58 protein-coding genes (1 of these 58 only partly in view) are annotated in these 57,671 nt (G+C 46.7%); 23 read left to right on the top strand and 35 right to left on the bottom strand.

Features of this window, described 5'->3' with window-relative positions:
- The 5 genes from AM231_RS06795 to AM231_RS06785 all read right to left on the bottom strand — a co-directional run.
- On the bottom strand, positions 1 to 119 hold the beginning of the coding sequence (locus tag AM231_RS06795; protein ID WP_054401836.1) for a hypothetical protein. 1,297 nt of this gene lie to the left of the window's left edge; 119 of the gene's 1,416 nt are visible here — the first part of the coding sequence; its start codon is at positions 117 to 119; its stop codon lies beyond the left edge, outside the window.
- Positions 100 to 846, bottom strand: coding sequence for an ABC transporter ATP-binding protein (locus AM231_RS06790; protein ID WP_054401834.1), 747 nt, complete (start codon positions 844 to 846; stop codon positions 100 to 102). The genes AM231_RS06795 and AM231_RS06790 overlap by 20 nt, the downstream gene beginning before the upstream one ends.
- A 345-nt stretch (positions 847 to 1,191) precedes the next feature.
- A complete protein-coding gene (locus AM231_RS29425; protein WP_131724720.1) occupies positions 1,192 to 1,395 on the bottom strand; it encodes a hypothetical protein in 204 nt (67 codons plus the stop codon).
- A 555-nt stretch (positions 1,396 to 1,950) separates the two neighbouring features.
- The gene (locus tag AM231_RS28010; RefSeq protein WP_082341552.1) at positions 1,951 to 2,316 is read right to left on the bottom strand and encodes a group II intron maturase-specific domain-containing protein; all 366 of its coding nucleotides are present in this window, start codon (positions 2,314 to 2,316) and stop codon (positions 1,951 to 1,953) included.
- Positions 2,317 to 2,459: 143 nt separating this feature from the next.
- The gene (locus AM231_RS06785) at positions 2,460 to 3,977 is read right to left on the bottom strand and encodes a carboxypeptidase M32 (RefSeq protein WP_054401833.1); all 1,518 of its coding nucleotides are present in this window, start codon (positions 3,975 to 3,977) and stop codon (positions 2,460 to 2,462) included.
- Positions 3,978 to 4,107: 130 nt separating this feature from the next.
- Here AM231_RS06785 and AM231_RS06780 point away from each other — a divergent pair, with 130 nt between their 5' ends.
- From AM231_RS06780 to AM231_RS06760, 5 genes are all read left to right on the top strand, one after another.
- Positions 4,108 to 4,437, top strand: a complete 330-nt coding sequence (locus AM231_RS06780) for an iron-sulfur cluster biosynthesis family protein (RefSeq protein WP_053493847.1) — start codon at positions 4,108 to 4,110, stop codon at positions 4,435 to 4,437.
- Positions 4,438 to 4,474: 37 nt separating this feature from the next.
- Positions 4,475 to 5,044, top strand: a complete 570-nt coding sequence (locus AM231_RS06775) for a beta-class carbonic anhydrase (protein WP_054401831.1) — start codon at positions 4,475 to 4,477, stop codon at positions 5,042 to 5,044.
- A 198-nt stretch (positions 5,045 to 5,242) separates the two neighbouring features.
- A complete protein-coding gene (locus AM231_RS06770) occupies positions 5,243 to 5,821 on the top strand; it encodes a PadR family transcriptional regulator (protein WP_053493849.1) in 579 nt (192 codons plus the stop codon).
- A 56-nt stretch (positions 5,822 to 5,877) separates the two neighbouring features.
- The gene (locus AM231_RS06765) at positions 5,878 to 6,315 is read left to right on the top strand and encodes a hypothetical protein (RefSeq protein WP_054401829.1); all 438 of its coding nucleotides are present in this window, start codon (positions 5,878 to 5,880) and stop codon (positions 6,313 to 6,315) included.
- Between the two features lie 3 nt (positions 6,316 to 6,318).
- A complete protein-coding gene (locus AM231_RS06760) occupies positions 6,319 to 6,597 on the top strand; it encodes a YxcD family protein (RefSeq protein WP_054401827.1) in 279 nt (92 codons plus the stop codon).
- 111 nt (positions 6,598 to 6,708) lie between these two features.
- Here AM231_RS06760 and AM231_RS06755 read toward each other — a convergent pair whose 3' ends face one another.
- Positions 6,709 to 7,164, bottom strand: coding sequence for a hypothetical protein (locus AM231_RS06755; protein WP_054401825.1), 456 nt, complete (start codon positions 7,162 to 7,164; stop codon positions 6,709 to 6,711).
- Between the two features lie 219 nt (positions 7,165 to 7,383).
- On the opposite strand from AM231_RS06755, the gene AM231_RS06750 reads away from it, so the two are divergent.
- Together AM231_RS06750 and AM231_RS06745 are read left to right on the top strand one after the other, a co-directional pair.
- Positions 7,384 to 8,772 carry a TraB/GumN family protein gene (locus tag AM231_RS06750; protein ID WP_054401824.1) on the top strand — a complete coding sequence of 463 codons (1,389 nt, stop codon included), beginning with the start codon at positions 7,384 to 7,386 and terminating at the stop codon, positions 8,770 to 8,772.
- Between the two features lie 168 nt (positions 8,773 to 8,940).
- Entirely contained in the window at positions 8,941 to 10,800 is a 1,860-nt protein-coding gene (locus AM231_RS06745) for a UbiD family decarboxylase (protein WP_054401822.1), read from the top strand.
- Between the two features lie 109 nt (positions 10,801 to 10,909).
- Here AM231_RS06745 and AM231_RS06740 read toward each other — a convergent pair whose 3' ends face one another.
- On the bottom strand, positions 10,910 to 11,707 hold the full coding sequence (locus AM231_RS06740; RefSeq protein ID WP_053493855.1) for a formate/nitrite transporter family protein: 798 nt from the start codon (positions 11,705 to 11,707) through the stop codon (positions 10,910 to 10,912).
- A 322-nt stretch (positions 11,708 to 12,029) separates the two neighbouring features.
- Between AM231_RS06740 and AM231_RS06735 the strand changes: the two genes are divergently transcribed.
- Positions 12,030 to 12,626, top strand: a complete 597-nt coding sequence (locus AM231_RS06735; RefSeq protein WP_054401820.1) for a YjgB family protein — start codon at positions 12,030 to 12,032, stop codon at positions 12,624 to 12,626.
- 87 nt (positions 12,627 to 12,713) lie between these two features.
- Here the strand turns inward: AM231_RS06735 and AM231_RS06730 are convergent, their stop codons facing one another.
- From AM231_RS06730 to AM231_RS06720, 3 genes are all read right to left on the bottom strand, one after another.
- Positions 12,714 to 13,715, bottom strand: a complete 1,002-nt coding sequence (locus AM231_RS06730) for a phosphotransferase (protein WP_054401818.1) — start codon at positions 13,713 to 13,715, stop codon at positions 12,714 to 12,716.
- A gap of 33 nt (positions 13,716 to 13,748) precedes the next feature.
- Positions 13,749 to 14,759 carry a formylglycine-generating enzyme family protein gene (locus tag AM231_RS06725; protein ID WP_054401816.1) on the bottom strand — a complete coding sequence of 337 codons (1,011 nt, stop codon included), beginning with the start codon at positions 14,757 to 14,759 and terminating at the stop codon, positions 13,749 to 13,751.
- 106 nt (positions 14,760 to 14,865) lie between these two features.
- Positions 14,866 to 16,326, bottom strand: a complete 1,461-nt coding sequence (locus tag AM231_RS06720; RefSeq protein WP_054401814.1) for a sulfatase family protein — start codon at positions 16,324 to 16,326, stop codon at positions 14,866 to 14,868.
- Between the two features lie 261 nt (positions 16,327 to 16,587).
- On the opposite strand from AM231_RS06720, the gene AM231_RS06715 reads away from it, so the two are divergent.
- Positions 16,588 to 17,397, top strand: coding sequence for a helix-turn-helix domain-containing protein (locus AM231_RS06715; RefSeq protein ID WP_054401812.1), 810 nt, complete (start codon positions 16,588 to 16,590; stop codon positions 17,395 to 17,397).
- Here the strand turns inward: AM231_RS06715 and AM231_RS06710 are convergent.
- The 9 genes from AM231_RS06710 to AM231_RS06670 all read right to left on the bottom strand — a co-directional run bounded on the left by AM231_RS06710 (position 17,394) and on the right by AM231_RS06670 (position 22,948).
- A complete protein-coding gene (locus AM231_RS06710) occupies positions 17,394 to 18,020 on the bottom strand; it encodes a class I SAM-dependent methyltransferase (protein WP_054401809.1) in 627 nt (208 codons plus the stop codon). The genes AM231_RS06715 and AM231_RS06710 overlap by 4 nt on opposite strands.
- A 150-nt stretch (positions 18,021 to 18,170) precedes the next feature.
- Complete coding sequence (locus AM231_RS06705; RefSeq protein ID WP_054401807.1) at positions 18,171 to 18,953, bottom strand: sulfite exporter TauE/SafE family protein; 783 nt, start codon at positions 18,951 to 18,953, stop codon at positions 18,171 to 18,173.
- A 159-nt stretch (positions 18,954 to 19,112) separates the two neighbouring features.
- Positions 19,113 to 20,240 (bottom strand): MBL fold metallo-hydrolase, encoded by a 1,128-nt coding sequence (locus tag AM231_RS06700; RefSeq protein ID WP_054401805.1) that lies wholly within the window; start codon positions 20,238 to 20,240, stop codon positions 19,113 to 19,115.
- Between the two features lie 118 nt (positions 20,241 to 20,358).
- The gene (locus AM231_RS06695; RefSeq protein WP_054401803.1) at positions 20,359 to 20,934 is read right to left on the bottom strand and encodes a sulfurtransferase TusA family protein; all 576 of its coding nucleotides are present in this window, start codon (positions 20,932 to 20,934) and stop codon (positions 20,359 to 20,361) included.
- 102 nt (positions 20,935 to 21,036) lie between these two features.
- Positions 21,037 to 21,333: a rhodanese-like domain-containing protein gene (locus AM231_RS06690; RefSeq protein ID WP_054401801.1), complete on the bottom strand. Its 297-nt coding sequence runs from the start codon at positions 21,331 to 21,333 to the stop codon at positions 21,037 to 21,039.
- 31 nt (positions 21,334 to 21,364) lie between these two features.
- The gene (locus AM231_RS06685; protein WP_054401799.1) at positions 21,365 to 21,736 is read right to left on the bottom strand and encodes a rhodanese-like domain-containing protein; all 372 of its coding nucleotides are present in this window, start codon (positions 21,734 to 21,736) and stop codon (positions 21,365 to 21,367) included.
- 36 nt (positions 21,737 to 21,772) lie between these two features.
- A complete protein-coding gene (locus AM231_RS06680; protein ID WP_054401797.1) occupies positions 21,773 to 22,258 on the bottom strand; it encodes a DsrE/DsrF/DrsH-like family protein in 486 nt (161 codons plus the stop codon).
- Positions 22,259 to 22,326: 68 nt separating this feature from the next.
- Positions 22,327 to 22,554, bottom strand: coding sequence for a sulfurtransferase TusA family protein (locus AM231_RS06675; RefSeq protein WP_054401795.1), 228 nt, complete (start codon positions 22,552 to 22,554; stop codon positions 22,327 to 22,329).
- 133 nt (positions 22,555 to 22,687) lie between these two features.
- Positions 22,688 to 22,948, bottom strand: a complete 261-nt coding sequence (locus tag AM231_RS06670; protein WP_054401793.1) for a metal-sensitive transcriptional regulator — start codon at positions 22,946 to 22,948, stop codon at positions 22,688 to 22,690.
- Positions 22,949 to 23,202: 254 nt separating this feature from the next.
- Here AM231_RS06670 and AM231_RS06665 point away from each other — a divergent pair, with 254 nt between their 5' ends.
- Positions 23,203 to 24,852 (top strand): CoA-disulfide reductase, encoded by a 1,650-nt coding sequence (locus AM231_RS06665; protein WP_054401791.1) that lies wholly within the window; start codon positions 23,203 to 23,205, stop codon positions 24,850 to 24,852.
- A 108-nt stretch (positions 24,853 to 24,960) separates the two neighbouring features.
- Here the strand turns inward: AM231_RS06665 and AM231_RS06660 are convergent, their stop codons facing one another.
- A complete protein-coding gene (locus tag AM231_RS06660) occupies positions 24,961 to 26,346 on the bottom strand; it encodes an MATE family efflux transporter (protein ID WP_054401789.1) in 1,386 nt (461 codons plus the stop codon).
- A 400-nt stretch (positions 26,347 to 26,746) separates the two neighbouring features.
- Here AM231_RS06660 and AM231_RS06655 point away from each other — a divergent pair, with 400 nt between their 5' ends.
- The 6 genes from AM231_RS06655 to AM231_RS29835 all read left to right on the top strand — a co-directional run bounded on the left by AM231_RS06655 (position 26,747) and on the right by AM231_RS29835 (position 30,573).
- The gene (locus AM231_RS06655) at positions 26,747 to 27,367 is read left to right on the top strand and encodes a DUF1796 family putative cysteine peptidase (protein WP_054401788.1); all 621 of its coding nucleotides are present in this window, start codon (positions 26,747 to 26,749) and stop codon (positions 27,365 to 27,367) included.
- Between the two features lie 187 nt (positions 27,368 to 27,554).
- Positions 27,555 to 28,367: a hypothetical protein gene (locus tag AM231_RS06650; RefSeq protein WP_054401785.1), complete on the top strand. Its 813-nt coding sequence runs from the start codon at positions 27,555 to 27,557 to the stop codon at positions 28,365 to 28,367.
- 154 nt (positions 28,368 to 28,521) lie between these two features.
- Positions 28,522 to 29,595 carry a glycosyltransferase family protein gene (locus AM231_RS06645; RefSeq protein ID WP_054401783.1) on the top strand — a complete coding sequence of 358 codons (1,074 nt, stop codon included), beginning with the start codon at positions 28,522 to 28,524 and terminating at the stop codon, positions 29,593 to 29,595.
- Positions 29,596 to 29,693: 98 nt separating this feature from the next.
- Complete coding sequence (locus AM231_RS29845) at positions 29,694 to 29,912, top strand: glycoside hydrolase family 99-like domain-containing protein (protein ID WP_341271601.1); 219 nt, start codon at positions 29,694 to 29,696, stop codon at positions 29,910 to 29,912.
- A gap of 53 nt (positions 29,913 to 29,965) precedes the next feature.
- Entirely contained in the window at positions 29,966 to 30,079 is a 114-nt protein-coding gene (locus AM231_RS30410) for a glycoside hydrolase family 99-like domain-containing protein (protein ID WP_242615076.1), read from the top strand.
- Positions 30,080 to 30,129: 50 nt separating this feature from the next.
- Positions 30,130 to 30,573 (top strand): glycoside hydrolase family 99-like domain-containing protein, encoded by a 444-nt coding sequence (locus AM231_RS29835; RefSeq protein ID WP_423212906.1) that lies wholly within the window; start codon positions 30,130 to 30,132, stop codon positions 30,571 to 30,573.
- An 81-nt stretch (positions 30,574 to 30,654) separates the two neighbouring features.
- On the opposite strand, the gene AM231_RS29830 is transcribed toward AM231_RS29835, so the two are convergent.
- The 4 genes from AM231_RS29830 to AM231_RS06625 form a co-directional block, all read right to left on the bottom strand.
- A complete protein-coding gene (locus tag AM231_RS29830; RefSeq protein WP_054401780.1) occupies positions 30,655 to 30,876 on the bottom strand; it encodes a hypothetical protein in 222 nt (73 codons plus the stop codon).
- A 26-nt stretch (positions 30,877 to 30,902) separates the two neighbouring features.
- Complete coding sequence (locus tag AM231_RS30180) at positions 30,903 to 31,034, bottom strand: hypothetical protein (protein ID WP_278044611.1); 132 nt, start codon at positions 31,032 to 31,034, stop codon at positions 30,903 to 30,905.
- 162 nt (positions 31,035 to 31,196) lie between these two features.
- Entirely contained in the window at positions 31,197 to 31,787 is a 591-nt protein-coding gene (locus AM231_RS06630; RefSeq protein WP_054401778.1) for a hypothetical protein, read from the bottom strand.
- Positions 31,788 to 31,949: 162 nt separating this feature from the next.
- The gene (locus AM231_RS06625) at positions 31,950 to 32,786 is read right to left on the bottom strand and encodes a helix-turn-helix transcriptional regulator (RefSeq protein ID WP_053493878.1); all 837 of its coding nucleotides are present in this window, start codon (positions 32,784 to 32,786) and stop codon (positions 31,950 to 31,952) included.
- A 120-nt stretch (positions 32,787 to 32,906) separates the two neighbouring features.
- Here AM231_RS06625 and AM231_RS06620 point away from each other — a divergent pair, with 120 nt between their 5' ends.
- Both AM231_RS06620 and AM231_RS06615 read left to right on the top strand, forming a co-directional pair.
- Entirely contained in the window at positions 32,907 to 33,902 is a 996-nt protein-coding gene (locus tag AM231_RS06620; RefSeq protein ID WP_054401776.1) for a Gfo/Idh/MocA family protein, read from the top strand.
- A gap of 22 nt (positions 33,903 to 33,924) precedes the next feature.
- A complete protein-coding gene (locus AM231_RS06615; RefSeq protein ID WP_054401774.1) occupies positions 33,925 to 34,872 on the top strand; it encodes an aldo/keto reductase in 948 nt (315 codons plus the stop codon).
- A 145-nt stretch (positions 34,873 to 35,017) separates the two neighbouring features.
- On the opposite strand, the gene AM231_RS06610 is transcribed toward AM231_RS06615, so the two are convergent.
- Positions 35,018 to 35,338 carry a hypothetical protein gene (locus AM231_RS06610; protein ID WP_053493881.1) on the bottom strand — a complete coding sequence of 107 codons (321 nt, stop codon included), beginning with the start codon at positions 35,336 to 35,338 and terminating at the stop codon, positions 35,018 to 35,020.
- A gap of 130 nt (positions 35,339 to 35,468) precedes the next feature.
- On the opposite strand from AM231_RS06610, the gene AM231_RS06605 reads away from it, so the two are divergent.
- The 5 genes from AM231_RS06605 (at position 35,469) to AM231_RS06585 (ending at position 43,190) form a co-directional block, all read left to right on the top strand.
- Positions 35,469 to 35,753 (top strand): GNAT family N-acetyltransferase, encoded by a 285-nt coding sequence (locus AM231_RS06605; protein WP_054401773.1) that lies wholly within the window; start codon positions 35,469 to 35,471, stop codon positions 35,751 to 35,753.
- Positions 35,754 to 35,955: 202 nt separating this feature from the next.
- Positions 35,956 to 38,967 carry a PAS domain-containing protein gene (locus tag AM231_RS06600; RefSeq protein ID WP_054401771.1) on the top strand — a complete coding sequence of 1,004 codons (3,012 nt, stop codon included), beginning with the start codon at positions 35,956 to 35,958 and terminating at the stop codon, positions 38,965 to 38,967.
- Positions 38,968 to 39,506: 539 nt separating this feature from the next.
- Positions 39,507 to 41,468: an endonuclease MutS2 gene (locus tag AM231_RS06595; RefSeq protein WP_054401769.1), complete on the top strand. Its 1,962-nt coding sequence runs from the start codon at positions 39,507 to 39,509 to the stop codon at positions 41,466 to 41,468.
- Between the two features lie 120 nt (positions 41,469 to 41,588).
- Positions 41,589 to 42,452 (top strand): class I SAM-dependent methyltransferase, encoded by an 864-nt coding sequence (locus AM231_RS06590; protein ID WP_054401767.1) that lies wholly within the window; start codon positions 41,589 to 41,591, stop codon positions 42,450 to 42,452.
- A 3-nt stretch (positions 42,453 to 42,455) separates the two neighbouring features.
- On the top strand, positions 42,456 to 43,190 hold the full coding sequence (locus AM231_RS06585; protein WP_054401765.1) for an RluA family pseudouridine synthase: 735 nt from the start codon (positions 42,456 to 42,458) through the stop codon (positions 43,188 to 43,190).
- A gap of 354 nt (positions 43,191 to 43,544) precedes the next feature.
- Here AM231_RS06585 and AM231_RS06580 read toward each other — a convergent pair whose 3' ends face one another.
- From AM231_RS06580 to AM231_RS06535, 10 genes are all read right to left on the bottom strand, one after another.
- Positions 43,545 to 43,976, bottom strand: coding sequence for a MarR family transcriptional regulator (locus tag AM231_RS06580; RefSeq protein WP_053493887.1), 432 nt, complete (start codon positions 43,974 to 43,976; stop codon positions 43,545 to 43,547).
- A 398-nt stretch (positions 43,977 to 44,374) separates the two neighbouring features.
- The gene (gyrA, locus tag AM231_RS06575; RefSeq protein WP_053493888.1) at positions 44,375 to 46,834 is read right to left on the bottom strand and encodes a DNA gyrase subunit A; all 2,460 of its coding nucleotides are present in this window, start codon (positions 46,832 to 46,834) and stop codon (positions 44,375 to 44,377) included.
- Between the two features lie 11 nt (positions 46,835 to 46,845).
- The gene (gene parE / locus AM231_RS06570; protein ID WP_054401764.1) at positions 46,846 to 48,825 is read right to left on the bottom strand and encodes a DNA topoisomerase IV subunit B; all 1,980 of its coding nucleotides are present in this window, start codon (positions 48,823 to 48,825) and stop codon (positions 46,846 to 46,848) included.
- A gap of 116 nt (positions 48,826 to 48,941) precedes the next feature.
- On the bottom strand, positions 48,942 to 49,931 hold the full coding sequence (locus AM231_RS06565; protein WP_054401763.1) for an ABC transporter permease: 990 nt from the start codon (positions 49,929 to 49,931) through the stop codon (positions 48,942 to 48,944).
- On the bottom strand, positions 49,924 to 50,892 hold the full coding sequence (locus tag AM231_RS06560; protein WP_054401762.1) for an ABC transporter ATP-binding protein: 969 nt from the start codon (positions 50,890 to 50,892) through the stop codon (positions 49,924 to 49,926). The genes AM231_RS06565 and AM231_RS06560 overlap by 8 nt, the downstream gene beginning before the upstream one ends.
- 34 nt (positions 50,893 to 50,926) lie before the next feature.
- Complete coding sequence (locus tag AM231_RS06555; protein ID WP_054401761.1) at positions 50,927 to 51,778, bottom strand: GDSL-type esterase/lipase family protein; 852 nt, start codon at positions 51,776 to 51,778, stop codon at positions 50,927 to 50,929.
- A gap of 143 nt (positions 51,779 to 51,921) precedes the next feature.
- Positions 51,922 to 52,653: a CAP domain-containing protein gene (locus AM231_RS06550; protein WP_054401760.1), complete on the bottom strand. Its 732-nt coding sequence runs from the start codon at positions 52,651 to 52,653 to the stop codon at positions 51,922 to 51,924.
- A gap of 273 nt (positions 52,654 to 52,926) precedes the next feature.
- Positions 52,927 to 53,388 (bottom strand): GNAT family N-acetyltransferase, encoded by a 462-nt coding sequence (locus AM231_RS06545; protein WP_054401759.1) that lies wholly within the window; start codon positions 53,386 to 53,388, stop codon positions 52,927 to 52,929.
- Positions 53,389 to 53,528: 140 nt separating this feature from the next.
- Positions 53,529 to 55,394, bottom strand: a complete 1,866-nt coding sequence (locus AM231_RS06540; protein ID WP_054401758.1) for an ABC transporter ATP-binding protein — start codon at positions 55,392 to 55,394, stop codon at positions 53,529 to 53,531.
- Positions 55,391 to 57,169, bottom strand: coding sequence for an ABC transporter ATP-binding protein (locus AM231_RS06535; protein WP_054401757.1), 1,779 nt, complete (start codon positions 57,167 to 57,169; stop codon positions 55,391 to 55,393). The genes AM231_RS06540 and AM231_RS06535 overlap by 4 nt, the downstream gene beginning before the upstream one ends.
- Positions 57,170 to 57,671 lie beyond the last annotated feature (502 nt).

Genomic DNA, 57,671 nt, shown 5'->3' with positions numbered 1-57,671 from the left:
AAAGCATATATCCAATTCCTCCACCGGCTCCATCCGGGGCTACCCAAGTCGCTTCTCCACAGCTGCCTCCACTCCAGCAGGAACGGCAACAAGAAGTGCTTAATTCTGGACTGAGACATCTTCCAGTTGAAACCTCCTTTTGGCGTTCTCGTACTGCTCTTTGAGATTTATGCATGACGGAAATTCGGCTATAATCCGGCCTTTATTCAGGACAATCGCCCGGTCGACAACCTGCTCAAGTAGATCCAAATCATGGCTCACGATCATCGATCCATGCACTAAAGCCCGATCCTGAAGATATTGAATCGTCGTATCCACGGCATCGGTATCCAGCGCAGTGAACGGCTCATCCAGAAGCAGCAGAGGAGAGCCGCGGAAGAGGACCGATATCAGGCCTAGCTTTTGCCTCATTCCTTTGGAATAGTTCTTAATCCACAGGCTGGAGACATCCGTCATCTGATATCGCTTCATCAATTCCTTTATTTTCGCTTCTACAGATTCGATTGGAATTCTCCAAAGAGCAGCCGTATATTCCAAATATTCATTGGCATTCAATAAATCGTAAAGAGGAGGTTCATCTGGAAGATAGGCTACTCTTGATTTGGCAAATTCGTTGTTTTTTTTCTGTACCAGTTGGTCCTCGATCCGCAGTTCGCCGGAGTCCTTGGGAATAATTCCGGCTATGATTTTCAGCAGGGTACTTTTCCCCGCACCGTTGGGTCCGATGAGCCCTACCCTTTCACCCGGCTTTACCGCCGTATTCAATTCGGATATGACGGAATAATCTCCAAAAGCTTTCGTAATCTTATCAAGCTCCAGTAGCTTTAATGTATTCGTTGCAATCATCTCCACCCCGCTTGTGTGAATTACATGGATTCATATCATTTTTTACACATTATGTATTTTTAAGAATTTTATTTAATTTAAAACTATATTTTACCAAAATTATATATATAATCTTTTTTTCTGTCAATAAGCTATTCATATTCACTGGCTATTTCTGTTTTGCGTTCATCCAGTGGGATGTGAATGTAAATGCCCCTACTTGTGAAGCTAAAAAAAGAATAAAGTAGGGGGAAACACTCACTAACTGGTTCCATATCGAACCGCACGTGCCCTACTAAGCATACGAATCACCAACGTGTTTCAACTTAAAATCAAAATGACTCTAAACGTTATGCACATTGCATTTTACGTACGCGGTCCGGGCGTGTAATACGCTTGTCCCCGTTCTTTTGCTTTCTGCTCACTTCGGGCTTGTTTTGTTCTCTGCCTGTTCTTCATGTAGTCGATGTAATCGTCAAGCGTGTACCCGTACTGCACCTTGTAACATAACCAAAACGCGGGGACCCGACCGATTCGGGCAAAGAATTCGTTGTTCCATTTTGTTTTCATCGAAGGGCTATGGATCATGGCGACTCGCAGTCGTCGTCTGACATACCCATCCATATCAAAGAGCTGGGTTTTGCATACATTAAAGAAACAACGACTCTCTTGCCCATATCGTTGTTTTCCTCTATGGCTTAGTACAGATTCAGGAAATAGTTTATCTTCCCACGAATAATCGGATTGACACGTTCAAGACATGCTTTCTTATTCAACCTTAGTGTTTTCCGTGTTTTAGCTTTAACCTTCCTTCACCTTGAAGTCTTCCCACATCGCCTCTTTGGGTTTCGCAATGAGGTACGGCTTTCCATCTTTCTTGCGCTCTCGCCAATGTTAAAGCGTGAAACTTAAAAAGTCGAAGTCTTCCTTTTTGAAGTTAACTGTTTTCGTTTTCTCCATCGGGACTTCCGGTCCCAGTTCTTTCAGTGTTTCCGGGTAACTTCAGCTGCTTCCGGATTTATTCTTCTATTTTCGCAAATAAGAAAAGGTGAATAACCCGAGGGAAATTGCACCCTCTGGCCCTCTCAGAACCAGACGTGAACCTCTCGGATCATCCGGTTGTTATTATCCAGCCGCAGGCAATATTCCTAATCGCCAATGTGCAAACAGTTCCGGAACTTTCTTCGCAAGCCGTCCCAACCACTGAATGGCCCGCGTCTTATGTCTCTCCAGCTTCTTGTACTTCCGCCGAGCCCACACGACAAGCGAATTCATGTGATATGGCGTAGTAAGATATAGTTGCGACTTATAGAAATGACCGTAATAGTTAATCCATCCTCTTATCGTTTGGCATAAAGTTGATGAAGAATTCCCTCTCCGATTATTCAAGCGTCTTGGCTGAGAGGTGTACCCCAGAAAGACAAACTTGATTTCGAGATGCTCTCCTTTGCGGTCATACCTGGAGAGGGACTTACACCCACTGGAAAACATCCTTCAAGCTCTCAGTTCGTGTTTACACGAAGTAACGTAAACCGCTGCTTTTCATGGATTGTTGAATTGCTCGCTAAAACTGCGACAGTCCTACTACAAAAAAACGCAGCCACTTGTGCTGCGTTTGTCGTTTATAGTGGTAATTACAGTTTGTAAATCTCTTTATATTTCTCTTCCAGATAATCCGCCAAATAGTCAGGATTCAGTTCCTCCCCGGTGACACGTTCGATGATCTCAGATGGCTTCTCACTTTTACCGTATTTATACACCTGTTCCGTCAACCATTCCTTTATCGGAGCCAGGTTCCCCTCTTCAATGAGCTGATCAAGGTTAGGCAGCTGTTTACGCATAGTATGAAGCATCTGGGCCGCATACATGTTACCAAGGGAATACGAAGCGAAGTATCCGAAATCGCCGCCGGACCAGTGAACGTCCTGCAGAACGCCCATCCCGTCGTTCGGCGGCATAATGCCAAGGTATTCTTGATACTTGGCATTCCATGTTTCCGGCAGATCCTTTACAGCCAATCCTTCGTTAAAGAGCATCTTCTCAATCTCATAACGAATGATGATATGCAGGTTGTAAGTCAACTCATCCGCTTCAATGCGAATCAGGGAATTTTCCACCTTATTTGCTGCCTGGTAGAACGCCTCAGCGTCCACATCCTTCAATTGGTCAAGGAAATGCCGCTGCAGATCCGTGAAATAACGGCTCCAGAACGGACGGCTGCGCCCAATCATGTTCTCCCATAGACGGGATTGAGACTCATGGATCCCCATTGAAGTACCGCCAGAGAGCGGTGTGCCGGCAAGTTCTTTATCGATGTTCTGCTCATACAGGGCATGGCCCCCCTCATGCAGGGAACTGAATACCGCGCTCAGCACATCATCCTGGAGGTACATGGTTGTAATCCGAACATCTCCCGGATTCAGGCCCGTTGCAAATGGATGAACACTCTCATCCAGTCGCCCAGCCTCAAAATCGTAGCCCATTTGCTCCAACAGGAACAGACTGAATTTCTCCTGCTGTTCTTTCGGGAACAGTTGATCAAGGAATCCCGTTTCCGGCTTGAAGGACGACTCCTGGATTGCATGAACAAGCGGTACCAGGCGCGCTTTCAGGCGTTCGAAGATGGCATCCACCTTTTTCACGGTTAAATCCGGCTCAAACATGTCAAGGAGGGTGTCGTACCGGGTATCCTTCACGCCCCAATAATCAATAAATTCTTGTTTAAATGCTACAATTTTCGTTAAGTAAGGCTCGAAACTTTCAAAATCGCTATTCTTCTTTGCCTCTTCCCACTTGGTCTCCGATTGGGCGGCGAGAATGGAATATTCTTGGAAGCGTTCGGGCGGAATAGACTTGCTCTGATCATATGTCTTACGCATCTCTGCGATCATGCGGCGCTGGCGCTCAGTCAGCTGCTCGGTATTTCCCGGCTCGGCGAAAAAGGACAATAGCCCTCCCATCTCTTCCGAAATTTGCAGTTTAAAAGCTTCAGTGGACAGAACCCCGATCGTTTCGGAACGGATTTCCACGCCCTTCCGAGGTGCTCCTGTGCGCAAATCCCAATGCAGCAGGCCAATCGCTTCATAGTAGCTCATAATTTTGCGAACCAATCGATCAAATTGTTCCCATTCCTGTAAATGTTGAACTGCCATATTGGTACACCTTCTTTTTAATATATTATGGGATTTTCTTTACTCTATTGATGATACTTTTTACAAGGTATATAATCAACTTCCAGAAAGAATAAATAACAAACTACATATAAAGGAGTGTCAGGATGCCGTGAAGATTCAACTCACACCACAAGCAGAGCTGAAGCTGAAAAACAAACTCGGTGACAGGCCAGGGTCAATCAGGCTGATCTATGACACGGAGGGATGCGGATGTGCCGTTAACGGAGTCCCAGGCCTGCGTATTGTAGATGAGCCGACGACCGAGGATCTCGCCGTCGAGACGGGCAGCTCTGTACCGTTTGTCGTAAACCGCCGGCAGGCCGTTTTTTTCGAGGACACCATGAGGCTGGATGCCGATCCAGAAGCCTACTCTTTCAGCCTTGACAGTAGTGGACAGAGTTATGGAAATCATATCCAAATTAGTGATGACCGAGCTTAAGCAAGGCCAAACAACCGATACAAAGGAGAGTATATCAATGGAAAAACACCTGAATAATATTTTGGAGCACAACCGTACTTTTGTAGAGAACAAAGAATATGAATCATATCTGACTAGTGCCTTCCCAGAGAAGAAACTTGTTATTATTACTTGTATGGACACACGCTTGGTGGAACTGCTCCCTAAAGCGATGAATTTCAAGAATGGCGATGTCAAAATCATTAAAAACGCAGGTGCTATTATTTCCCAGCCATTCGGTAGTGTTATGCGCAGTGTCATGGTTGCACTGTACGAACTCCAGGCTGAAGAAGTTATCGTTGTAGGTCACTACGAATGCGGCATGGCTTCCCTGAATGCCGAGGTAATGATTCAGCATATGAGAGACCGCGGCATCTCGGATGAAGTTCTGTCCACACTGGAAAACTCCGGCATCCGCTTGTCCAAATGGCTCCGCGGATTCGATAACATTACAGAAGGCGTCAAAAACACAGTTGATCTGATCAAAAACCATCCTCTTCTTCCGCCAAATGTACCCGTTCACGGCATGGTCATCGACCCTACCACCGGGGCGCTTGATCTGGTCGTAGAAGGATACGAGAACGAATAAAACAGCTGAAGTCAAATCGAAGCACAAACGCTCCTGCGTTTGTGCTTTTTTAGTCACAATTTTACCAAATGCAGAGAGATTCCCCTCTCTCCCGGTTGTCAAACCATACAGTTTCAGTGTACACTTTTTAACAACGGACCCGTGGGCGGATTTACTCCCCTGCAGTCCACGATATGCGTTTCAAAGGGAGCTATGTCCATGAATACGTTGTCATACGGCTTGTTAGGATTACTAGCAAGAAAAGAATCATCGGGATATGATTTGATGCTTCGAATTCAGCCATTTTGGCAGGCCAAACATAGTCAAATCTATCCTCTGCTGTCCAGAATGGAAGAGAAACATCTGTTGTCCTCGCACTGGGTCCAGCAAAGCGACAAACCGGATAAGAAAATTTATGCGATTACGGAAAAAGGCATGCAGAAGCTGCGTGAATGGATGTACCAGCCGATCGCGCCCGCAGTTACGAAGGATGAGCTTTCTCTGCGCACCTTTTGCCTGTGGCTGACAGAGACCGGCATTGCCATTGATATTTTCGAGGATCGCAGAATTGGTTATTTGGAGAAACAGCGCTATTATGAACAGATTTTAGAGGGGATCCCGGAGGATACCCGCCAGATTGGAAGCAAGGCTTTCAGCAATTATATACTCGCTACCAAGGGGTTATTGATGGCTGAAACCGAGCTGAAATGGTGCGATTGGGTACTGGAATTGCTGAGACAGCAGCAAAGCATAACAAACTCTGACCATGGACGAACAAAGTTTGAAACCTTATCGTGACCCGTCCGTATTACTTTTTTATACTCTAAATTTACTGGGAGGTTCGACAGAACACAATGAAAAAAGTACTGACTATTCTCGTGGCGATTACACTCTTCTTTGTAGCGCTGACACCTGATTCCGTAGATGCCAGAAGAGGCGGAGGAGGTTTTAAATCCGGGACCAAGACATACAACAGCACACCGAAAAAGAATACCAACAATGTTCAACAATCGAACAATCGCTCCAATACGACAGGAGCAGCAGGCAATACAGCAAAGCGGGGATTCTTTAGCGGCGGCAGCTTGATGAAAGGTCTCATGATCGGCGGACTCGCTGGCTTGCTCTTCGGCAGCATGTTTGCAGGCATGGGCTTCATGGGCGAAATCATGGGCTTGGTCATTAACCTGATCGCCATCTGGGCATTGATTATGATCGTTATGGCCATTGTACGTGCCGTTAGAAACCGTCGTCAACAAAACGAGCGTCGTGACGATCATCAAAATCGGTACTAATCTATGATTTTAAGCATGGATGAAATCATCAATGCGGTCTGTCTTCATCAGGCGGAGCGCAGGGGCGTTAAACCGACCGATGTATCGCTTGAACTCAGCTGGGACGAAGAAACCGGATATACTGCTGAAGTATGGGTCAATGGAAGAACACAATACTTGATCGAGGCAAACCTTATTGAGGCGATACTCCGCTACCTGCACTCCGAGTACGATATCCGTGCCTACAGCGAGCAGGTAAGACTTGAGCTGGAAGACGAAATTATTGCTGTTGTTCAGCAATAAGCATATATACAAGAAGCAGCCCTTTCGCCAACACGCGAAAGGGCTGCTTTTTTGTATTTGCTCTCGCTAAATCGCATTTGATGGTAACAGAACGTGTATTACAGCTTAAAGCTATTGCTTAATCCTCCTCCATTCCTTCAGGCTGTTCGGAATATGGCCAGCTGCAAATACGATGCTGATTATCAACAAGAAGACGGAATGCAAAACCACCGAGGCTGCCAAGGAATAAATCACCGGACTGATCGCCAGCGGCACCGGGATGCCCAGAAACGATTGAAATAACAGGCGATACTCCCTTCTGCCCCAATAATATCTACACCAGCATCCATAATAGAGCAAGAGCGACAACATCATGATGATCATTGACATGATCTCATACCCTTGCTCTACATGCATCACATAGAATATAGGAACAATCATGACTCCTATTCGCCCGATCCCTTCAGCCGCAGTGAAGATAATACTGCTGCTGGGCTGACTGGACATATTTCGGGGTGGATATATGAAAAATAGTAAATTAGGCAGCAGGATCATTAATGGTATGAACAGACTCACCGGATGTAACAAAGCATGTTCCCCCCTTTTATCATCTCAATAACTGGATGTCACTCATGTAACGTCATCCCCCTGCGACAGAGATATCTGCGCATACACATGTGTATACTGCTTCGACGTTTGGCATTCACTAATGCATCTTTTTCAGAACATGTTCATCTCATGGTATAATCTAGTAATATGGCGTCTTTATCTACCATATACGAAATAGATTCGAGAGGAGCACGATTCATGCAGCAACATAAACGCTGGAGCAGAATTAAGCGCTGGGTAGGTGCAGGTGCGCTGAGTTTGACCATTCTGTTGGGCCAAATCCCGCAACTTTATGCCGATACTCCAGGAGCCGTACCCGATATCAGCCCTTGGTCTGTGGCCACACTGAACGAAGGCGAGAAATACGGTATTTATCCGATGGATTGGTACTATGACGGGACCTTCAGACAATCCATTACAGAAGCCAAGTTCGAGTCCCTGTTGGATACGACGGAGAACAAACTGGACCAGCTTGGTCTTAAGAAGAAGTCCGGTACCCCCTCCCTGCCCGTAGGAGAAGTCATTAACAGGGAAACACTCATTACTGCCTTATTTCAACTAATCTCCCATTACGAGCTACCTGAAGCTTTTGGAAACACGGGGGTTGAAGCGGTTGAATACATGCAGCAAAAAGGCATCGTAAAAGGAACGAAAACGGGCCTTCAGCTGGATCAGCCTGCTACAGTGGAACAAGCAGCTGTAATGGCCAGTAGATTGGTCGAATATACATACGATACGGCCGGTGGTGGAGCAGAAGGCCTGCTGTGGAAAGTAACTCATAACAACAACACCCTGTATTTGCTCGGTTCGGTTCATTTAGGCATTACCGATATGTACCCGATGCATAAAAGCATACGTGATGCATTTGCAGCCTCAGACGATCTGTGGGTCGAGGTGGATATCGTAAACGGAGATATGACGTATTTCCAGAACCAAATGGTATACAGTGACGGCACCAAGCTGCAAGATCATATTCCGGCAGCCACTTACGAAAAGCTCCAACGTCTGCTGAAAAAGATGGAAATACCAGCGAATACGTTCGACAGCTACAAACCATTTGGCATATCGAACACCCTAACTACACTTGGGTATATTGAAGATCCGACGGACAGCGGTTTGGCCATGGCGACCGGAATCGACCAACACTTCCTGCTCAGCGCCATGCTGACAGGCAAACCGATCCATGAGCTTGAGAGCATCAAACTCCAAGCAGATCTGTTCGCTGACGTGCCAGTTGACACTCAAGTGCAGGAACTGGAGGAAATTCTGGATGTACTCCTGTCAGAAACCGGAAGTAAGAACATCGCCAATAACCTGAAACAAATGCAGCAATATTGGATTAAAGGCGATGCAGAGGGCCTGAAGAAAACACTTGCCGCTGAAGGTGCGTTTACGGAAGGTGACACAAACCAGCGTCTGATTGGAGAAAGAGACAAGAATATGGCGATCAAACTGGCCGAGTTGCTGGAGAAAGACGGAACCCACACTTCCTTCGTCGTTGTAGGTGCAGCGCATTATGTTGTGGAGGGCATGGTAGTCGATCTATTAAAGGAAAAAGGCTACGATGTCCTGTTAGTAGAAAAATAATAGGCATGTCTATCATCGCCTTGTTCCTTCATCATCTGGGAACAAGGCGATTACTATATAATAAGCGAGCATCCCTGCAGCGGCTATACCAGGTATCATTGACCTTCGCTCTGAGATTGCCGATAATAGTAGGATACGTTCACTATCTTAAGGGATTGGAGCCAAGCAATGAAATATCATAATCTGGAAGAATGTATCGTGGATCTGGAGAAAAACGGTCATTTAATACGAGTCCATGAAGAGGTTGATCCTCATCTCGAAATGGCAGCTATACATATGAAAGTCTATGAAGCGGGCGGTCCGGCTCTGTTATTCGAGAAGGTTAAGGGTTCAAAATTCCGGGCAGTATCCAACCTGTTCGGCACAATCGAACGCAGCAAATTCATATTTCGGGATACCTTTGAGTCCACTCAGGACGTCATCGCTATCCGCAATAATCCGATGAAGGCGTTAAAACAACCATTCAAGCATCTTGGAGCGGGACTTGCAGCCAAATCGGCACTCCCCATCAAAAAAACAGGCCTCCCGCCCGGCTTTCAGGAAATCCAGATTACCGATCTGCCGCTGATTAAACACTGGAAGGACGACGGTGGGGCTTTCGTTACCCTGCCTCAAGTATACTCGGAAGATCCAGAAAAACCCGGTATCATGAACTCCAACCTGGGCATGTATCGGGTACAGCTTACAGGCAATGAATACGATATAAACCGAGAAGTCGGCATTCATTATCAAATACACCGGGGTATTGGGATCCATCAGGCGAAGGCAACTAAACTGGGACAGCCGCTGAAGGTAAGTTGTTTTATCGGAGGGCCTCCTGCACATACGATTTCAGCGGTTATGCCGCTTCCGGAAGGCATGAGCGAGCTTACTTTTGCCGGTTTGCTCTCCGGACGTCATTTCCGTTACAGCTATGTTGACGGTTATTGCATTAGCCATGATGCAGATTTCGTCATTACAGGCGAGATTTACCCCGGGGAAACCAAGCCCGAAGGGCCTTTTGGCGATCATCTCGGTTATTACAGCCTTGTTCACCCATTTCCTGTTATGCGTGTGCATAAGGTCTATGCCAAGCAGAATGCGATCTATCCATTTACGGTCGTGGGAAGGCCTCCGCAGGAAGACACTTCCTTCGGCGAATTGATTCACGAACTGACCGGCGGGGCGATCCGGCAGGAAATTCCGGGCGTGAAAGAAGTTCATGCGGTTGATGCAGCGGGTGTACACCCCTTGCTCTTGGCGATTGGCAGCGAACGGTACACCCCCTACCAACAAGTGAAACAGCCGGCAGAGCTTCTCACGATTTCCAATCGGATATTGGGTACAGGCCAGCTGAGTTTAGCCAAATACCTGTTTATTGCGGCTGAAGAGAAGCAGCCTCTAAGCACACATCGCATCGAAGAGTTTATGACCTATATCCTGGAGCGTATTGATCTGCGCAGGGACATCCACTTCCAGACGAACACAACAATTGATACCCTCGATTATTCTGGTACCGGTCTCAATACCGGCAGCAAGGTAGTATTCGCAGCGGTTGGTGATAAACAAAGAGAATTATGCCAAGAGGTTCCCGCACTCCTGAATGATCTGCCTGGCCATTCGCCAGCACGATGGATCATGCCCGGCATTGTCGCCATCCAGGGGGCTCCTTTCACGAGTTATTCCGAAGTGGAGCAGGAAATGTCAAGGCTTAGCGATGCGATTCGTGAGCGGGGTTCGCTCCCTTCCTGTCCGATGATCATCCTGTGCGATGACAGTGAGTTCATGAGTGAGAATGTGAATAATTTTCTCTGGGCGACCTTTACGCGCAGCAACCCTTCCCATGATATCCACGGCGTGAACAGCCGCTATCAGCACAAACACTGGGGCTGTGATACGGTCATTATCGATGCACGAACGAAACCGCACCAAGCTCCGCCGTTAATTCCGGACACCGAGGTAGAGAGTAATATCAAGCGCTTGTTTGCGGACGGGGGCAGCTTAAATCGAATCCAAATCAGTAAAAAACCCATGGCAGCTGGGGTGTAATATTCAATAGAGAATCCAGTAGCAATTGTGTAATGAAAAAGGGCTGGTCCTTAGTCGTATTGACTATGGATCAGCCCCTTTTGTTCATATTTTGATTGTTCCAACTGTCTTATTCATCTGGCGATTCCTTGGCATCCAGAAATGGTTTGTTCACGAAATAATACATAAAACCCATGAGCAGCACACCGCCAATCAAATTTCCTATCGTTACTGGTATCAGATTATGCAGTACGCCTTCAAAAGAAATCGTGCCTGGATGATTCAAGACCAGTGCAATGGCGAATGTGCACATATTTGCAATGCTATGCTCGTATCCGGAGATGAAAAAGCAGAAGACAAACAGCATCATCGCAAACATTTTGGCTCCATCGCCCTTTAAGGACATCGGAATGAAGAAGGCTAGGCATACAAGCCAGTTACAGAGAATCGCTCTAAAAAATAGCTGTAAGGTTGGTGTGGTCATCTTGTGTTCAACGACATCAAGCAGAAATCCGTTTACGGAAGAATCCATAAATAGTCCCGTTAAGAAAATTAACAATGCAAACGCGCATGCCCCTAAGATATTCCCGATGTAGCTGAAAATCCAAAGCTTGACGACCTCCAGCCACCTTAATTTCTTGCGAAGAGCAGCATACGTGTAGTAAAACGTATTTCCGGTAAATAAGTCCCCTCCCCCATACGCGATCAGAATGATCGCCGCGCCAAACGTGATGGCAGCCATCGGGTAGGTTAGCGGAGAATGCTCCAGATAAAAGAAGTTGCCTGTCTTGAAAGCAACAATAACACCGAAGCCGATAAACATGCTGGCGAGCATGGAACGGGCGATGTAACGCAGCTGGCTTTGTTTGAATATTTTGTGTTTTTTGAGAGCAAGCTGCTCCACTTTGAGTAAGGATTCGGTTTCCATAGTTCCTCCTGAAGAAATCGGTCCTATATAGATTACACGATTTTTCCAATAATTCATATCATCTTATGAACCCTTACCCCATTTTTCTGATGAAGTAAATGTACATGAGCGGATTCTTCATATTCAGAACGCATGGGACTTCTAGTTTTAGCAGAACACAAGGACTCTTATCCAAATATCAAATCTGCAATGTCATTTTCATAGAATCGTAACCCTTTGCCCTTCAGCTTCATTTATCATGGAATAATGGAAAGATAAGCTTGCGCAACTGTTTAATATGTTGCGCATGTGGTAATTGATGCTATGAAGGAGAGGATGCAACATGAACCTAATACAACCAGTCAAATATGCAATCGTCACCTTATCAGCGGCAAGCATCGTCAGCCTTAGTTCTGTCGGTGTAAATCATGCTGTTTCTCCATTACAGCAGGCTGAAGCCACTACGGCGGCAAGTGCCGACAATTATGCTTCCGAGCACGCACTCAAGACGCTCAACAGCTTCTATAAACCCGCATTAAAAGGACAATTCCCTGGTGCCGTCAGCGGTTTAACGATCGGCAAGAGCTCAAAGCAGGACGTATATAAAGCCATTGGCGAGCCTCCGATGCCCGGCAAGGATGCTGATGCCTTCGACGTATACGGAGCCAATATGGGGAATCCGGGCTACGCTTTCTCGTATAAGTTGAATAAAATACGCGAAATGCGTTATTTTGGCACCAATGTGGAAAGACAGACGAACATCGGCGGCATTACGATGAAAATGCTGAAGCAGAACTGGTTCGCTCCGGATGCTACCACCACATTCAACAATGGAAAAACCAAGCAAACGAAGCTCACGTACAATCGTGGAAATTACAAATTAGAGTTCATCTTTAACAGCAGCACGGACCTGGATCATATTAATCTACTTAAAAAATAACGCTTGGATTTCGCCATTTCTCCCGAGTGACAATTTATAAGAAAAATGCACCACGCCCGGTTTCCATGAGAAACCGGGCTTTTAAACTTACAATAACGTTTGAAACAACAAATCCTCCATCCACTCTTGGCTTTGTTCCAAACTCTTAAATCCATTAGCCAGCATATTCACTTGTTCCTTTAATATATGAAACTCGTCGGTCCCTTCCCGATACCTGCTAAAAAAATGCAAAAAAACATCAACCAACCGCAATCGCATAAGCACTGGAATCGCAATAATCTCTTCTTTGCTCAATCGCACAGTGCTCGCAAATCCTTCGCAGAACTGCCGTATGGCTTCCCTCTCATCCCGAATCCCCAAAAATCCCGATATGACCACCGCCGGCTCCATTGCCCTAACGTCTCGCGTGCAAAATTCAAAATCAAGGAGAGCGGTGACCGTATTCATGTTCTCCGAATCCACAAGCAGGTTCGAAAAGTTCAGGTCGCCGTGAACGAGCTGCTGTGGCAAACTTTTGATAGAATCCAGCCTGCTGCATATATCGATGTATGCTTCTTGCAGTGTAAGGAGAGCAGCACGTTGCTCTTGAAATTCAATGGGCGGTTGCTTGCAGAAATCCAAGATGAACGCCTTACTGCATGAAGGATAGGACTGAAGCAGCTCGAAATAAGGCGGATACACTGGTTCCTCTTCGACCGAACATTTCGCAAGGGCATGAACCAATTCTCCCGTCTTCTCTCCAAAGGAGTATGCTGCTTGAATGTCGTCTTCTTCTGGACGCGCTCCCTCTATATATGCGAATAGGCAAGCGTAACGATCGCTTCCATCCTGAATCTGAACCGCCTTCTCGCCAAGCGTGGCCGGAATAGGTGTGGGAATCTTAAAGCTCAAAGACATTGACTGCAGTGAATCCAAAACCGCAAACTCGAATTCGATCCTCGATTTGTCACGATGTGTATTGTAAATGCGCATGACCGAGCGACGCTGAGAGTTATAAATAAAGCGGGTCGTATTATTCCAGCCTGAAGGACCTTCCACGGTATCTCCAGTCCAGTCTGGCCAATAAGCTTGCAGCAGCTGCTGAATCATGTCTGTACCTCTCTGACCTTCTCATTTCTAATGCTAGTCCGAAGATATCATCATTGCTTTATCCCTCACGACACGGAAACCACAATTTCCCGTTGAGCTGTCGGGTGTATTCCCGCTGCGCGCTGCGACTCGATATCGGTTGCAGTAGGATCTGTGGCACAAGTAGGAGCCGCCGCGCATCGACCTTCCACCGCTGGGCTTGTCATAAAAAGGATTGTTCGCTGAGGTCTGTTGATGATAAGAAGGGCTGAACCAATCGCTGCACCATTCCCATACATTGCCCGACATATTATACAGTCCGTAACCATTCGGTTTATAGGCATCCACTGGCGCGGTACCGACATATCCGTCGCTTGCGTTGTTTTTAACCGGAAACTTGCCCTGCCAAATATTGCACTGATGCTCCCCGTCCTGCTTCAACAGATCGCCCCAAGGGTAGGTCTTGCCCTCCAAACCTCCGCGCGCCGCATATTCCCATTCCGCTTCCGTGGGAAGCCGCATACCTGCCCATTGGCAGTATGCTGCAGCATCATTCCACGATATATGTACGACTGGATGATCCATCCGGGTCTCGATATTTGAATCCGCTCCCTCCGGGGCAGCCCAGTATGCGCCTTCCACCACCAGCCACCAAGGCACTTCTTGTGGGACCTGCTTTACATTAGCTTTAGTCTCCTCTGAAGCCAACAGATCAAACACAAATGACCAGCCGAAGCGTTCCGCCTCCGTAACATATCCGGTTGATTCCACAAATCGCCCAAACTGTCCATTCGTAACAGCATACGGTGAAATTTCAAATCCGGAAATGTTCACACTGCGAGCAGGCCCCTCCCCGTCACGTGCAAAGCCCTCTTGCGAATTCGTGCCCATCGTAAACGTACCTCCAGGGATAGCGATCATATTCAGATGGAGATCCGTTGGCGGTTGTTGCGGCTGCTTATGATCTGAGCCTTTTCTTTCATTGTCATGGGGTTCCCTCTGTTCGGCTTCTCCCAATTTCACGCTTGCCCTCGCGCCAGCGCAACAAGAATGTTGTTCTCCCATACTCGGTTCCTCCTATGCTTGATACAGAGAACAGGACAACCGCTATGTAGCGGTTATCCTGCTTTAATTGTTGTTCTCATTTTCTATTATACGAAATGATGATCCACTATACGAACTCCCGAGGATGGCGACGCATTAATTCCGGAACTGCTTCACCCCGGCCCGTCTTCTTTAAACGCTCGATATATTGTGGCAGATTACCTTTAGCATGGTAAGGCCCGCCTTCCTTCATGACCGTCCATAATGGATCCACATCAAACGGCATCGTTGACATCATCTGATCATGCCACTCATTCAGCAGGTAGACGGCCTCCCTGCAAAGATCTGGTCTTTGAGACGCCTGATTATGCTGTTCGTGACTATCCTCGGTGATATGAAACAGCATTTCTTTATCGAACAAGTGATAGCCGTCATGATACGTCCGAATGTAGAGCCAATCTCCAAATCGTACACTTCGCTGACAGACATGGGCACATTGGGATACCACCAAATAATCCCGTCCGCTGCCTTTACCGCTTTGCAAGGTTTCCGAATAACTGATTCCATCCCAGCTTGAAACCGGAGCAACATTCATATATTCCGCCATAGTAGGCAGCAGATCCAAATGATAATGCAGCTCGCGATCCGCTGCTCCCTTCTTTATGCCGGGCCCACGGATAATCATCGGAATGCGACAAGTGCCTTGATCCGCTGTTGCGTGTTCTCCATAGATCCCGAGCTCCCCCATATTCTCGCCATGATCAGCCGTAATAATGATCACCAGATCATCCATCACACCCTTGCTCCTAAGCAAGTCGAAGATAGCCCCTATATGCTCATCCATATGCCGGATGCCGCAATCATAGCCGTCCACCATCGTCCGCAAATCCTCCATCGATCGAATCTCACCGGGATGCCGCGGATAATCGGGGGATGTATTACTATTATACATGTTAATCTCATTCGCTCCATGCGGGCCAACCTTCTTCTGATGCTCCTGCAGTACCTCTTCCGTAATCCAATCCGGGAGAGGATCAGATTCGAATGGATTTCCTAGCGTTTGAGGTGCCCGATAAGGTGTATGCGGATCCCAGAAGTTCACGTACAGCATCCAGTTGTCTTCCTCTGCGTTACGCTCCAGCCAATCCAGAACGACAGGTGAGACTTCTTCTGCTGATTCCATGCCGCCCTTGCCTGTATTGTACATTTCATTAAAACCTGCGTAGAAGGTCCATGCCGAATGACGTTCTCCGAACGGACTGATGAGCGCAGTCTTCATCCCCGCCCGGCGGAAAATCGCTGGAAAACTCTCCGAAGCCAGCTTGTCGTGGAAGTCACGGGTTATGCCCTCATGCCGCACATCGGCAGCCGTGCCGCCATGGCCTACGACGCCGTTATGAATACCGAACTTGCCGGTCATTAACGCGGTTCTTGAAGGAAAACAAGGAGCATCAGAGGTATAGTAATTGTCAAATCGTACGCCTTCAGCAGCGATTTGGTCAATATTGGGTGAAGTATTTCGATGATAGCCGTAGCAGCCTAGATGATCCGGTCTGGTTGAATCCAAATCCAGCAATAACACTCTCATATTCAATCATTTCCTTCCTTTTTTCGGTTTCACTTGCCAAGTCTTGAGGACATGTCGGCGCATGTCAGCGTTTGCATATTACTACATTTGATTGAAATTATAGGCCGCAATCCTTGCAGAGTCGATGTACATTTCGTTATTTTTATGTACGATTCCACTCCGATTCGAACCAGCAAGATCATAGAAATGAATGTACTCCTACTCAAATGAGCCATGAATATGATAGGCTGTAGGTATAAAACCACTGCGAGGTGTTCGATCATGATCCAATTGATGAGCGTGAACTTTGATGATTACATACCGAATTGGCGGACACAGCTTGAGACGCTTGCCTACAATGTCCTTGTGGTGGTAAGAGAAGGTAAGGTGAGGTACGAAATCAACGGGGAAGAAATCATTGCCGAGAAAGAAGACGTGCTCTTTATCCCTCAGGCGGCTCAGCGAAGCGGCGGCAATTGGAATGGTGTTCCACATCAGAAGCATACTATTCTCTTTACTCTGGATGATCAGGGCACCACAGGCACAGGCATTCCCTTTCTGGACGCGGGTCAATGTTTGAAATTCAACCTGTCCCATATTCAATATGCCTATCATCGCTGTGAGCGTTTATACGAGGAAATGCGGGGCGGCAAAAGCTACCGTAACATGATCTGTCTAGGCATTCTCCAGGAGCTCATCGGTATGCTGGCCCGTGAACTCGAGAAAACCGAACTGACACCCAGCAAACGTAAATATGCCGACACCATCAAATCCTATCTGCTCGAGCATTACCGTGAACCGATTGAAATCGATCGATTGGCTAAGTTAATCCAGCGTTCTTCCAACTATACTGCCGCTCTCTTTAAGGAGGTGTACGGTCATTCTCCGATTCGGTACATGCATCAGCTGCGTGTGCATGAAGCTTGCAGCCTGCTCCTTCAGTCGGACATGAACATCACTCATATCGCCCATTATTTGGGTTACTACGACACTTCCTATTTTTATCGGATGTTTAAAAAATACACCGGGCTATCTCCGACAGACTACGTGCATCAGGGAGATCAGTCCGATGTATCCATGCTGTTCACTTAACCCTGCTCGCTTTGTTTCATTAAATCGGCTGGCTTTTGTCCTGCGAACTGAATGACATGAGACAAGCCTTGATGTCCCTCGCCTTCCTGGCGAAAGACCTCGCCCATGAAAAAATGAACAATCCGCCAATCTGTAAATAGCTCGAGGAACTCCTCAGGTGTGTATAGAAATTGCTGATCTTGCGGCCCCCCGCTTCGATAAGGGATCTGGTAAGGGGAATACACTTCGGACAGGAAATACCCGCCTGGCTTTACCGCTGCTTTAACGCCTTTTAACGTCTTCATTCTCAGTTCTTTGGGAAAGTGTCCAAACACACAAACAATTTCATCCCACTGATTCTCAGCCCAACCTGCTTCCTCAAGGTCTACAAGCTCAGTCTTTAGCTGGACGTCGTTTGTTCTGGCCAACCTGTTGGCTTTCTCCAATCCGGATTCCGCATAATCCCATACAGTGACATTCATGCCTTCCCGAGCCAGAAAAACCGCATTCCGTCCCTCTCCCTCTGCGATAGCCAAGGCTTCACCTGTTAATTTTAACTTCTTATGCATATCGGCTATGAATACATTCGGGTTCGTTCCGTATACATAATCCTCACGCCGAAACCGTTCATTCCATGAATTCATCGTTTGAACACCCCTTTTCCAAGATTCCAAGATGATGATTCCTTGTTATTGTGTGGTCCAGATAGAAAAAGCAATGCTTCCACCATCTTACCATTCCTGTCTCATCGTTGCAGATTAATACCATATATGAAAACAGGTTTCCAAGTTGGATCATAGCATGTCAAGCCAAATTTTAACGGCCGTTGCTAGGATCAAGACAGCCAATATGATCTGCAGGACCTTGGTGTTCATCTTTTTGCCTGCCGCCGCTCCAAGAGGAGAAGCGATCAGACTGGCAACAACCATGATAAGGGCGGGGACATAATCCACCTGCCCCGTTGTCAACTTGCCCACGGTCGAACCGATGGATGAGATGAAGGTAACTGCCAGTGAGGTGGCGATCGTCATTCGGGTCGGTATTTTCAGTACAACCAGCATGATCGGTACGAGCAGAAAAGCACCCGCCGCACCCACGATCCCTGCTCCGATCCCGACCAGTAAAGCCAGCCCGGCAGCCAGCCACTTGTTGAACTTGACCTGATTCAGCGGAATATCGTCAACCCCTTTGTTCGGAATGAACATCATGATGGCTGCAATAAGCGCCAATATGCCATAGATTAGATTGATGCCGCCTTCACTCATCATTTTGGAGCCGAAGCCTCCGATAAAACTGCCGATCAATATGGCTGAACCCATATAAAGTATGAGTGATTTATTCAGATATCCGCCCTTGCGGTATGCCCAAACACCGCCGATTGTGGCAAAGAATACCTGTACTGCACTTATGCCCGACACTTCATGTGCCGAAAATGCCGCCAGACCAAAAAGTGGCGGGATATACAGCAGCAGCGGATATTTGATAATCGAGCCGCCAATGCCGACCATGCCTGAAATATATGAACCAATGAATCCAATCAAAAATATGGTAATGATGAAGGTTAGATTAAGTTCCATCGTGCTGCCCCCTTCCTCTTTCGAAAAGGGAACCCTAATGGTTCCCTTTTTCTACTTAATACTGTGTAATCCTTACTCCATCTTGTATAGCAAATAAGTCATGGATCATCTTCACGCAAATATAGTTTTACATCTGATTAAATAGGACCTCTGCTTGGTTTAACGCACAGCGCAGCGGTTCGGTCCAATTTCCATCTCACGCTGACGCTCCGCGTCAGGAGTCAATGTACCCATGTTCGTTTGACGGATTTCCTGATAGCTGTTTGGCTGCGGAGGCAGATTCTTGGTAACCATCGCTCTGAATTCCGCTTCATTCGCAATATTCAGACCATGGTTATCACGGTAGAGTTCACCTAGTCTCCTTGCGACCGTTCCATCCGCATTCAGTTCATCCATGATCATAAAATGAGCTGGAAGCACGATCAGATCATCCGCTAGACGGGTATAGCGTGAATAGAGCGTCTCCCGCAAATCGCCAACCCAATCCTCGGCAAGACCTGCAAGGTCAGGACGACCAATGGAATCGATAAATAAACTATCACCTGTAAGCAGGTATTGATCATCAATTACAAACGAAGTAGACCCGATCGTATGTCCTGGGGAATAAAGAGCTTCAATCCGGATCGTGCTGCTGCCGATCACCACTTCGATGCCGTCTTCCAAAGCTTCGTACTTAAAGACAACCTCGCCGGCATCCTTCGACGGAAGCCAGTAGAGAGCCCCGGTCTGCTTCGCAATCATCCGCCCACCGGAGATATGGTCTGCATGCAGGTGGGTATCAAACACATGCTTGATTTGTGCACCCAAGCTTTGGGCAAACTCTAGATAAATCTCTGTCATGCGGGTTGCGTCAAACAATGCCGCTTCTCCGTTGGATACAACCATGTAGGACAAACAGCCTTTGCCTACTCGAACGAATTGATAAAGCTCTCCACCATCTGCCAAGTTACCGATCTTAAGTGGCACCAAATGTTCACTCCAAGCCTTCATGCCGCCTTTCAGGTATGCAACGTTCCGGCCCTCTTCTGCCAGCATCTCGGCTACCATGACTGATGAGCCCTCCTTGGCGCACACAACGAGCACTTCTTGATCTTTCGGGAGAAGATTCAGAATATCTTCTACTCCATCAATCAAATCGAAATAAGGGATATTCAAATGCTGGATTCCTTTGCCCTCAATCTTCCAATCCTCAAAATCGGAAGAGTTCCGTACATCCAGGATAAACAGGCTTTCCTTCATCATTGCTTTCATAGCTGCCTCATGCACAGGCATTTCTCTTACTGTCATTGTTGGATTTCCTCCTTGTAAGCAAAGTAACTATTTCAATTTCTTTGATCCTTCACACAACTGAGTCTAGAATCGTTTATAAAATAGGCTCTATTGCAAACCGACTTACTACAACACACTAATCATTCAAACCTTCCGTTTGACCGTTCCACCCGCTCATACCTGGTAATACATTCACCACGCTTTTATAACCGTTAGATGCAAGCTTGTGGGCTGCCATATCACTGCGTGTTCCGGTACGGCAAATAACATATATTTCATCTTCCTTGTTCAACTCATTCAGCCGCTTGTCTAGCTCGCCGAGAGGAATCGATAACGCGTTCGGGATATGTTTGAAAGCATATTCTGCCGCTTCTCTCACATCGACAATAATGATAGGTGAACGGTCCTCCAGCTTCTCTTCCAGCTGCTCATTGGACGCTACAACCGGATAGGTTTTTTCAGCCATTTCTTGACCTGATGATTTGCGCAGATAGTGCTTCAACACTTCTCCCTCTTCAATCGTTCCAAGATAATGGTGTCCTGTGCTTTCCGCCCATGCCTTCATATCAGCCTTGGAACCTCTGTCGGTTGCCTCAATCTCCAGCACTTGCCCTGCTTCAAGATCCTTTATCGCTTTTTTCGTCCGGACGATGGGCATAGGGCATGCCAGCCCCTTCGCATCCAGCTTTACATTGGACTCAACGTATGTCATATCGCATTAACCCTCCATTTTAAAAATACCACCTAGGGTATATTTTGTTTCAAAAAAAGAGAGGTGCCTTAAACCTACCTTCCCTTACAGCGTGAACTATAGCTACTCCATCTTTCCTTCCCATGCAAGCATACCGCCTGTCATGTTGACAACTCGATAGCCCTGACCCTCCAAGTACTCCGCTGCCCGGCCGCTGCGGCCGCCCGAACGGCATACCAGAACATATTCTTTAGACCGATCAAGATCCTGCTTACAGAACTCAATCAAACCAAGCGGAATGTTGACCGCACCTGGAATTTTCCCTTCTGCGACTTCCTCCGTTTCTCGAACATCGATAATATTCAATACCAGTCCGTCATTCAGCTTCTGCTCAACGTCTTTAGGTAAAATCTCTTTCATCAGAGTTGCACTCCTTTGTTTGTTAAGATTATTAATATGAAGACCAGGCACTCATGCCACCTTTAACATTGGTGACCTTCTCAAAGCCTGATTTCCTTAATGATTTACTGGCTTTATTGCTTCTCATCCCGCTCTGACAGATTAATACCACCTCCTTGTCTTTGGAGAGTGAGTCGCTGCTTGATAAAAGCTGATCTAGCGGAATATTGCGAAAACCACGTATATGATTTCCCTTGAACTCTCCCGGCGTCCGAACATCAATAAACTGCTTGTGTCCGTTCGCATTCTTCAGCTCTTCCTTCAATTGCGCCGCATTAATCTGTCTGACTCCCTTGGCCGGGAGAATTCTCCATACGATAAACAAGATAATTAGTGCAATGAATATGATATTAAATGTACCCATCTTGATTTCACCTCTTTATGCAAGCAATCGTCCTGATTAGATAAACAAGTTCACATGACCATCCTGAGCATCGCCCAAATAACCAGCCACACCCGCATATTCTATATCATCAAACAACTCTTCCTTTTGTAAACCGAGAAGATCCATCGTCATTGTACATGCGACCAGCTTGACATCCTGCTCCTTCGCCATTTCTATCAACTGCGGTAGCGGCACGGCATTGTGCTTCTTAATGACACCCTTTATCATTTTAGGACCCATGCCGGCAAAATTCATTTTGGAGAGTCCCATCTTATCAGCTCCCCGCGGCATCATCCATCCAAACATTTTCTCCATGAAACTCTTCTTCTTCGGCCGCAGTACATTTTCATCCTTGCGCAGGGCATTCAGCCCCCAAAAAGTATGAAAAATCGTTACCTCATGATCGTAAGCAGCAGCTCCGTTGGCAATAATGTACGCGGCCATTGCTTTATCGTAATCTCCGCTAAATAGTATAATCGTGGTCTTTTTTGTTTCTGTCATGATGCGATCCCCTTTTGGATGATAATCAATAATTATACCCATACGGGTATTTATTTAATCAAAAAAATTTATCCCTTTCTAATCCAAAACTTCAGAACGCCAGCATCCTCTTGAAAATCCAGCAATTCGTTGCCCGTTGACTTGGCCCATGCCGTCAAATCACTCTTAGCACCTTGATCCGTCGAATGGATCTCAAGGATTTGACCCGATACCATCTCTTTCATTTCCTTTTTTGTTTTTACGATCGGCATGGGACATACCAAGCCTTTTGCATCCAATACTTTATCTGAGTTCATAATATTACCTCCATTTATTGGATAAATTTTTTATATCATATACCCTAAGGGGTATACTAAACAATGTGAAAAGCAATGTCAATCCGTAAATTTTGTTACAGACTGAAGGGATGATGAGTTCATTTCTCCACGATCATCTGCTTTTCACGAGCAAATTCACCGCTTCAATCACAAGCTTTTCTGTGTCCTGCCCGGTTTCTCCGGCTTTCTGAACGCATTCCACGAGGTTTGAGCTGACCACAACGCCAATTGTCCGATCTATAGCCGCTCGAGTCGCCGAGAGCTGAGTAATCACGTCCCTGCAATCCTTGTTCTCCTCCATCATCTTCAAAATGCCGCGCAGCTGACCTTCGATTCGTTTCATCCGATTCTTCATTTGATCATCGTAATTCATCTCGAACACCTCCCGATTATATATAGTTTACGAATCATTAGAATGCTTACAGACTCAACGACATCAATATATACCCGCTGGGGTATTATGTCAAGTGTATGGTGCAACAATTTCTCTATTGACCGAATCTTCTTGCTGTATGGTCATCATGTCTATTATTTGTCATACCCAATCAAGTTTCTATATGTTATGATACCCCGAGGGGTATCATTTATCTACTCATAAAATTCGCCAATACAAGGAGGTTTATGCAAATGGGCAAAAAAATCGTCATTGTCGGTGGTGTTGCTGGTGGAGCATCGGCAGCTGCCAGACTGCGGAGATTAGATGAAAGCTCGACCATTATGATCGTGGAACGCGGCGAATATATTTCGTTTGCAAACTGCGGCCTGCCCTATTATATAGGAGAAACGATACAGGATCGCAGCAAGCTGATGGTACAAACCATTCCCGGCCTCAGCAGCCGCTACCTGCTGGATATACGAAATCTAAGCGAGGTTACGTCTATTCAGCGTGAAGAAAAGACGGTCACGATTAAAAATTTGAATACCGGCGAAAGCTACACGGAGGGTTATGATGTTCTAATCCTGTCGCCAGGGGCAAAACCGATCGTGCCGGATATTCCTGGCTTATCCAAGTCCTCTAGCGTGTTCACATTGCGAAATATTCCGGATACGGATCGAATCAAGCAATTTATCGATCTTAACAACCCGCAGGAAGCAGTTATTGTCGGGGGCGGTTTCATTGGCCTTGAGATGGCCGAGAACCTGGCTGAACGAGGTATTCAAGTATCTGTCATTGAAATGGCAAACCAGGTAATGGCTCCGCTTGACTATGAGATGGCCTCTGTCGTCCATGCGCATCTTCGGAAAAAAGGAGTTCGTCTGATCCTGGAAGATGGAGTTCAGGCCGTTCATGAAGGCGGTCATCGAATAGAACTTACAAGCGGCAAGCAAATCCGAACCGATATAATCATACTTTCGATTGGCGTCCGTCCCGAGAATGTACTTGCGATAAATGCTGGTTTACCGGTCAATGACCGCGGTGGGATTCAGGTTAATGAATATTTGCAAACGGCTGACCCGAACATTTATGCCATCGGCGATGCAATCGAGGTAAAGGATTTCATATTTCAAAGCCAGGCCTTTATACCACTTGCCGGTCCTGCTAATAGACAAGGACGCCTTGTTGCTGATCACATCTATGGTAAATCCAATCGTTACAAAGGCACGCTCGGTTCGTCGATTGCGAAGGTCTTTGATCTAACGGTTGCAGCGACGGGTATCAATGAAAAACGCCTGAAGCAGATCCAATCGCCATACCAAGCCATCCATATTCATCCCTTGTCGCATGCTGGATATTACCCTGGGGCGTATCCTATCTCTTTAAAGCTGTTGTTCCATCCGGATACAGGCCAAATCTATGGGGCGCAAGCAGTTGGAGCAGAAGGCGTGGATAAACGAATCGACGTGATTGCTGCAGCAATCATGGGGAATTTAAGTGTATGGGATTTGACGGAACTTGAGCTCTCCTACGCTCCGCCATATTCTTCAGCCAAAGACCCGGTAAACTATGCCGGATATGTTGCCACTAATATCCTGGATGGTTTGGTGGAAACCGTTCAATGGCATGAAATCGACCAACTGGTTTTAAACGGAGCAACCTTGATCGATGTCCGTGAACCGTCGGAACGGAAAGCCGGTTATATCGAGGGTTCGATCAACATTCCGCTGAATGATCTGCGCAGCCGTCTGCAAGAATTACCGGAGAATGAGACAATGTACGTTACTTGCCAAGTCGGATTGCGAGGGTATTTGGCAGCACGTATTTTGTCCGAGCATGGATTCCGGGTTAAGAATCTCGACGGTGGCTGGAAAACGTACGCTGCCGTAAACAATTCATAATAGTCCATTGCCTCTGTTTGATCATATCCATTACGTTGTTATAAAAATGCATGCAAAAGAGGCTCCGATACACGGGGCCTCTTTCATCTATATTCATCATTAAGAGGCTTAAATCAGCTTATGCGCATACCATTTCTTACCGCGGAACCGCCACAGGAAAACAGCTCCCCGTACGCCCCACTCACAGTTCATAGCAAGCCATACGCCGAGAATCCCCCAGCCAAGCGTAATTCCCAGCACGTAACCGAGAATTACCCGAAACAGCCACATGGTCATCATCGAAGTAATCGAGGTGAAGCGAGAATCGCCTGCAGCACGTAAGGCGGACGGCAGAATGAAGCTTATCGACCATAGTGGAACCTGCACGATGGTGGTAATCAACAGCACTATGAATAGATCATTCACAATTTCCGGAGGCGGATTGAACAGTCCTACCAGCGGCCGATAGAGCGGCATCAGGATCATACCCGTAAGGGCCAGCGAGAATGCACCTGCCCAGAGAAACGACTTAATGAACTTGCGAGCATCCGCAATATTTCCACGGCCGATGCATTGACCTACAACAGTCACGATGGTTAGAGACAATGCACTGGCTGGAATCTGAAAAACGGAGGCAAGTGAGGACCCGATCGCGTTCGTTGCGATAGCGTAGGTACCCAGGCTGACGATGAATACTTGGGTCAGTAGCTTCCCCCCGTTAAAAAACATCTGCTCAGCAGCAAACGGCAAGCCAATAAACATGATTTTCCGAAGCATGGACAGCGGAAAATGAAACAGATCACGCAGACGTATATGCAGCGTGGCATCCACTCGGAACAAATAATAAAGCGCGCAGGCAGCACCAGCAAAACGGGCAATGTTAATGGCCAAGGTCATTCCCATAACACCCATATTCAGCAAATTAATAAAAACAATGTTCAGCAGTACGTAGAGCAGATTCATAATTAACGACAATGCAAGGGAAGCCCGAGTCTTGCCTATCCCCCGCAGCCCGCCGCACACCGCCTGCACCACGGCAATTCCAATAAAGGAGGTGCTGCTGCCAATCAAGTATATTCTCGCACTTTCCAGCACTTCGGGCGACGCTGAACCGAATAACAGATTTAGTACCGGCTCATGAAATCCGATGATTAACAGCGCGACCCCTAAAGCGATCATTGCAACCGATGTTACCGTGGCAGCGGCAGCACGGGATACCATCAGGGCATTACCGCTTCCCTTATATTGCGCAACCACGACGGTGCCCCCGGTTGCCACCGCCACAAAAACGTTAATCAGAAAAATATTCAAGGAATCCACCATATTCACGGCACTGACCGCAGATACACCCGATGAACTGATCATGGCCGTGTTGACCAGGTTCAAGCCAATAATAAACGCCTGATCAATCAATATGGGGATAAATAAAGCAAAAATCTGCCGGTAGTCCATAGACTCACCAGAAAAATACTTACTTAACAAACCGTTCATTAGGGTCCGCGATCGAACCAACATCTGTCATCACATTCTTTTCGTTGTAATAGAAATAGAAAAAACTCTTCATGCGAAGAGCTTCAGACGACCGTATACACACTCCGCCTCTGGAGAGTTTAATCACCCGCCAAGGGAACAGATACGGATAAATTCATTTGATCCCGGATACACCCCGTCTTTGATTGGAGGATATCACCACACACATGTTCTGTCAACGAATGCAAGACACAGGAAATGACCATAATCGGTAGAGAAACGGAGCAACCTATTCGCTTGCAGGTTGTAAACCTTATATAGAAGCAAATAGCTTCATGTCGCTAATATCGTTTTATAAAATGCGGTTCGCCCTCTTCACTGCGTCCATACCAAGTCTATTAAATGGCATATGATAACAAATGATAGATTGAGGAGGTGAGCTAGCATGATAACCCCTGCACAATTCGATGCTATATATAGTCTCGGTTACAACTGTCAGGTTGCGTCCCAGCTTAGAAGAAACCAGCTGCGGCATGCGGCTGGTCCTTGGGATTGGTTCAACTTCGCATCCCCCCCCAAATTTTGTGAAGTTCTCAGAAATCAATTCAACGGCTTCATGCTTCGAGAAAATCTGGAGGTCTATGGTAAATCAGTGAACTGTTACTATGTACGTGATACACACACTTCCTGCTTATCCTTTCATGACTTCAAGAATGACCCGAGCGAGAAACCATTATATGACTACCCCGCTTTTCGGGAACGGCTGTACCGACGAATCGATCGTTTTAACCGATGTTTAAACTCCGACCAAGTAACGCTTCTCGTCCGCATCATCCCCCACGAAAAAGACGCCAAAACCATTGATCAAGCGATTCGCGAAACGTACCCCAACCCGAATATATTCTTGTTATTTATCATTCTTCATGACACTCCGCATATTGAACAGCTCCCCTCCTTTTCAGACCAGGTGCACATTATGCATATGCCGAAAGGCGCCACTTGGGAGGGAGACATACATGCCTGGAAGATCGTCACTCAGGGATGGTCAATACGTTTGCAAGAATAAGAATTTGACAAAATCAGGGATTGAGCGGTATATTTAACAAATAATGATATCGATATTCTTACGAAGGAAGCACCCGTAAGGCTGGCGCATCACCGCGCCATTCTTACCGGTGCTTTTTTATGTCACGATGTCGGTTTTGCTTTGCTGCAATGCAGCTGAAATTAGTATCTATAAAGGAGTTATGATGATGTTTAGAAAACAATTTATTCTATGCCTTATTATGTCCTTGTTGATCACCCTGACCCTATCCCCATATGCTAGCGCAGCTGCAATCGAGTTCACTGATTCGCTTCAAGCCCAGTTCAATGCTACAGCGGACAAAGCTGGCGGAACCACTCGAACCAAACTCATCAAGCAATATAACGATTTTAAAAGCGAACAAAAGCAGGCGATGGATTGGGATGATCGAATTTCTGCTCTTCATTATGCCAACGAAGCCAAAATCTCTGAAGTACGTAAAAGAATCAAAGATATCGATAAAGATAAAATCCGCAGGCTGGAGGAACAGCTGCAAACAGCTAAAGCCAAATCCCAACACCTGTTTGATTCCTATACCCGTCTCAACAAGCAAATTACCGCAGCCAAACAACTCAAAGACAAAACCCTATCCAAGATTCTTCAGTCACAAGCTGATGGCATGAAAATTGTAGTTACTTTAGCTCGTCAGGATATTCGGAATAAACAAGCAGCTCTTACGGCAGCTAAGAAAGATAAAACGGCCAAAGCTGCGAAAATCCGCTCTATCCTGTCAGATATTGATCCATACAAAAGCAAGATAAAAGGCGATAAAAGCGCAATCTCCACCCCCAATAAACTGCTCTCAACCGAGTGGAAAAATTTTAAGGCCGCTGTAAAAGCCAATGACGCCGTCAGAACCAGCGATATCCTTAAGAGACTTCTAACACTGTCAAGTCAAATCCTGACGAAGAAGAAAAGCATCTATAACTATGAACAAAAAATCGAGAGCATTATCGCGCGTGCACAGAACCAACTCAGATGAATCATACATTGTTTGAGTTTTATAAGTCTGACGTGATGGTTATTGGATGGACCTTCGCCTTTTCTGTTGGCTGATGTACAAATGCACTACAGCAAACATCATGATGCTACATAGTATATCCAAGCGTTTGAATGTCTATTGGAGGTGCAAGCTTATGAAGGAGCATAAGAGAAAAAAGCGAAAGATCATAGGCAGTACGTACCCCGTGATTCGCTTACATCCGTCCTCACAGCAATATATTTCGAAAGTGATATATAAGGCCGTAAAGAACATCCACCCTGTCAAACAGAATAACGACATCGAATCCCATTTTCACCATATCTTAAATTATAAAAGCATGAGAGTACTCATCGTTACACCTTTGGAAGATGATCCGCACTGGCGTATACATCAAATGATAACAGAAAAGTTCAGAATGCTTGTTCAGGAAGTACATGTCATAAAGGCCTATCCAGATTACCTTGAAGCCCTTTCTCAATTCCATCCCGATATGCTCTTATTTGTAGGGAATGCGTTCGAAATTAGTTTAGAGGATATGCATATGATCCAGCAATTGTCCTCAAAGACAGCCATTTGGCTAACTGACCAAGGTGGCACTTCTGAGGATATAAAGCGAGTTGCAGCTATGTTTGACTACGTATTTACACAGAATGCAGCATATATCCCGTTTTATCAATTTGAATCCGGTATCAAGCACATCAGTCACCTTCCTTTTGCAGCTGATTCGTACGAGTATTATCCCAAGCCTGTAGAGGAAGATTATAAAGCCAACCTGCTTATCCTTGGAGATGCAGATCCACGATATGATGATTTCATTAATAAGCTTGACCACCTCATCAACGGGAAACGGATATTTGTATTGGGTAAAGGCTGGGAGCCTTACGGGCATGTAATCCAGCTATCAGCAAATGCTAATCTGTTAAATTACATGAATGGTGCCGAGATCATCATCAACTGGAACGAACCGATCCGTTATATGTTTGAATGCGCAGCCTGCGGAGGTTTCCAAATTACGAAGGATCATCCGAGTGTTTACAGCTTTATGAAACCAGGTGAAGATATCGTCGTGTTTCACTCCACAGATGATCTTCTTGACATCCTTATCTATTATTTTGCACAAGTGGATCAGAAGCGGTCCATAGCCACGAATGCACTGCAAGGCAGTTTGTACCGGTTTTCTTTTCTTCAAATGGTGTCTCAATTGGTATATACCGTCCGTGCCCATTAATGAAACGCTATGTCTAACCGCTCATCATCTACGAATAAAGGAGGTATTGGGGTTGAAGCTCATCGCTTTTTACTGCCACAATTTCATCGTATTATGATTTGACCACGACCGCCGCCAGATTGCGACAGGCCGAACTTGCTAAAACTTACGGAATCTACGGGTTTTGCTACTATCATTATTGGTTTAGAGGCAAACAATTATTGGAGACCCCGTTCCAACAGATCATGTCCAGTAACGATCCCGACTTCCCTTTCTGTTTATCTTGGGCGAATGAGTCTTGGACCAGCGGTGGGATGGTGGAGATAAGCAAATCTTAATCAAGCAGGATTACGGAACTGAAGCGGATTAGGAGCTGCATGTTCAAGAGCTGTTGCCAGCCTTCCGGGATAAACGATATATTCGAATTGATAATAAACCTCTCTTTATACTCTACAGATCGGAATACTCTACAGATCGGAAATTATTCCATGCTGCGAAGATATAATCCGATATTGGAGAAAACTAGCTCTCCAGCATGGATTAGATGGACTCTATATGGTTCAGACGTTGGGTGGTTTCCCTCTTCCCTCTCTCGATATATTCGATGCAAGTCTGGAATTCGAACCCCATTATACGTTTGCTCACGACAAACTTGACCATCTCTGGAGTCACACTCTTATTAACAATCAGCAGCACGTGATGTTTGACTATGACTATGTATGGAACTCTATCATTAACCGGTCTCACCATCGAAGCGATCGCGTTGTATTTCCAGGAGCTTATGTGAATTGGGATAACACCCCGCGTTTAGGGGTCAGGGGATTGAGCTGTCTCGGTGCGACCCCTCAAAAATTCGAATGGTATCTTTCGAAACAGATTGAGCGTGCAATCCATTTATACAATAGTGAGTTTCTGTTTATTAACGCATGGAACGAGTGGCTGAGGAAGCCTATTTGGAGCCTGATAAACATAACGGATTTCAATATCTCGAAGCTGTAAGGAAAGCTCTCGATGCCAATGGTATCCCTTTTGCCCCCGAGCGATAAAAAAAGGATACCTCCATTGCGGAGATAATCCCGATTAAGTCAATCTCTGGTTGGCAATATTTGCATTTCCGCCGGCATTGTCGATGAAGAGAACATAATCCAATCCGTCCGTACCCTTTAGTACAAGTCCCGGTTGATTAGCAACACCCGTGGCAAAGTACCGGACGGCTTGCACGGTTGGTGCCCCAGCAGGAAGTACTGCTTGATTAGTTACTTTCACTTGTTCACCCGCGATCGCTACTCCAGTTACATTCAAATTTTCTCCTACACTTGCACTTCTGCCTACTGATGATTTGCTACGGTTTGATTCGTATTGACCTGAACACTTCCTTGTAACGTAGTATTTCCGTTTACTTGCAGATGCTGCTGTATGGCCTGATTGCCGGTAACCAAGACATTATCAAAAGTTGACATATATCTATCACTCCTTTTTTACTCTTTACGATGTAATAGGTATATTAATAGTAATAGGAAAACCATACATTTTCCTATTTCAAACGAAAGGAATATATTAAAATAGAATTAAAAAAACTCTGCCTAAGGCAGAGAGTTATTGCTGTTTCGTATTATCCCCGTTCATCTAGCGACTGGAAGCAGCGGAGATTGGTGTCCCGCCAATCTCGACTGATCTAACAGTGGATAGTCGTACAGCATCCCTTCATAGATCACATCAAACGCTGGATGTTGGAAGAAATCATGCGGAGTAACTACAGAAGAAGGCCGGTTCCACAGATTAATTCGACTTTGTTTCATCACTTCGGCTACGAACTGTGAACAAAAGTAGGAGCGCTCCCTCGTAATATCGAGTCTCATGAGTACACCAAACATGCCGATCAGGTTATATCCATAACCGTCTTCATTTTCCTGATAGTGCCGGATTACGCTCTGTACCAATTCGTATTGCTGCCGGGTCACTTCAAGTCGCAGCAGGGCACAGCGGGTACCCGGAAAGTGCCGATACATCCCTTCGTACACATCTTCCTCTACGAAACCACCCGCCCAAGGATTGTCGGCTTTTTTCCTCCCGAAACTGAACATCTCTTCTAAATTCTCGTCCAGTGCAAGCGATGCATGATTATACGGAGCAGCAGTCACTCGTTTGATCAACCTGGTAAAGATCGTACCCGTGTCTGTTAGTAGAACATATATATTCGAATTATCGGACATTCAGCTTTCCCCCACCCACATTTACATAATTGAACAGGATTTCGTCAAATCCTTCGTTAACCTTATTGTAATGGTGGCAAGCCGTTTCCATAACCGACCACAGGTCTGATTACATCCTGGACCTTAGTCGAGTTTAACTTTGTCCTAATGCAGCTCCTGTAACTACACCCCATATAAGCGTCGATATGCTGACGGCGTCATGCCCTCATGTTCCATAAATCGTTTGTTAAAGTAACTGACGCTCGGATAACCAGCCTCCACAGCAATTTGTCCGATGGTTTTGTCTTTATGATCAAGCAGCCACTGCTTGGCCATCTGCAGACGGCACCTCGTTATGAATTCCATCGGAGTCATTTCCATTACATTGCGGAATAATTTGCAGAAATAATAGGTCGTGACGCCAAGTCGGTCCGCCCACTCCTCCAATATAAATGGCTTGGCAGCTCCCTGCTGCATGATCGGCAGCAGCTCAAGAACCCGGTTGGCCGAGCTGTTGGTTTTGTTGTTCGATAAGGAGGTTGCCTGCTCCACGAATACAGCTAACAAGGAATATGTTAATGTTGATAATCGGGCCGGTTTAAGCATTCGGTGGTTCTCCGCCTCCGATAACAACTCTTCATGCGCTTCCTCAAAGGCAGACGGCTGCCGGATGCTCCATAGCTGGCTTTTGTGAAATCCGCGATCAATAAAATACGTCTGCAGACCACTGCCATAAAAGTGAAACCAACGCACATCCCATGGATCATCCTCACTGCTGTAATAACGCTGTGCCTGCATGGGAAAATACAGGACCGCTTCACCTGGGCCAAGTGTATGTACGACATGATCAATTTCGACATACCCTTTCCCCGAAGCGACGTAATGGATATTGAAATTATGTAAAGATCCCGCCGCCCGGGTCACGGAATGTCCCGGCTCATCACGATAGATCCCGACGGATTCAGGTAAACAGAAGAATGGCATGTGCGGAAGGGTCAACAGATGGCTTTGTCGTTTCACCCTATCACTCCCTCATGACAATATTGTTATATGACACTACAAAATAATATTATATTAATTTTAATTCTTGTCTTCTATAATCACAATATAATCTTATTACATGCTTAGGAGATGATGAAGATGAAACCAAAATTCCGCTGGGGAATACTCGGCTGTGCAGGCATTGCCAAACGGGCAGTCATACCTGGTTTACAACAATCCCGTCTTAATGAAGTCGTAGCCATTGCCAGCCGTGATGAAGCAAAAGCAAGTCAAACTGCAGAGGAACTGCAGATCCCGAGGGCTTATGGCCGTTATGAAGACTTGCTGAATGATTCTTCCATTGATGCCATATATATTCCACTTCCTAACCACCTACATAAAGAATGGACTATCCGTGCGGCGGAAGCAGGCAAACATATTCTATGTGAGAAGCCGCTTGCATTGACCGAAGCTGAAGCAGCCGAAATGGCTGATGCAGCGGCAAAAGCAAATGTTGTTCTTGCCGAAGCCTTCATGTATCGATATCACCCAAGGTATGACTTGATAAAGGAAATGATCAACGATGGCGCGATTGGAGAAATCCGGGGCATTCGCAGCGCATTTACCTTCAACAGCTCAGCCGATCATGGAAATGTCCGTTTTCGTAAAGATTGGGGCGGCGGTTCGATTTATGATGTCGGCTGTTATCCAATCAATGCCGCACGCCTTCTGCTAGGTCAAGAACCGGAAGCGGTCACCGTTCAGGCTTTCTTCTCACCTGAGCATGATGGCGTCGATATGATGGCATCCGGTTTGCTCGAATTTGCGGGCGATGTGTCCCTGACTTTTGATTGCGGAATGTGGGCGGCTTATCGTAATCCGCTTGAAATCGTAGGAACGGAAGGGTTGATTGAAGTTCCCTATGCCTATAGCCTGCCTGAAGACGGAGCGAACTTCTTCATTACGACTGGCCAAGGACGCAAAGAAGTTGAGGTTCCACATGCAAACGCATACAGTGAGCAAGGAGATCAGCTGGCAGAAAGTATTTTAAACAACAAGCCCCTCCGCTTCTCCACGGAGGATGCAATTCACAATATGCGTGTCATCGAGGCCTGCCTGGAATCTGCCCATCAACGTAAAAGAATTGTGTTGTAATCACACATAGGAGGAGAAGTAGATGAAGTATATTTCAATTCGGGGATTGGATAAACCTGTCTCTGTACTTATGAAAGGAACAGACTATTTCTATCATGACTCATATGAAAAAGCTGCAGCCAATCTGGATGCGTTCCTCGCAATTGGCGGCAATTCCATTGATACCGCTCATATATATTGCGGGGGACAAAGCGAAGAAGTCATCGGCCGATATATGCAGGAAAAAGGAAACCGTGATCAACTCGTCATTCTGACGAAGGGCGCCCATCATGACCAGAATGGCCCCCGCGTTAATAAACGAGACATCAAGAGCGATATTTCGATGAGCTTCGAAAGGCTTCAAACGGATTATATCGATATGTACGCACTGCACCGCGACGACCCTAGCATCCCTGCAGGGGAAATCATTGAGGCTCTGAATGAATACACTTCAAATGGAAGTGTAGGCGCCATCGGAGTATCCAACTGGACATGGGAGCGCATAAGAGATGCCAATGCATACGCAGAAGCAAATGGACTGACCGGATTCTCCTTTAGCAGCCCCAACCTCAGTCTGGCTAAACCGAATGAACCGTTCTGGGAAGGCTGCGTCTCAGCCGATGCAAGGACAATGGCATGGCATGAAGCTGAGCAGTTTCCCCTGCTCTCCTGGTCTTCTCAAGCACGGGGATTCTTCACCGGCCGATTCACTCCGGAAATCCGGGACAACGCGGATCTGGTGAGAGTATTCTACAGCGATGACAATTGGAAGCGGTTAGAGCGCGCCAAACAACTGGCTGCTACGAAGAATGTAACAGCCATTCAGATCGCGCTTGCTTACGTCTTGAATCAGCCCTTCCCTACTTGCGCGCTCATCGGCGCGCAATCTGCCGCAGAGTTACAATCCTGCGATGAAGGCTCCAGCATCCAGCTGACAAAGGAAGAATTAGACTGGTTAGATTTGACGATCGATAAGCAGCCTATAGCCTGAGTATCAAAAATGCCTTGTGTCAAGATATTCCATGAGGCCAAAGCATTTCTCGAATGTCTGACTAACCGTCAGAATATCACAATAACCTGGAGACATCTCCTCAAAAACAAAGAACCTGCAAACCTAATTGCAGGTTCTTCGTGTGCTACCACAACAAGCTGACAGCCAGTAGATTGAACAAGGCTAACGGCAGTACTACATTAGGATTGGGCCCATATGGCGGATATGGAGGATATCCCGGATAAAAACCTCTGTTTCCTTGCTCAACAAGAATGTACACATTCTTTGCATCTACGTTAATGACGATACCTTCAATGGCTTCATCATCCATCGTATGCACTCTTACCTTGCGATTCACTGCATTTTTCATAGCCGAATGAGCGTGTTCTCTATGTTTTTTCATGGAATGCGCCAGCTGATGGTCGCATTGAAACAGCATTTGCTGTTGAGTTGAATAATGGTTCATGATGTTCCTCCTTCATTCTCTTCTGCTCGTATTGTATGCAGATGCCCCTCCAAGGGTGTTTGCCTATCTGCCAAACGTTTAATGCTTGCCGGATACGGGTATAGTACAACCAGATGAAGGAGGACAGAACATGACGCACAAACATAATATACAGGCAAGATCCGGTGGGTTTTTCATCAAGGAGAACGGAAAAACCGCAGCCGAAATCACGTATACCCCGCAAGGGGACGGAGTAATCAGTATCGATCACACCTATATCTCGCCATCCCTTCGAGGACAAGGGATCGCAGAAGAACTTGTTCGAAAAGTGATTGAATATGCCCGGGCGGAAGAATTGAAAATTATCCCTGCCTGCTCCTATGCCGGACATTATTTTGATAATAATATCGAAGATCGCGCCTTGCTCCACAGCTAGCCGTAAATAGCCCCTATAACATGAGATAAGGGTACAATTTTAGATTCAGCTTAGCCGGCCATAAGAATGCGCTCTTATCGGTTGGCTTTCTTGTGTCTTATAAGAACCCTCTTCATTTTCTTTCATATTTTCTATTGCGATAGAGTGATCACATCCTCTATGATCAAATGGTATAGCATAGCTCAGGGAGGCAATTAATATTATGAGGCATTCAGCTGAGGATTGGGTCTGGGAACAGATGTTTAATAAATTGCCCTGCGGGGCAATCCTGATTTCTGCGGTTGATGAGCGTGTCGTGATGGTCAACGATCGTTTTTGTGATTATACAGAATCCAAGCGTTCTGACCTGCTCCATATCAAACCTTCCGAAATCCAAGTGTTATCCAGTCTATCGATCAATCAGGCATTACAATCATTAACACAAAATACAATTACCCAGCTCCAATGGGACTCTGACTTCGTCCATAGTGATGGAAAGCGATCCCAATATTCAGTGGAGCTATCTTCGCTAAAACATCCTTTGCCCGGAGATTCTCAATGGATTCTATGCTGTCTTGAGCTGAAAAACCAGAAAAATGAAACGATGACACCGGCAATAAAGGAAGATGAACTGCTTGCTCTTATCTCCAAAAGCGGACAAGACTTGGTGACCATTAGCGATACAGACGGCATTATCGAGTACGTTTCCCCCTCAGTTACAGAAATACTGGGTTATACTCAGGAGGAAATGTCAGGCAGGAACCGAATCGAATACTATCATCAGGTCGATTCCCAGCAAATGAAAGAACCAGGTAAGCTATTCTCGGATGAGGAAAGCTTTACAAGGCGCATCCGCCATAAAGACGGCCATTATTTATGGTTTGAGACATCTTTTCAGCTAATACGAGGGCTCAAAGGCGAAATAACCAAAGTTCTTGCCAACGGACGAAATATCACCAAACGTAAAACGGATGAAGATACATTGGCGCATGCGCAGCGGATTGCCAAGATCGGCTCCTGGCGTTGGGATTTGATAACGAACAAGCTCACCTATAGTGATGAAATGAGACGTATTTTTGGGTATCAGATCAACACCAACGAACCAAACCATAATTCATTGCTGTCATTTGTCATACCCGAAGATCGTAAGCGTCTGGAGATGGCTATCGGAAAAGCCGTTCTCGGAGAAGCCGATGAAATTATTTACCGGATTCAGCTTCATGACGGTCAGGTGCGAACGATAAGGGCGCAGTGGGAGGTCTCATTAACGATTGAAGGCAAACCGATGGAGATGGTCGGCATGGCACAGGATATAACAGAGCAAGTGCTGATTGAGCAGCAATTTCTGGTCAACGAGAATAAATATAAGCTCATTACCGAGAACTCGCTAGATTTTATATCAAGCAGCACAATTGAATGTTCCACCTTTCTATACTGTTCACCATCCTGTTTCACATTGCTCGGCTATCATCCTGAAGAGATGATCGGAACAAGTGCATTCGATTATGTATATCCTGAAGACATTGTACCGTTACAGGATTATCTGAAGAATTGCCTGGAAGGCAAATCGCTCACCCCCATCACCTTCCGCTATATACATAAGGATGGCCGCCACATCTGGTTTGAGGTAAATTGCAAATACATCACTACACAGGACGGACAAAAAAAGGAAATCATTTCGATTGCCCGCGACATTTCCGAGCGTAAGCTCATGGAATTTAAGCTCAAAGAAAGTGAACAGCGTTATCGTTCGCTTTTTGAGTACAATCCATCGGCGGTATACTCCATGAACCTGGATGGTGATTACCTAACGGCCAACAAAAATTTGCAAGAACTTACCGGATACAGTCTCGATGAGCTAATCGGCATGTATTTCGGTCCAATTGTCGCAGAGAAGGATATAGACCGCACTTTGTTCCATTTTAATCAGGCCAAGGAAGGCATACCTCAGAGCTACGATCTGACCATTATCCATAAGGATGGCTATCCGATTGAGATCAATACTCTCAATATTCCGATTTTCGTGGATGACGAGGTTGTGGGTGTATACGGTATTACCCGGGATATTACGGAACGCATTCGAACCATGGAAGAAATCAAGAAGCTCAGCCGGGAGCTCACTCTTTTGCTGAACACCGTGTCAGAGGGAATTATCGGACTAGACATTAACGGCCATGTCGCGTTCATCAATCCGGCAGGAGCCAAGATGCTGGATTACCAACCTGATGCCACCATCGGAAGATCTTGTGAGCAGATTGTTAAAGAAATTCGCCATGACGGTACTTTTTATAGAGGAGAGGATTCTCCACTCATTCGAGCAGTCAAACGTGGGACTCCATTGTCCCGAACGGAGATCGTCTTATGGCGAAGAGACGGTTCAAGCTTTCTGGCCGATTATCAAGTTAATCCTATCTGGGACCATGGGGAGCGTAAAGGGGCGGTCATGGTATTTCGTGATATCACGGATGAGAAAGAAATCATCCGTGCCAAAGAGCATGCCGAACAGGCAGATCAAGCTAAAACCGAATTTCTCACCATGATGAGCCATGAACTTCGTACACCAATGAATGGTATTATCGGAATGATTGAGCTGTTAAAAACGACGGAACTGGATGAGAATCAGGAAAGTTATGCAAATATACTAATGGAGAGTAGTGAATCGCTGCTTCATATCCTGAATGAAATCCTCGATTTCAGTAAAATTGAAACCGGCAATATGACGATCAATGACGAACCAATCGATTTACGTTCATTGCTGGAAGTAATCGTTGATTTGTTCTCGGCCAAGGCCATAGAAAAAGGCCTGTCGTTATCCTGCAGCATAGACAGCGACACCGTTCCAGATGTCATTATGGGAGATGCTTTGCGATTGCGGCAAGTGCTTGTCAACCTGATCAGCAACGCAATCAAGTTCACCCATGAGGGCAGCATTACGATGAGTGTTGAAGGGCTGCACCGCAAGGGTACACATGAGTATACGCTAGCATTTCAAGTAAAGGATACGGGAATCGGAATTCCTTACGAACAGCAGCATCAACTGTTCACTTCCTTCTCACAACTCCACCCCTCCTTGAATCGTAAATATGGTGGCACTGGACTCGGCCTGGCTATCAGTAAAAAACTAGTCGAGTTAATGGGCGGCGTTATTGGCGTAGAGAGCAGCGAGAATGCCGGCTCCTCCTTCTACTTTACGATCCCCACTCGTACGCTGAGTGACGACAATATGATCAATTAACTTTTTATCTTAATATCTCTATCCAATAAGGGTGATCTGCGGCAATTTATACTGTGGATCACCTCTTTTTCTTGTGTACGGATCAAACCTACACTTTTCACTTGACTTTTCTCCTAGTATGTGGATATATTTAAGTCATACTCTATTTTAAAGGAGAAATTTTGATGTCGGTGGTCGTTCTTAACTAACCAAATTTCATATGGATCGAAATGTGTAAAAAATTGGCATTCCCTGTTTTGGGATATGTTTATTTTTTGATGCGTAATCATTTCGTCCGTTGATTTAGTTAAGAACTGCGGATATCAATGGAAGCCTCTTTAGAGTTTATTCCGATGAGATATGGTCATCCGTGCTGAGTTCAGCACGGATTTTTTGGGTCTCCCCTCTTGTAGATCAAGAGGGGTAGTCAAACTGTGCCCGGCACCATAACCAATCAGAATATCGATATATGGGCGGAAAGCGAACCTAAGTAGTTCGTTTTCCGCCTTTTTTGCGTTGAATAATCATCCATTCTATAGCCAAAAGGAGAATACCAAACCATGAAACCATTCACATTAAACAAGTTGGAGTATGAGAAAATACGCACTGAACTCGAACGTTTCGCTGTATCATACCTGGGAATCGAGCATATTCGAGCAATGGCTCCTCTCACCCAATTGAAAGCTATCCGCAACAAATTAAATGAAACAGAAGAAGCCAAAATCCTGCTCCAAGCCGGAGCTAGCGTACCGATCCCCTCCCTGGAGGGAATCCAGATGGTCCTCGACCTGCTCGGCACAGGATACGTGCTGACTGAGCGTGACTTTGGGAATATGGTTCAGTATCTAAGAAGCTGCCGTCAGCTCATTCAGTACATGAATGCCAAGGGCAGCCTTGCCCCCACCATTAGCTCTTATGCTTCTTCTATGCATGAACTGCGCCCACTGCTGTCTGAAATCGAACGCAGCATACACGGAGGTCGCGTGGTGGATAGCGCCAGCAAAGATCTGGCAAAAATCCGCAAAAAAATCATCGTAACCGAAGACCGGATCAAGCGTAAGCTGGACAGCCTGATGAGCCGTTACAGAAGCATCATGCAGGAGAATGTCATCAGCAAGCGCGGAGGCCGTTATGTGCTGCCTATCAAGAAAGAACACCGCAGATCCGTAATCGGCTCTATTCTGGATGAATCGGCCAGCGGGCAGACGGTATTCATCGAACCTGCGGACTTGCAGGGACTTCAAATGGAGTTGAATCTTCTTCATGCCGATGAGGGCAGAGAAGAAACAAAGGTGCTCAGTGATTTAACCGCACTCGCTGAGCAGTATCAATCGGAACTCAACATCAATGCCGAAACCGTCGGGATTTATGACTACGTGATAGCCAGAGGGAAATACGCCATAGCCATCGGTGGGCGCAACGTGAAATTGAACCAGCAGGGATTCATCAATCTGAAATCTGCTGTCCATCCTTTAATCGGCTCCTCCATGGTACCCTTGGACTTTACGATAGGAGAACATTACAAAACATTGATCATTACAGGTCCTAATACAGGCGGCAAAACTTCAGCTCTTAAGACGGTAGGCCTCATCACTGTTATGGTACAATCCGGTCTGCTGGTGCCTGTGGCGGAAGGCAGCCACTGCGCCATCTTTGACGAGGTATCCGTTGATATAGGTGATGGGCAGAGTCTGGAGCATGCACTCAGCACGTTTTCGGCGCATATTCGCAATATACGTGATATATTGGAGACGGCCGGTCAGTCAACGCTGGTATTGTTGGATGAAATGGCTTCCGGGACGGACCCGGGAGAAGGCGTCGGATTATCCATTGCCATTCTGGAGGAACTGAATAAACGACGGGCAACAGTTGTCGTAACGACCCATTTCAGCGAAATCAAAAATTTTGCGGAGCGTACTGCCGGCTTTGAGAATGCCCGGATGGAATTCGATGCGGACACACTAGAACCGCTCTATCGCTTGCGGATTGGAGAAGCTGGTCACAGTTATGCCTTTGTCATCGCTGCGAAACTAGGCATACCTGAGGCGATCATTGCCAGATCGCGTGAAATCACGGAAGCAGGGAACGTAAAGAATGACGGAATATCTATGCTCCAACCATCGGATGCTATGCCATGGGTAGATGACGTGAGTTCACCACAGTCACTCCCCTTGCCGCCGGTTTATGATCAAGCACAGCGAGAGGACGCTGAAGAAAGCCACATTGGGCCCTCTCCCTCTTCTCTATACCAACTTGGCGATCGTGTCTACGTTCCTTATATGAAACGAAGCGGAACAGTCTATGAAGCTATGGATAACATGGGGAATATTGGCGTTATGATTCAGAAAGAACGTCTGAAGATTAACCATAAACGCCTCAAACCCTATATCGCGGCCAAGGATCTTTATCCGGAAGACTATGACCTTGATATCGTGTTTGAGAGCAAGGAAAACCGGAAGAAACGCAAACTGATGAACCGACAACATGTTGAGGGGCTGCAGATCGAAACGAAGCCGGAATAACGAAACTGATCAAGTATCATCCGAATAGGTTTCGTCAAGCAAGGCAATCCTTGGTGGCATTCAGCTTCTGATATGTTGTACAATAAAGTCTAAATGACTATTTGAAGGATGGTTTTCAACATGTATGTAGCTCAGGATTGGCAAGATTACGAAGTCATCGACACCGGAAGCGGAGAAAAGCTGGAGCGCTGGGGCGATGTCATTCTTAGACGTCCGGATCCGCAGATCATCTGGCCGATTGAACATGAAGACGCCCAGTGGCGCAGCGTTCACGGTCACTATCATCGCAGCTCATCGGGCGGTGGTCAATGGGATATGAAGAAGCAGCTTCCGGATCGATGGACCATTTCGTACGACCGCTTGAAATTCCATATTCGACCAACCAATTTCAAACATACTGGGCTGTTCCCGGAGCAGGCAGCCAACTGGCGCTGGATGATGGATAAGATCGCTTCCGCGGGGCGCCCAATCAGCGTGCTGAATCTGTTTGCATACACGGGGGGTGCAACGGTCGCCGCTGCATCAGCCGGCGCCCAGGTCGTCCATGTAGATGCTGCAAAGGGCATGGTGCAATGGGCCAAGGAAAACGCGGCATTATCCGGCTTAGCAGACCGTCCGATCCGTTATATTACGGATGACGTGTTTAAATTCGTTCAGCGGGAACAGCGCCGAGGGAACAAGTACGATGCAATCATTATGGACCCGCCATCTTATGGACGGGGACCAAGCGGTGAAACATGGAAGCTTGAACAGAGCCTGTATCCCTTCCTTGAGAGCTGCATGAGCATCGTTTCGGATCAACCGCTGTTTATGCTGATTAACTCCTATACAACAGGCATCTCCCCTACCGTTCTGAACAACATGCTGACCATGACCATGAAGCCGAAGTATGGCGGTACCATCAGCGCAGGTGAAATCGGGCTGCCGATTACTCGCTCCGGTATGAACCTGCCATGCGGCATCCTGGGTCGTTGGGAGTCCTGAGTGATGAACAAACGGGAGCCAGCAGCATATCCGGTTGTACCGATTCTCTTCGAGGATAACCATGTATTAGGCGTAAGCAAGCCGGTAAACATCCCCTCGCAGGAGGATGCTACCGGTGATCCCGATATGCTGACCATACTAAAACAGGACATCAAGGATCGATATAACAAGCCGGGCAATGTATTTCTAGGCTTGGTGCACCGTCTAGACCGTCCTGTAGGCGGAGCGATGGTATTCGCCAAGACCTCCAAAGCCGCTTCCCGATTATCGGAATCTGTCCGTAACCGCAGCTTTCGCAAACAGTATGTCGCGGTCGTTCATGGTATTCCTGCTAAAACTTCAGGTCGGCTCGTCAATATGCTGTACAAAGACGCGCGAACCAATACCGTCCACGTTACCTCAAAAGGTACAGACGGGGCCAAGGAAGCCATTTTGGATTACAATGTCCTCCACACGGCCGAAGACTACAGCTTGGTCCTGATCGAGCTGCACACTGGCAGACCGCATCAAATACGTGTACAGCTCAGCCATGCCGGTCTTCCGCTCTTTGGTGATCAGAAGTACGGAAGCAAGGTGAACAAAGCCGGTCAGCAGATTGCCTTATGGTCCATTCTTGTCGGATTTCCTCACCCTGTTACCAAAGAGGACATTACCATTCGATCCATGCCGCCTTCTCTTTACCCGTGGAGCCTCTTCCCCATGGATAAGCTGGAATCAAGCCTGCGATCTGATCTATAGAACGATAAAAAACGAAATCCCTCAAAGGGATTTCGTTTTTTATATCTCTATGTAACCATGAGAGTAATATAAGATTGTATCCCCTTAATAGAATATATTCCCCCTTTACTTTTAATAAAGAATGTCGAAGAATAGTAGTTGTATTAATTTAACATTTTTTACAAATCACCACTTGCATTTGAAACCGCTGTGGATTTTTTTAGGAAGCACATTGCTGTTCTTCACCATTATGATCTTAACGGCTAACAGCGTCTCGGCACACGGATAAAAGACCGCCCTCCTAAAGAGATGAGCTGCAACTTGCAACCATCCCTTTGGAGGGCTTCTCTAATGCTTATCCCCCGATTTATAGCTCTACGCCTCTACCAAAACTCTCTGCGGAGCTGCACTTATCTTCCCTAATAGATACACAAGCAACTGTTGATTATGGGAAGATATACGATTCAGTATTTGGGATAGATACTCTTCCCGAACTTGTAATCCGCGTGTGTATTCCTCGTGGCCTTTATAAGAGATGGTCACCCAGACAATCCGTCGATCATCCGCATCCCGCTCCCGTTTGATCAATTCATTCTTCTCCATCCGGTCTAATAGCATAGTAACCGCTGCCGGGCTTGTAGCCAGATAAGGAATGAGGTCGGACGGTTTCATCCGCTTCTGCTCTGCAAGCACCTCCAATACCATCAGCTGTGACTCCGTCAATGTCGGTGCTAATCCCGCTTCCATATGAAGTTTATAGTCCTTGGCCAGCTTCGACCATACCTTGGCGAATTCGGCTGTATGCATATCTATCCCGTCCTTTCAGTTAGATCTGTCATGATCATCTCTCGACTGCTTGATGTATATTGTAGACAACAGGAGAAAATTGAGATAAAAAACCGAGTCGGCACTCCATAATAGTTTATAGGATTAAGTTTCGGGGGTGATCGCCGAAAATCCTTCTTTTTCCGTGAAAAAATATAATTTCTAATCAAGCGACAAATCCCGTCAATCCTTATATGACGGCCTTTCTCATGTTTCTCCCTCCCTCGACATATCAAGACATATGTCAAATAGTACAAACGGATAATATGCATGCACCCCAGTCTCTCATATAAAAAAACACCTCGATATCAAATCAAGGTGCTTTTTCTCCATTTGTCTTATTCATCACTCATGAATTTCAGTTAGTTACTGATGGTTACCTAGCTCTCTTTGCCTGCGTCGGTATGGGGGAGACTAACCAGATCAACAATTTGTCCATTCTTGCCAACATCGGCAAGAAGCTTGCCAATCGATTTACGTTCTCCGATCGGAACTTTCTCTGTATGAATCTGATAAGCTTGTCCGTCTCCGCTATAAGCTGTAATCTGCAGCGGTTCACGGCAATAGAATGCTCCTGCAATAGCACTGCCATTCGGCTTCACCCGCTTGCCTTCCTTAAACTCGAAGGTAGCCATCCCTTTACCACCGCGGCTTTGAACCGGATAATCCAGAAGCAGGCTTCGCTTGCCATATCCCAGATCGGTAATCGTCAAAATTTCCCCTTCATCGTTCTCCACCCATAAAGCTGCTACGACTTCATCGCCTTCACGGAGCTGGATTCCCCGAACTCCGCCGGATACGCGTCCCATTGCATTAACTTCCTGTTCATTGAAGCGGATGCTCATTCCATCTTTAGAAATCAGCACGATATCTTTATTATGATCACTCATCACAACCTGGATAATGCTGTCCTCGGCAGCAACCTTGGCAGCCGCAACGGCCCCTGTTCGCTTGGTTACGTAGTCCTTAAGCTCCGTGCGCTTAACCTGACCTTTACGGCTTACGAAGACAAGCGATTTCCCGGGCTCTTCAAAATTGGAAACCGGAATGACCGAAACGATGTGGTCCTCCTTCGGTACCTGAATGACGTTCACAATCGCCGTGCCGGCATCCTTCCATTTGTATTCCGGAATTTGGTGAACCGGCAGGAGGAAATATTGCCCTCTGTTCGTGAAAATCAGGAGGTTTTCCAGCGTATTAATCTCAAACAGACGGGTGATATAATCACCCTCCTTGACCCCAGAGCTTTCCAGCTCGCCTCCGCTACGCGTGAAGGATAACATGCTTGTACGCTTGATGTAACCTTCATTCGATAAGGTTACAATCACATCCTCGGCGTTTACCAGCACCTCAAGATTAACCTTGATCTCTTCCACTTCTTCCTGAATGACAGATCGCCGGTCGATGCCGTACTTCTCACGAATTTCAAGCAACTCTTTGCGTATGAGAGCAATCAGTTTCTTGTCGCTATTCAATATGGCACGAAAGCCCTCAATTTTCTTCATCAGCTCGTCCAGCTCTTTTTGCAGGGAATGAATCTCAAGATTGGTGAGGCGGTATAATTGCAGAGTCAGAATAGAATCAGCCTGCCGCTCTGTGAAACCGAACATCCATTGCAGGTTATTCTGCGCATCCTGGCGATTCTTCGACGCCTTGATCGCGGCAATGACTTCATCCAGAATGTTCAGCGCCTTAACCAGACCTTCCAGGACATGCGCCCGATCTTCAGCTTTTTCCAGCTCATACTGCGTCCTGTTCGTAACGACTTCACGCTGATGATCAATATATGCAGACAGCATATCTTTGAGCCCGAGCTGCCTAGGAGTCTTGTTCACGATGGCAACCATATTAAAGTTGTACGTAATTTGCAGATCTGTTTTCTTGAACAAGTAAGCAAGGATTCCGTTTGCGTCCGCATCCTTCTTCAATTCCACAACGATACGAAGTCCCTCGCGTCCGCTCTCATCACGGACCTCGGCAATGCCCTCGACTTTTTTCTCAAGCCGTATATTCTCCATGGCCGTCACCAGCCTTGACTTAACGACCTGGTAGGGAATTTCCGTAATGACGATCTGCTGCTTGCCGCCCCGAAGCGATTCGATATCTGTTTTGGACCGCAGATAGACGCGTCCCTTGCCTGTCCGATAGGCATCCAGAATACCTTCACCGCCCATAATGATGCCGCTGGTCGGGAAGTCAGGTCCTTTGATAAAGGTCATAATCTCAGCCAGCTCAATCTCCGGCTTTTGCATGACGGCAATACATGCGTCTATGACTTCGCGCAGATTATGCGGCGGAATTTCGGTGGCAAAACCTGCGGAAATCCCGCTAGCTCCGTTGACAAGCAAATTCGGATAACGGGAAGGCAGTACAACCGGTTCCTTGGCCGTATTATCAAAATTGTCCTTGAACAGAACGGTCCGCTTCTCGATATCCCGAAGAAGTTCCAAGGCTATCGGTGACAGCCTTGCCTCGGTATACCGCATTGCTGCTGCCGGGTCATCGTCCTGAGACCCCCAATTTCCATGCCCGTCGACCAGCACATGTCCCATCTTCCAAGGCTGCGCCATCCGGACCATACCTTCATAAATGGATGAATCTCCGTGCGGATGATAGTTACCCATGACATCCCCTACGGTTTTCGCCGATTTACGGTATGGTTTATCCGGTGTGTTACCTGAATCGTACATGGCATACAGAATCCGACGCTGAACGGGCTTCAAGCCATCACGAACGTCGGGAATCGCCCGATCCTGAATAATGTATTTGGAATACCTGCCAAATCGGTCACCTACAACCTCTTCCAGATAAGCCGGTAAAAATTGCTCCGATAAACTCATTCCTTCACCTTCTATTCCTCAAACTCCGCGAAGTTTACATTTTCTACAATCCAGCGTTTGCGGGGATCTACCTTATCCCCCATCAGTGTAGACACGCGACGCTCCGCTTTCGCGGCGTCTTCGATTTGTACCTGCAGCAATGTCCGTGTGTCCGGGTTCATCGTCGTTTCCCACAATTGATCGGGATTCATCTCGCCCAGTCCCTTGTAACGCTGCAGCTCATAGCTCTTGTATTCCTTCAAGTAATTGGCCAGCTGCTCATCCGTCCAGGCATAACGAACGGTTTCCAGCTTGCCGGACTTACTGGCGATTTTGTACAGCGGAGGCTGTGCCAGATATACACGGCCCTCATCGATCAAAGGTTTCATATATCTGTAGAAGAATGTGAGCAGCAGCACTTGGATGTGTGCGCCATCCGTATCCGCATCGGTCATGATGATAATTTTGGAGTAATTGCTATCCCCGGAGGTAAACTCCGTCCCAATCCCTGCACCAATTGCAGCCACAATCGCACGATATTCATCATTCTTCAATATATCAGCCAGCTTCGATTTTTCCGGATTCATCGGCTTCCCTTTAAGCGGCAGAATAGCTTGGATTTTCGAATCCCGTCCCTGCTTAGCCGAGCCGCCTGCCGAATCTCCTTCAACGATGAACAATTCGGTTCTTGAAAAATCCTTGGACTGCGCAGGTGTCAGCTTGCCGCCGAGATTGGAGCTTTCACTGCGTTTTTTGCCGCTGCGCATTTCATCCCTTGCTTTGCGGGCTGCTTCACGCGCTCTGGACGCCTGAATGGCTTTCCTTAGCAGCGTTTGCGCAATCTGCGGATTCTCCTCAAGGAAGATTTGCATCTTCTCGGTGACTATGCTGTCAACCGCACTTCGTGCAGAAGCGCTTCCGAGCTGATCCTTCGTCTGGCCCACGAATTCGACCTCAGCCATCTTCACACTGATGACGGTCATCATGCCTTCCCGGAGGTCGTTCCCCTCCAGGTTCTTGTCTTTTTCCTTCAGTAAATTATTTTTGCGGGCATAATCATTCATGACCCGGGTATACGCTGTCTTGAAACCCGTCTCATGGGTTCCGCCCCCGCGCGTCGGTATGGAGTTTACGAATGAGGCCAGCGTTTCGGTGTAACCTGCATTATATTGAAGCGCAATTTCGACTTCGATTTCGTCCTTTTCGGCATAAAAGTGAATGACATCATGCAGGACGTCCTTACCTTCATTTAAGAATTGCACAAACTGGCTCGCGCCGCCTTCATAGAAGAATTCTTCGCCATTACCGCTGCGCTCGTCCTTTAATGCAATCCGCAGACCGGAATTGAGGAATGCTATCTCCTGTAAGCGTTCTGCTAACGTATCATAATTCAGATGCGTACCCGCAGGAAATACCCGCTTATCCGGTTTAAACGTGATTTTAGTGCCTGTTTTGTTCGTGTTGCCAATCACCTCAAGACCGGTTACTGGTTCTCCGACATGCTCTTTTCCTTTTTTGTCCTGCCAGTATTCAAATCGTTGACGATGGATTTTACCTTCGCGATAGATCTCCACCTCCAGCCACTCGGACAACGCATTGGTTACGGAGGCCCCAACGCCGTGAAGACCACCGGACTTCTTGTACCCGGAACCCCCGAATTTCCCGCCCGCATGCAGTATTGTAAATACAACCTGAGGCGTAGGAATACCCGTTTTGTGCATGCCGGTTGGTATACCGCGTCCGTTGTCATATACCGTGGCAGATCCATCTTTATGCAATGTAATTTCAATTCTCGAGCAGTACTTGGCCAAATGCTCATCGACGGCGTTGTCCACAATTTCCCATACGAGATGGTGCAAGCCCGACGAGCTTGTGCTCCCTATGTACATGCCTGGCCGTTTGCGTACCGCAACAAGGCCTTCGAGCACTTGAATGTCGTCAGCATCGTATCCTGAACGGGAATTACCGCCGTTCTTTGATGACTCTGCAAACATATCGATCTGTTCGACCATTCATGCTCCTCCTTCAATTTCACGTATCTCGTGTATTTCTATTTTGACATTTCGCTGCTTTTAGTAGAACAGGGTTCTATTAAAAATGCAAACAAATGTTTCATGCTTTGTCCATTTTAATTCAAGATATCCCTTCTCGTAAAGACACTGAATGAAACAATCCCCGCACAAATCGCCCAGAGGGCCAGTACACCAAGGGAAAAATTCAATGTCATCCCTTCAATTGGCGGCAAATTACCGGCTAAATATCCGGTCAAATTCAGATTTACCATAAACAGATACTTCGCGCTGCTCCATGCCGATGCCATATTCGTCAATATCGTACCGGCGATCAGCGAAGCCATCATAATCACGATGCTTGCGGCCGTACTGCGTACAAGCACAGACACCATAAAAGCCAGCATGCCGACACTCACGCCCACAAACCATACTAAACCGCCCTGCATCAGCAAGTACTTCCACTGCGACACTGCATGAACACCCGACATATCCACCTCAGATCCTACAATCCGGAATCCGGTGAAGACAGGCAATTCAAAACCAGCATATCCGAACGCCAGGCCGGAGATTAGATAAGCGATGATAATAGTGGAAACAACGATCAGTGACGTAAACATAATCAGGGCAATGAGCTTACTCAGCAGGACTTTCCATCGTTTGACGGGTCTTGTCAGGAGCATTTTGATCGTGCCAGTCGTCCGTTCGCCGGATACGATATCTGAAGCGATAGCCATGATGAGCAGCGGGATAAACAGTGAAATGGCATTGTCCATAAATTCCCGAGTAAATGTTACTCCGTTTGGTTGATTAGGATTTACATCATGCTGCAAATAATACTGCATTTGCTGAATAAAAATCTGACGGTATCGTTTCCACTCATCCGGTACCCTGTCGCTGCTTAGCGAATTCTCATTATCCGTGATACGCTGCTGAAGCTCAAGCCGCCAGTCGCTGTTGAACTTCTCCTGGCTTCTTTCGGCAGACTTCATTTGGGCATAAGTAAACATGGGAACCAGGACTAGCAGGACCAGCAGGATAACATAGAAACGCTTGCGTTTTATAATCTTGATACATTCGTTCTTAATCAGCGGCAACAGATTACTCAATACGCTCACCTTCCGTCATCTGCAGGAATAACTGCTCCAGCGTCGGATTGATCCGGTGAACTTCCCGGACCTGCACCCCTGCGGCTACCAATGCAGTAACTGCTTTTGGCGTATGTGCTGAATGGATTCGGGTCACAACTGCGCCTTGAGGCATTCCTGCCAACAAACTATCATCCAGCACTTCTTCCGGTCGTTCCACAATTTCGCAATAGTCTAACTTTAGCAGTATTCGCTTCCCTTGGACAGCCGGACTCAGATCCCAGATCACATGATCACTATTGCCGGCAATTAATTCATCGACGTCACCTACGGCCAGCACTCGGCCACTGCTAATGATCGCTACGCGATCACACAGCAGCTGAATCTCGCTCAGCAGATGACTGGAGACAAAAACCGCCATCCCTTCATCGGCTAATTGTCGGATGAACTGGCGCATTTCCTTGATTCCTTTCGGGTCCAAGCCATTCGTCGGTTCATCCAATATGAGCAGCCTCGGTCTTCCGAGAAGCGCCTGGGCGATACCAAGCCGCTGCCGCATTCCTAGTGAATACGTGCTCACCTTATCATGTATTCTTCGATCCAGCCTAACCATCTCCACAACTTCCCCGATTCGCTGCTGATCAATCCCCGGCTGCATGCGGGCAAAATGCTCGAGATTCTCCCATCCTGTCAGATAGACGTACATTTCAGGATTCTCCACGATCGAGCCGATATGGCGGAGTGCTTGCTCTTGCTGGCGGTTGACGTTATATCCACAAACGGTAATCTTGCCCGCTGAAGGCTTGATGAGATCCACTAACATGCGGATCGTGGTTGTCTTGCCTGCACCGTTAGGTCCCAGGAACCCGAAGATTTCCCCGGCGCGCACATCGAAGGACACATCATGTATGATCCATTTTCGACCGATTTTCTTTTTTACATGCTGGATAGACAATACGATTTCTTCAGCTCGCTCTTTCATCGAATCCAACTCCCTATTTGACATCCTCAACCATCTACAGCATGCCCTGTACAACTCGATCTGCTATAGCCTGATATCCTGCCCCGTTCGGATGAAAATGGTCGGAAGACAGATACTCACCAAGCTTATGCTGGAACAGATCAAACGTAGGCACCAGCGTCATATTGGAATCCCGGTTCACAATCTCCATGACCGCATGATTCCATGCAGTCACAACGATATTCCCAGGGATGAGCAAATCCTCTATGTCAGCAAAAGGATGGTATAGACCGATATAAACAATGCGGGCATCCGGATTAATCGCACGAATCTTTTCTAAAATGGTCTGTAGGCGCTCGGAAGCCTGAGGCAAAGCACTCATCAGCTTGGCAGGATCGGGCTCTAAATTATCGGAACTTGAAGCTTCCTCCAGCAGACCGCTGCCCTGAAACAGGTCATTGCCTCCTATAGAGAGCATAATAACATTTGCTTGCTTCAAGGCATACTGTATTCCCTGATCATCCAGCTTGGGCAGCAGCCCTTCCGTCGTCAGCCCATTTATCGCCAGATTGGCCAGAACGCCTGCTGAACGTCCATCTTCATTTAGTTGTTCTACGCTTCGGCGCACGAAGCCACCCCCGGCAGAGTCACCCGTTCCCTTGGCAAGGGAATCACCTAGGACGGTTACCTGCAATTGATTCGGCAGCACCGGCTGTGAAGGAACGCTTTCATGCTGCTCAGGGCTTGTCTCCCCTGCAGAAATATCAGCCTTGTCTCCGGAGACCAAGGGCTGTCCTTGCGGATTATTAATATCGTTAAACGCATACACAAAACCAAAAATCAGTACAATCGTTACAATTACCGACACGGAGGCAGTGATTCGCCATATCCATGCAGATGATTTCATGACACTCCCCCTAAAAAATCCTCATGTACATTACCTTAAGACTTCTATTAAAAATTTGCAAATGAGAATGCAAAAAGAGCTGCCTCGGACGCAGTCTTTCTGCGTGCCGTAGCAGCTCGATTGTTATTAGATGAAATAAGTGCTTACTGGCTAATAAACTCTTGAACCCAATAACCATTGTAGTATCCTACACCGATCATTGTAAAATTCGGGGACAGAATATTTTCACGGTGTCCTTGGCTGTTCATCCAGGAGTTCATCACTTCCTGTGGTGTACGCTGCCCTTTAGCAATATTCTCTCCGGCATAGCCGAAAGATATGCCATAAGCTTTCATCATATCAAATGGGGAACCATGTGTTGGCGAAGTGTGGCTGAAGTAATTGTTATCGCTCATATCCTTCGCTTTATCCACTGCCACGGTTGTCAGCTTGGCATGGACCGTAAGCGGCTTAAGGCCAGCATTAGCACGTTCCTTGTTTACCAATTCAACTACCTCGGAAGCAAACTTCGATTGTTCCGTAGTACCTGTAGATCCGGAAGGCTGGGACGGTTTCGTTGATGGAGCACTGGTCTCAGGCTTGCTGGTTTCAGGTTTACTTGTTTCAGGCTTGCTAACTTCCGGTTTGCTGGTTTGTGGAGTTTCGACAGGCTTACTAGTCTGAGGTTTCTCAGTCTGCGGCTTCTGAACAATAGCCCACTTGAACTGGGAATCCAAGCCTTGGCTTTTGAGAAACTCTTGTATTTTTTGTTGCCAGTTTACATTTTGATTTCTCTCGACAGGGGCAGCTGAGGCCGTCGTTGGCAGCATTAATCCGACAGCCAATACAGCAGCAATACTGCCTCCAGCTATTTTCTTGATCCAATGATTGTTCATGTTGTCTCATCTCCTAGCTCTAAGTTGATAGATCTGCCTGTTCGTCCTTCCTGGAAGCAAACTTCATGATGTCTTGGACGAACAAGCATTGGTTACATTTTTGTAATCAGCTACGAACACATTGTAACACATCTGAAACCTTCAACAAGACCACAATTGTTGGAAACGCCATCAAAAGCTTCCTCCCAGATTGCGGTTCATCGGTCTGTTCTAAGATCATCACAAAGAAAAAACCCGCCCCAAGTTTGGGACGGGTTCATGAAAAGACGAGAGTTACAGCTTCATGCTGAACTGGTACCCCGCCTTTTCAAATCCAATATGTTCATAAAATGCATGTGCGGGAGCAAGTTCTTCCCGATTGCCGCTTGTGAGAAACAAGAGGTGGCTACCATGCTGTCTTCCCCATGTCTCTGCACCGCGAATTAGTCTTTTGCCAATGCCTTGGCCGCGGCAGCTTGAGGTTACAATAACCGAAGTGATTTGAGTGACCGGTTCGGTCATAGTGAAAGATTTGACTTGACGAAGCATAATCATACCAACTACAACGCCATCTACCTCTGCAACCAGGTTGCCGTATAGAGGGTTGTCGTTCATGGCTTCCATCCGTTCACGCATGACATTCAGCGTCGTCGGATAATTCAGTTCCCGCATAAGGGAAGTGACAGCTTCCAAATCATTCTTCTCAAAGTTTCGAATCAGCAGTGCAGGCGCAGATAATACGCTTTCGATGCTCATTATACCCTCATGCTTCCCTTCTTCTATGAAATGTGAACAGACTCTATTTCTATTTTGTAAGTTTATGAAGAAGATTGCAAGTCTCAACCGACATTTTTTTTACATTTGTGTCTGTTTTGTTAAACCTTTGTTAAGCATTTTTACAAAAATCGGTACTGTGCTTCAATTAATCCATAATAGATGCCCTGCTTTTGCATAAGCTGGCTGTGATTCCCTTCCTCCATAATCTTACCATGATCCAGCACCACAATATGATCCGCATGCCGGATCGTAGATAAGCGGTGAGCCACGATAAAGGAAGTCCGGCCCTGCAGCAGCACTTTGAGCGCCTCCTGGATTTTCAACTCCGTCTCAGTATCAATACTCGCTGTGGCTTCATCCAGTATCAGAATACGTGGATCGGCAAGAAGTGCTCTGGCGAAGGACAGCAGCTGCCGCTGACCCATGGACAGCATGTTTCCGCGCTCTTCTACCTCGGTATCGTAACCGCCGGGCATTTGAACGACGAAATCATGAGCTCCAACCGCCTTAGCGACCTCCTCAATCTCCTCATTGGTGGCATCCAGGCGGCCAAACCGGATATTATCCCGAATCGTACCTGAGAAAATGAACGTGTCCTGCAGCACGATACCAATCTGGTTTCGCAGGCTTTCCACCGTTACGGACCGAATATCGTATCCATCGATGGTTAATTTGCCTTCGGTAATATCGTAGAAGCGGCTGAGCAGATTAATGATGGTACTCTTACCTGAGCCGGTATGACCCACAAGTGCAATGGATTGACCTGCCTTTACGTCCAAATTGATTCCTTTTAGAGCCTGGCGTCCTTTCTCATATTCGAACACCACATTTTCCAGCTTGATATTTCCCTGGATGGTCGGTAATTTCTTGGCTCCCGGCTCATCATCTATGCTTGGTTTCTCATCGATAAACTCGAAAATACGCTCCGAAGAAGCCATCGCGACAAGGAGTTGGTTATACATCTGACCAAGCCGGTTGATCGGCTCCCAGAAGTTCCCGACATATTGGGTAAAAGCAATCAACAGACCAATGGTGAGCTCGCCTTGCTGAATCAAGACAGCGCCAAGCCAGAACAGAATCAACGATCCGAAACCACCGGTAATCTCGATAAGTGGTCCAAACCCCTGGTTCATCGCTGATGCTTTATCCCAGGACTTCTTGCTATCCAAGTTCATATTATCGAAGAATTTCATATTCTCTTCTTCTTGTGTGTAAGCCTGGGTAACCCGAATCCCTTGAATGGATTCATTCAAGTGGGAGTTAATTCGCGAGTTCCGGATCCGCACTTCCTGCCACGCGCGGCGGATGCGCACGCGGAGCTTCGTGGAGATCAAGAACATGATCGGAACCGTGACGATGACGGCAAGACCGAGTTTCCAGTTAATTAACAGCAGGATGATCACGATACCGACAAGCTGAACGCAGTCGATGATCAGGTTGACGACCCCATTGGTAAACAAATCCTGCAGGGAGTTGACATCATTCGTAACGCGTACCAGTACGGAACCGGCCGGACGCTTGTCATAGAAATTAAAGGACAAGCGCTGGATATGCCGGAACAAATCTGCGCGAAGGTCATAGATGACACGCTGACCGATAATATTCGTAAACTTGATGCGGAAGATCCCGGCAACCCATTGAATGATATACATCGCGAGCACCGCGATCGTAATCTGATAAAGCAGGGTTAGACTCGGATTGCCATCCTGCGGATCAATGGCCCGGTCAATAGCCAAACTGGTCAGGAAAGGGATGGCGAGCTTTGTTATCGTGCCGATGACCATCATCAGCCCGATCAACGGCAGGATCTGTTTGGCATATGGCTTCATATACGAAATCAGACGTGTAAGCTGCGCCCAGTTAAACGGTTTTTCTATTGCATCGTCATCCTTGTAAACAAAACGTTCATTGGTTTCATCCGAGGTTTTTCGCGGCCTCGGAATTTTCTGCTGCTGATGCGGCTCAGTATTTACATTGGCGTTCATGCTTGCACCTGCCCTTGCGTACCACCTGCTTGAGCTTGCTTGGCAATCAGGTCCGCGTATTGTATTTTATATACATCCTGGTAAGGCCCCGGCACTGCAATCAAATCGTTATGCTTGCCGCGCTGCACGACTTTACCCTCATCCAGAACGAGAATTTCATCCGCATGACGCAAGGAAGAAATCCGGTGAGCGATGATAAAGGTCGTTCTGCCATTCATGACTTCCTGGAAGCCGGATTGAATTTCATGCTCCGTTTCCATATCCACGGCACTGGTGGCATCATCCAAGATGAGGATTGTAGGATCTTTCAGCAGTGCACGGGCAATAGCGATCCGCTGCTTCTGTCCGCCGGAGAGACCCATTCCCCGTTCTCCGACAATCGTATCGTAGCCATCCTTCATTTCCATAATAAAATCATGGGCTTTCGCCAGCTTGGCTACCCGAATGATTTCATCCATGCTGACATTCTTCATACCATAAGCAATGTTGTTACGGATACTGGACGAGAACAGGAATGTCTCCTGGAAAACGGTTGCGATCTGACTACGCAGGCTCCGGATTTTAATATCATTGATGTTCCTGCCATCCAGTTTGATGCTGCCCTGATTTACATTGTAGGCATGCATCAAGAGCTGGATAATGGTCGATTTACCGGACCCCGTTCCCCCGAGAAAACCGATCACAGAACCGGGACGCGCATCCAGATTAATATCTTGGACTGCAGCCATCTTGTTGCCATAGGCGAAAGTGACATTATCGAATTCAACATGTCCCTTCACTTCGCTTGGAACCAAATCTACCGCACGTTCCCTGTCTTCAACGTCAACAGGCTGATTCAAGAGCTCCAACACCCGCTCACCCGAAGCCTTGGACTGCGTATAGTTATTAATATGGAATCCGATTCCCCACAAAGGACCGATGATGTACCAGATCAAGGTAAAGAATGCTGCCAGTTCCCCTACCGTCATGGAACCATTGATGACCATCGCGCCACCAACGGCTAGCAGGATGACAACACTGATATTCGCAAAGAGCTCCATCAGCGGGAAGTAACGCGCCCATAACGAAGAGGCGAAAATCTGGTTGGCTTTGTAACGCTCATTCCGTTCAGAGAACTTCTCCACCTCATGCGGCTCGCGAGCGAAGGATTTAACGGTACGAACACCCGTAATGTTCTCCTGTACGGCCGTAGTCAGCGAGCTCAGCGCCAGGCGCATCTCCTGAAACGCCGGGTGGATCTTGGATTCAAACTTCAGTGCGACCACGACAAGAAATGGCATCGCTACCAAAGTAATCAGCGTTAATTTCCAGCTGATCGTGAACATCATGATGGAACCGAAAGTCACCATGAGCACCAGGTTCAGGAGTTGGGCAAAGCCAAAACCGATAAACATCCGGATCGCTTCCAAGTCCCCCGTCAACCTTGACATCAAATCCCCAGTCCGGGCCGTGTCATAATAACGGAATGATAAAAATTGCAATTTTTCGTAGCAGGCGTTTCGCATCGAGTAAGCCAGATAGTTACCCAGCCTTCCTCCAAAGAATCCATGCAAAAATTGCATGATAGCTTTAAGGATGACCACTCCCAGCACAGTGAGCGCTAGACGCGGTACGATGCCGTAATTCTCCATTTTGATGGCATCGTCAATCAGCACTCTTAACAGCTGCGGATAGACCAGCCCCAATGCGGTTGCGATCGCCAGACACAGAATGGAAAGAAAAAGATAACTTCGTTTCTCCCAAAAGAAGCCCTGCAGTTGCCTGAGAACATTCATGTTTATCCTCCTTTGGATAATTTACGTTCAGGTTATGTAGCATTTATGAAGTTTATCATCGACCTGAACCAGCGGCAAAGATAGAAAACCGTCATAAATGAGCCAAAAGAACCTAAAGAGGGCAATTTGGTGAACAAATCTTTGTTTACTGATTAAATCATCGGTAATTCTCATAAATACTAGGGGATATAACCACATTGTCAATACCCGTACATGTCGGGCGTCGCCCACTCTTTTTGAGTTTTTTAAACATCCTTCTAAAAGGGTAAAATCCTAACCCGCTTTTCTCCCAATGACGGGGTCCGAAGCACATGAAACATGGTTGTGGGCAGGCCGAATCATGGACCATCTCAGAAAAAAAACCAGCTAATGTTTGTCAAGTATTGCGACTTGAAGTCATCTCATAAATCTTGATATACTTTTATTAGCAACACAAATAACCTTCATTGGCGTGAAGGTTATGGATAAATATGGGATTATGCTTTGTAGGGCTCGTTTTTAC

The sequence above is a fragment of the Paenibacillus solani genome, from assembly GCF_001277345.1.
GTDB classification, from domain to species: Bacteria; Bacillota; Bacilli; order Paenibacillales; family Paenibacillaceae; genus Paenibacillus_AQ; species Paenibacillus_AQ solani.
Note: the sequence above shows the minus strand (reverse complement) of the source record. Positions and strands in the feature narration are given on the sequence as shown.

Coding starts and splice junctions, on each gene's coding strand:
- AM231_RS06790 (WP_054401834.1), bottom strand. CDS start 846: ATGATTGCAACGAATACATTAAAGCTACTGGAGCTTGATAAGATTACG.
- AM231_RS29425 (WP_131724720.1), bottom strand. CDS start 1,395: ATGAAAACAAAATGGAACAACGAATTCTTTGCCCGAATCGGTCGGGTC.
- AM231_RS28010 (WP_082341552.1), bottom strand. CDS start 2,316: ATGTTTTCCAGTGGGTGTAAGTCCCTCTCCAGGTATGACCGCAAAGGA.
- AM231_RS06785 (WP_054401833.1), bottom strand. CDS start 3,977: ATGGCAGTTCAACATTTACAGGAATGGGAACAATTTGATCGATTGGTT.
- AM231_RS06775 (WP_054401831.1), top strand. CDS start 4,475: ATGGAAAAACACCTGAATAATATTTTGGAGCACAACCGTACTTTTGTA.
- AM231_RS06770 (WP_053493849.1), top strand. CDS start 5,243: ATGAATACGTTGTCATACGGCTTGTTAGGATTACTAGCAAGAAAAGAA.
- AM231_RS06765 (WP_054401829.1), top strand. CDS start 5,878: ATGAAAAAAGTACTGACTATTCTCGTGGCGATTACACTCTTCTTTGTA.
- AM231_RS06760 (WP_054401827.1), top strand. CDS start 6,319: ATGATTTTAAGCATGGATGAAATCATCAATGCGGTCTGTCTTCATCAG.
- AM231_RS06750 (WP_054401824.1), top strand. CDS start 7,384: ATGCAGCAACATAAACGCTGGAGCAGAATTAAGCGCTGGGTAGGTGCA.
- AM231_RS06745 (WP_054401822.1), top strand. CDS start 8,941: ATGAAATATCATAATCTGGAAGAATGTATCGTGGATCTGGAGAAAAAC.
- AM231_RS06740 (WP_053493855.1), bottom strand. CDS start 11,707: ATGGAAACCGAATCCTTACTCAAAGTGGAGCAGCTTGCTCTCAAAAAA.
- AM231_RS06735 (WP_054401820.1), top strand. CDS start 12,030: ATGAACCTAATACAACCAGTCAAATATGCAATCGTCACCTTATCAGCG.
- AM231_RS06730 (WP_054401818.1), bottom strand. CDS start 13,715: ATGATTCAGCAGCTGCTGCAAGCTTATTGGCCAGACTGGACTGGAGAT.
- AM231_RS06725 (WP_054401816.1), bottom strand. CDS start 14,759: ATGGGAGAACAACATTCTTGTTGCGCTGGCGCGAGGGCAAGCGTGAAA.
- AM231_RS06720 (WP_054401814.1), bottom strand. CDS start 16,326: ATGAGAGTGTTATTGCTGGATTTGGATTCAACCAGACCGGATCATCTA.
- AM231_RS06715 (WP_054401812.1), top strand. CDS start 16,588: ATGATCCAATTGATGAGCGTGAACTTTGATGATTACATACCGAATTGG.
- AM231_RS06710 (WP_054401809.1), bottom strand. CDS start 18,020: ATGAATTCATGGAATGAACGGTTTCGGCGTGAGGATTATGTATACGGA.
- AM231_RS06705 (WP_054401807.1), bottom strand. CDS start 18,953: ATGGAACTTAATCTAACCTTCATCATTACCATATTTTTGATTGGATTC.
- AM231_RS06700 (WP_054401805.1), bottom strand. CDS start 20,240: ATGACAGTAAGAGAAATGCCTGTGCATGAGGCAGCTATGAAAGCAATG.
- AM231_RS06695 (WP_054401803.1), bottom strand. CDS start 20,934: ATGACATACGTTGAGTCCAATGTAAAGCTGGATGCGAAGGGGCTGGCA.
- AM231_RS06690 (WP_054401801.1), bottom strand. CDS start 21,333: ATGAAAGAGATTTTACCTAAAGACGTTGAGCAGAAGCTGAATGACGGA.
- AM231_RS06685 (WP_054401799.1), bottom strand. CDS start 21,736: ATGGGTACATTTAATATCATATTCATTGCACTAATTATCTTGTTTATC.
- AM231_RS06680 (WP_054401797.1), bottom strand. CDS start 22,258: ATGACAGAAACAAAAAAGACCACGATTATACTATTTAGCGGAGATTAC.
- AM231_RS06675 (WP_054401795.1), bottom strand. CDS start 22,554: ATGAACTCAGATAAAGTATTGGATGCAAAAGGCTTGGTATGTCCCATG.
- AM231_RS06670 (WP_054401793.1), bottom strand. CDS start 22,948: ATGAATTACGATGATCAAATGAAGAATCGGATGAAACGAATCGAAGGT.
- AM231_RS06665 (WP_054401791.1), top strand. CDS start 23,203: ATGGGCAAAAAAATCGTCATTGTCGGTGGTGTTGCTGGTGGAGCATCG.
- AM231_RS06660 (WP_054401789.1), bottom strand. CDS start 26,346: ATGTTGGTTCGATCGCGGACCCTAATGAACGGTTTGTTAAGTAAGTAT.
- AM231_RS06655 (WP_054401788.1), top strand. CDS start 26,747: ATGATAACCCCTGCACAATTCGATGCTATATATAGTCTCGGTTACAAC.
- AM231_RS06650 (WP_054401785.1), top strand. CDS start 27,555: ATGTTTAGAAAACAATTTATTCTATGCCTTATTATGTCCTTGTTGATC.
- AM231_RS06645 (WP_054401783.1), top strand. CDS start 28,522: ATGAAGGAGCATAAGAGAAAAAAGCGAAAGATCATAGGCAGTACGTAC.
- AM231_RS29835 (WP_423212906.1), top strand. CDS start 30,130: ATGGTTCAGACGTTGGGTGGTTTCCCTCTTCCCTCTCTCGATATATTC.
- AM231_RS30180 (WP_278044611.1), bottom strand. CDS start 31,034: ATGTCAACTTTTGATAATGTCTTGGTTACCGGCAATCAGGCCATACAG.
- AM231_RS06630 (WP_054401778.1), bottom strand. CDS start 31,787: ATGTCCGATAATTCGAATATATATGTTCTACTAACAGACACGGGTACG.
- AM231_RS06620 (WP_054401776.1), top strand. CDS start 32,907: ATGAAACCAAAATTCCGCTGGGGAATACTCGGCTGTGCAGGCATTGCC.
- AM231_RS06615 (WP_054401774.1), top strand. CDS start 33,925: ATGAAGTATATTTCAATTCGGGGATTGGATAAACCTGTCTCTGTACTT.
- AM231_RS06610 (WP_053493881.1), bottom strand. CDS start 35,338: ATGAACCATTATTCAACTCAACAGCAAATGCTGTTTCAATGCGACCAT.
- AM231_RS06605 (WP_054401773.1), top strand. CDS start 35,469: ATGACGCACAAACATAATATACAGGCAAGATCCGGTGGGTTTTTCATC.
- AM231_RS06600 (WP_054401771.1), top strand. CDS start 35,956: ATGAGGCATTCAGCTGAGGATTGGGTCTGGGAACAGATGTTTAATAAA.
- AM231_RS06595 (WP_054401769.1), top strand. CDS start 39,507: ATGAAACCATTCACATTAAACAAGTTGGAGTATGAGAAAATACGCACT.
- AM231_RS06590 (WP_054401767.1), top strand. CDS start 41,589: ATGTATGTAGCTCAGGATTGGCAAGATTACGAAGTCATCGACACCGGA.
- AM231_RS06585 (WP_054401765.1), top strand. CDS start 42,456: ATGAACAAACGGGAGCCAGCAGCATATCCGGTTGTACCGATTCTCTTC.
- AM231_RS06580 (WP_053493887.1), bottom strand. CDS start 43,976: ATGCATACAGCCGAATTCGCCAAGGTATGGTCGAAGCTGGCCAAGGAC.
- gyrA (WP_053493888.1), bottom strand. CDS start 46,834: ATGAGTTTATCGGAGCAATTTTTACCGGCTTATCTGGAAGAGGTTGTA.
- parE (WP_054401764.1), bottom strand. CDS start 48,825: ATGGTCGAACAGATCGATATGTTTGCAGAGTCATCAAAGAACGGCGGT.
- AM231_RS06560 (WP_054401762.1), bottom strand. CDS start 50,892: ATGAAAGAGCGAGCTGAAGAAATCGTATTGTCTATCCAGCATGTAAAA.
- AM231_RS06555 (WP_054401761.1), bottom strand. CDS start 51,778: ATGAAATCATCTGCATGGATATGGCGAATCACTGCCTCCGTGTCGGTA.
- AM231_RS06550 (WP_054401760.1), bottom strand. CDS start 52,653: ATGAACAATCATTGGATCAAGAAAATAGCTGGAGGCAGTATTGCTGCT.
- AM231_RS06545 (WP_054401759.1), bottom strand. CDS start 53,388: ATGAGCATCGAAAGCGTATTATCTGCGCCTGCACTGCTGATTCGAAAC.
- AM231_RS06540 (WP_054401758.1), bottom strand. CDS start 55,394: ATGAACGCCAATGTAAATACTGAGCCGCATCAGCAGCAGAAAATTCCG.
- AM231_RS06535 (WP_054401757.1), bottom strand. CDS start 57,169: ATGAATGTTCTCAGGCAACTGCAGGGCTTCTTTTGGGAGAAACGAAGT.